Annotated in this window: 56 protein-coding genes, 1 tRNA gene and 2 pseudogenes (1 of these 59 only partly in view); 22 read left to right on the top strand and 37 right to left on the bottom strand. The window is 61.6% G+C overall.

The window, feature by feature from the left end; all coding sequences use genetic code 11:
• Positions 1-270, bottom strand: a 270-nt coding sequence (locus DMX12_RS13200) for a putative holin (protein ID WP_110677990.1), incomplete at its 3' end; no start/stop codon positions are given.
• A gap of 165 nt (positions 271-435) precedes the next feature.
• Here DMX12_RS13200 and DMX12_RS13195 point away from each other — a divergent pair.
• On the top strand, positions 436-765 hold the full coding sequence (locus tag DMX12_RS13195; protein ID WP_110677987.1) for a hypothetical protein: 330 nt from the start codon (positions 436-438) through the stop codon (positions 763-765).
• Between the two features lie 109 nt (positions 766-874).
• Here DMX12_RS13195 and DMX12_RS13190 read toward each other — a convergent pair whose 3' ends face one another.
• From DMX12_RS13190 to DMX12_RS13135, 12 genes and pseudogenes are all read right to left on the bottom strand, one after another.
• Complete coding sequence (locus DMX12_RS13190) at positions 875-1264, bottom strand: antiterminator Q family protein (protein ID WP_019438286.1); 390 nt, start codon at positions 1262-1264, stop codon at positions 875-877.
• Positions 1261-1548, bottom strand: a complete 288-nt coding sequence (locus tag DMX12_RS13185; RefSeq protein ID WP_110677985.1) for a hypothetical protein — start codon at positions 1546-1548, stop codon at positions 1261-1263. Before DMX12_RS13185 ends, DMX12_RS13190 begins: the two co-directional genes overlap by 4 nt.
• Positions 1541-2131 (bottom strand): annotated as a pseudogene (locus tag DMX12_RS13180) (site-specific integrase); the annotation flags it as partial. The gene DMX12_RS13185 and the pseudogene DMX12_RS13180, both read right to left, overlap by 8 nt.
• A complete protein-coding gene (locus tag DMX12_RS13175) occupies positions 2097-3293 on the bottom strand; it encodes a DnaB-like helicase C-terminal domain-containing protein (RefSeq protein WP_256598594.1) in 1197 nt (398 codons plus the stop codon). The pseudogene DMX12_RS13180 and the gene DMX12_RS13175, both read right to left, overlap by 35 nt.
• The gene (locus tag DMX12_RS13170) at positions 3290-4090 is read right to left on the bottom strand and encodes an ATP-binding protein (RefSeq protein WP_110677983.1); all 801 of its coding nucleotides are present in this window, start codon (positions 4088-4090) and stop codon (positions 3290-3292) included. Before DMX12_RS13170 ends, DMX12_RS13175 begins: the two co-directional genes overlap by 4 nt.
• A complete protein-coding gene (locus DMX12_RS13165) occupies positions 4071-4868 on the bottom strand; it encodes a helix-turn-helix domain-containing protein (protein WP_110677981.1) in 798 nt (265 codons plus the stop codon). Before DMX12_RS13165 ends, DMX12_RS13170 begins: the two co-directional genes overlap by 20 nt.
• Positions 4869-4872: 4 nt before the next feature.
• The gene (locus DMX12_RS13160) at positions 4873-5103 is read right to left on the bottom strand and encodes a hypothetical protein (RefSeq protein ID WP_110677979.1); all 231 of its coding nucleotides are present in this window, start codon (positions 5101-5103) and stop codon (positions 4873-4875) included.
• Positions 5100-5696, bottom strand: coding sequence for a hypothetical protein (locus DMX12_RS13155; RefSeq protein WP_110677977.1), 597 nt, complete (start codon positions 5694-5696; stop codon positions 5100-5102). The genes DMX12_RS13160 and DMX12_RS13155 overlap by 4 nt, the downstream gene beginning before the upstream one ends.
• Complete coding sequence (locus DMX12_RS13150) at positions 5693-5989, bottom strand: hypothetical protein (RefSeq protein WP_019438276.1); 297 nt, start codon at positions 5987-5989, stop codon at positions 5693-5695. Before DMX12_RS13150 ends, DMX12_RS13155 begins: the two co-directional genes overlap by 4 nt.
• Positions 5986-6219: a hypothetical protein gene (locus tag DMX12_RS13145; protein ID WP_019438275.1), complete on the bottom strand. Its 234-nt coding sequence runs from the start codon at positions 6217-6219 to the stop codon at positions 5986-5988. Before DMX12_RS13145 ends, DMX12_RS13150 begins: the two co-directional genes overlap by 4 nt.
• Before the next feature lie 8 nt (positions 6220-6227).
• A complete protein-coding gene (locus tag DMX12_RS13140) occupies positions 6228-6524 on the bottom strand; it encodes a hypothetical protein (protein ID WP_256598599.1) in 297 nt (98 codons plus the stop codon).
• 368 nt (positions 6525-6892) lie between these two features.
• On the bottom strand, positions 6893-7192 hold the full coding sequence (locus tag DMX12_RS13135) for a Cro/CI family transcriptional regulator (RefSeq protein WP_110677975.1): 300 nt from the start codon (positions 7190-7192) through the stop codon (positions 6893-6895).
• Positions 7193-7283: 91 nt separating this feature from the next.
• Here DMX12_RS13135 and DMX12_RS13130 point away from each other — a divergent pair, with 91 nt between their 5' ends.
• A complete protein-coding gene (locus DMX12_RS13130) occupies positions 7284-8114 on the top strand; it encodes an XRE family transcriptional regulator (protein ID WP_110677973.1) in 831 nt (276 codons plus the stop codon).
• A 36-nt stretch (positions 8115-8150) separates the two neighbouring features.
• On the opposite strand, the gene DMX12_RS13125 is transcribed toward DMX12_RS13130, so the two are convergent.
• Positions 8151-8468: a DUF1654 domain-containing protein gene (locus DMX12_RS13125; protein WP_064314540.1), complete on the bottom strand. Its 318-nt coding sequence runs from the start codon at positions 8466-8468 to the stop codon at positions 8151-8153.
• 156 nt (positions 8469-8624) lie between these two features.
• On the opposite strand from DMX12_RS13125, the gene DMX12_RS13120 reads away from it, so the two are divergent.
• The 5 genes and pseudogenes from DMX12_RS13120 (at position 8625) to DMX12_RS13100 (ending at position 10524) form a co-directional block, all read left to right on the top strand.
• Entirely contained in the window at positions 8625-9005 is a 381-nt protein-coding gene (locus DMX12_RS13120) for a LuxR C-terminal-related transcriptional regulator (RefSeq protein WP_110677970.1), read from the top strand.
• A gap of 106 nt (positions 9006-9111) precedes the next feature.
• A complete protein-coding gene (locus DMX12_RS13115) occupies positions 9112-9549 on the top strand; it encodes a tellurite resistance TerB family protein (protein ID WP_110677967.1) in 438 nt (145 codons plus the stop codon).
• Entirely contained in the window at positions 9546-9749 is a 204-nt protein-coding gene (locus DMX12_RS13110) for a hypothetical protein (RefSeq protein WP_110677965.1), read from the top strand. Before DMX12_RS13115 ends, DMX12_RS13110 begins: the two co-directional genes overlap by 4 nt.
• Positions 9750-9794: 45 nt before the next feature.
• Positions 9795-9968: pseudogene (csrA, locus tag DMX12_RS29945) on the top strand (carbon storage regulator CsrA); the annotation flags it as partial.
• A 307-nt stretch (positions 9969-10275) separates the two neighbouring features.
• On the top strand, positions 10276-10524 hold the full coding sequence (locus tag DMX12_RS13100; protein WP_110677996.1) for an AlpA family transcriptional regulator: 249 nt from the start codon (positions 10276-10278) through the stop codon (positions 10522-10524).
• A 1-nt stretch (position 10525) separates the two neighbouring features.
• Here the strand turns inward: DMX12_RS13100 and DMX12_RS13095 are convergent, their stop codons facing one another.
• From DMX12_RS13095 to dapA, 8 genes are all read right to left on the bottom strand, one after another.
• Positions 10526-11170 carry an RloB family protein gene (locus DMX12_RS13095; protein WP_110677961.1) on the bottom strand — a complete coding sequence of 215 codons (645 nt, stop codon included), beginning with the start codon at positions 11168-11170 and terminating at the stop codon, positions 10526-10528.
• Positions 11160-12440, bottom strand: a complete 1281-nt coding sequence (locus DMX12_RS13090) for an ATP/GTP-binding protein (RefSeq protein ID WP_110677959.1) — start codon at positions 12438-12440, stop codon at positions 11160-11162. The genes DMX12_RS13095 and DMX12_RS13090 overlap by 11 nt, the downstream gene beginning before the upstream one ends.
• Positions 12441-12583: 143 nt before the next feature.
• Positions 12584-13561, bottom strand: a complete 978-nt coding sequence (locus DMX12_RS13085; RefSeq protein WP_177411264.1) for a site-specific integrase — start codon at positions 13559-13561, stop codon at positions 12584-12586.
• A 108-nt stretch (positions 13562-13669) separates the two neighbouring features.
• Positions 13670-13759: transfer RNA gene (locus tag DMX12_RS13080), tRNA-Ser, on the bottom strand.
• 91 nt (positions 13760-13850) lie between these two features.
• Complete coding sequence (purC, locus tag DMX12_RS13075; protein WP_004375217.1) at positions 13851-14561, bottom strand: phosphoribosylaminoimidazolesuccinocarboxamide synthase; 711 nt, start codon at positions 14559-14561, stop codon at positions 13851-13853.
• 30 nt (positions 14562-14591) lie between these two features.
• Entirely contained in the window at positions 14592-15350 is a 759-nt protein-coding gene (locus DMX12_RS13070; RefSeq protein WP_009682009.1) for an MBL fold metallo-hydrolase, read from the bottom strand.
• Complete coding sequence (gene bamC, locus DMX12_RS13065) at positions 15351-16472, bottom strand: outer membrane protein assembly factor BamC (RefSeq protein WP_009682010.1); 1122 nt, start codon at positions 16470-16472, stop codon at positions 15351-15353.
• A 15-nt stretch (positions 16473-16487) separates the two neighbouring features.
• A complete protein-coding gene (dapA, locus tag DMX12_RS13060; RefSeq protein ID WP_009682011.1) occupies positions 16488-17375 on the bottom strand; it encodes a 4-hydroxy-tetrahydrodipicolinate synthase in 888 nt (295 codons plus the stop codon).
• Positions 17376-17634: 259 nt separating this feature from the next.
• On the opposite strand from dapA, the gene DMX12_RS13055 reads away from it, so the two are divergent.
• Together DMX12_RS13055 and DMX12_RS13050 are read left to right on the top strand one after the other, a co-directional pair.
• Entirely contained in the window at positions 17635-18195 is a 561-nt protein-coding gene (locus DMX12_RS13055; protein ID WP_009682012.1) for a glycine cleavage system protein R, read from the top strand.
• Between the two features lie 10 nt (positions 18196-18205).
• Positions 18206-18679, top strand: a complete 474-nt coding sequence (locus DMX12_RS13050) for a peroxiredoxin (protein ID WP_009682013.1) — start codon at positions 18206-18208, stop codon at positions 18677-18679.
• A gap of 161 nt (positions 18680-18840) precedes the next feature.
• Here DMX12_RS13050 and DMX12_RS13045 read toward each other — a convergent pair whose 3' ends face one another.
• Positions 18841-19911: an AI-2E family transporter gene (locus DMX12_RS13045; RefSeq protein ID WP_029887111.1), complete on the bottom strand. Its 1071-nt coding sequence runs from the start codon at positions 19909-19911 to the stop codon at positions 18841-18843.
• Positions 19912-19931: 20 nt separating this feature from the next.
• Positions 19932-20171: a sulfurtransferase TusA family protein gene (locus DMX12_RS13040; RefSeq protein ID WP_009682015.1), complete on the bottom strand. Its 240-nt coding sequence runs from the start codon at positions 20169-20171 to the stop codon at positions 19932-19934.
• Between the two features lie 123 nt (positions 20172-20294).
• Between DMX12_RS13040 and DMX12_RS13035 the strand changes: the two genes are divergently transcribed.
• The gene (locus DMX12_RS13035; protein WP_029887110.1) at positions 20295-21731 is read left to right on the top strand and encodes a M48 family metalloprotease; all 1437 of its coding nucleotides are present in this window, start codon (positions 20295-20297) and stop codon (positions 21729-21731) included.
• Between the two features lie 54 nt (positions 21732-21785).
• Here the strand turns inward: DMX12_RS13035 and DMX12_RS13030 are convergent, their stop codons facing one another.
• Positions 21786-22517 carry an amidotransferase gene (locus DMX12_RS13030; RefSeq protein ID WP_110677954.1) on the bottom strand — a complete coding sequence of 244 codons (732 nt, stop codon included), beginning with the start codon at positions 22515-22517 and terminating at the stop codon, positions 21786-21788.
• A gap of 218 nt (positions 22518-22735) precedes the next feature.
• Between DMX12_RS13030 and DMX12_RS28995 the strand changes: the two genes are divergently transcribed.
• Both DMX12_RS28995 and DMX12_RS13025 read left to right on the top strand, forming a co-directional pair.
• Positions 22736-22978 carry a hypothetical protein gene (locus DMX12_RS28995; RefSeq protein WP_125854757.1) on the top strand — a complete coding sequence of 81 codons (243 nt, stop codon included), beginning with the start codon at positions 22736-22738 and terminating at the stop codon, positions 22976-22978.
• Between the two features lie 66 nt (positions 22979-23044).
• The gene (locus DMX12_RS13025) at positions 23045-23845 is read left to right on the top strand and encodes a cytochrome c (RefSeq protein ID WP_110677952.1); all 801 of its coding nucleotides are present in this window, start codon (positions 23045-23047) and stop codon (positions 23843-23845) included.
• A gap of 68 nt (positions 23846-23913) precedes the next feature.
• On the opposite strand, the gene DMX12_RS13020 is transcribed toward DMX12_RS13025, so the two are convergent.
• From DMX12_RS13020 to DMX12_RS13005, 4 genes are all read right to left on the bottom strand, one after another.
• On the bottom strand, positions 23914-24243 hold the full coding sequence (locus DMX12_RS13020) for a ribonuclease E inhibitor RraB (protein WP_054881731.1): 330 nt from the start codon (positions 24241-24243) through the stop codon (positions 23914-23916).
• Between the two features lie 177 nt (positions 24244-24420).
• On the bottom strand, positions 24421-24657 hold the full coding sequence (locus DMX12_RS13015; RefSeq protein WP_110677950.1) for a hypothetical protein: 237 nt from the start codon (positions 24655-24657) through the stop codon (positions 24421-24423).
• Between the two features lie 200 nt (positions 24658-24857).
• On the bottom strand, positions 24858-26915 hold the full coding sequence (locus DMX12_RS13010) for an LTA synthase family protein (protein ID WP_110677948.1): 2058 nt from the start codon (positions 26913-26915) through the stop codon (positions 24858-24860).
• A 238-nt stretch (positions 26916-27153) separates the two neighbouring features.
• Complete coding sequence (locus tag DMX12_RS13005) at positions 27154-27345, bottom strand: PLDc N-terminal domain-containing protein (RefSeq protein ID WP_009683250.1); 192 nt, start codon at positions 27343-27345, stop codon at positions 27154-27156.
• Between the two features lie 126 nt (positions 27346-27471).
• Here DMX12_RS13005 and DMX12_RS13000 point away from each other — a divergent pair, with 126 nt between their 5' ends.
• A complete protein-coding gene (locus DMX12_RS13000; RefSeq protein WP_054911873.1) occupies positions 27472-28410 on the top strand; it encodes a ZIP family metal transporter in 939 nt (312 codons plus the stop codon).
• A 25-nt stretch (positions 28411-28435) separates the two neighbouring features.
• Here DMX12_RS13000 and DMX12_RS12995 read toward each other — a convergent pair whose 3' ends face one another.
• On the bottom strand, positions 28436-28966 hold the full coding sequence (locus DMX12_RS12995; protein WP_009683248.1) for a hypothetical protein: 531 nt from the start codon (positions 28964-28966) through the stop codon (positions 28436-28438).
• A 58-nt stretch (positions 28967-29024) separates the two neighbouring features.
• Positions 29025-29549, bottom strand: a complete 525-nt coding sequence (locus DMX12_RS12990) for an ankyrin repeat domain-containing protein (RefSeq protein WP_054881728.1) — start codon at positions 29547-29549, stop codon at positions 29025-29027.
• 266 nt (positions 29550-29815) lie between these two features.
• On the opposite strand from DMX12_RS12990, the gene DMX12_RS12980 reads away from it, so the two are divergent.
• Positions 29816-30088 (top strand): DUF3509 domain-containing protein, encoded by a 273-nt coding sequence (locus DMX12_RS12980; RefSeq protein ID WP_054890614.1) that lies wholly within the window; start codon positions 29816-29818, stop codon positions 30086-30088.
• A gap of 108 nt (positions 30089-30196) precedes the next feature.
• On the opposite strand, the gene DMX12_RS12975 is transcribed toward DMX12_RS12980, so the two are convergent.
• From DMX12_RS12975 to aroC, 3 genes are all read right to left on the bottom strand, one after another.
• On the bottom strand, positions 30197-30733 hold the full coding sequence (locus DMX12_RS12975; protein ID WP_110677946.1) for an oxidase: 537 nt from the start codon (positions 30731-30733) through the stop codon (positions 30197-30199).
• Entirely contained in the window at positions 30733-31887 is a 1155-nt protein-coding gene (locus DMX12_RS12970) for an MFS transporter (protein WP_110677944.1), read from the bottom strand. The genes DMX12_RS12975 and DMX12_RS12970 overlap by 1 nt, the downstream gene beginning before the upstream one ends.
• 465 nt (positions 31888-32352) lie before the next feature.
• Complete coding sequence (gene aroC, locus DMX12_RS12965) at positions 32353-33444, bottom strand: chorismate synthase (RefSeq protein ID WP_110677942.1); 1092 nt, start codon at positions 33442-33444, stop codon at positions 32353-32355.
• A gap of 211 nt (positions 33445-33655) precedes the next feature.
• Between aroC and DMX12_RS12960 the strand changes: the two genes are divergently transcribed.
• Positions 33656-34618: an alpha/beta hydrolase gene (locus DMX12_RS12960; RefSeq protein WP_110677940.1), complete on the top strand. Its 963-nt coding sequence runs from the start codon at positions 33656-33658 to the stop codon at positions 34616-34618.
• Between the two features lie 63 nt (positions 34619-34681).
• Positions 34682-35464: a hypothetical protein gene (locus DMX12_RS12955; protein WP_009683239.1), complete on the top strand. Its 783-nt coding sequence runs from the start codon at positions 34682-34684 to the stop codon at positions 35462-35464.
• A 107-nt stretch (positions 35465-35571) separates the two neighbouring features.
• Here DMX12_RS12955 and prmB read toward each other — a convergent pair whose 3' ends face one another.
• Positions 35572-36480 carry a 50S ribosomal protein L3 N(5)-glutamine methyltransferase gene (gene prmB / locus DMX12_RS12950; protein WP_009683238.1) on the bottom strand — a complete coding sequence of 303 codons (909 nt, stop codon included), beginning with the start codon at positions 36478-36480 and terminating at the stop codon, positions 35572-35574.
• Between the two features lie 179 nt (positions 36481-36659).
• Between prmB and DMX12_RS12945 the strand changes: the two genes are divergently transcribed.
• From DMX12_RS12945 to DMX12_RS12925, 5 genes are all read left to right on the top strand, one after another.
• A complete protein-coding gene (locus tag DMX12_RS12945) occupies positions 36660-37250 on the top strand; it encodes a cysteine hydrolase family protein (protein WP_009683237.1) in 591 nt (196 codons plus the stop codon).
• A gap of 85 nt (positions 37251-37335) precedes the next feature.
• A complete protein-coding gene (locus DMX12_RS12940) occupies positions 37336-37656 on the top strand; it encodes a hypothetical protein (protein WP_110677938.1) in 321 nt (106 codons plus the stop codon).
• A 66-nt stretch (positions 37657-37722) separates the two neighbouring features.
• Positions 37723-38283, top strand: coding sequence for a Smr/MutS family protein (locus DMX12_RS12935; protein WP_009683235.1), 561 nt, complete (start codon positions 37723-37725; stop codon positions 38281-38283).
• Between the two features lie 69 nt (positions 38284-38352).
• On the top strand, positions 38353-38898 hold the full coding sequence (folE, locus tag DMX12_RS12930) for a GTP cyclohydrolase I FolE (protein WP_054911867.1): 546 nt from the start codon (positions 38353-38355) through the stop codon (positions 38896-38898).
• Between the two features lie 59 nt (positions 38899-38957).
• Positions 38958-39329 carry a glutaredoxin gene (locus DMX12_RS12925; protein ID WP_110677936.1) on the top strand — a complete coding sequence of 124 codons (372 nt, stop codon included), beginning with the start codon at positions 38958-38960 and terminating at the stop codon, positions 39327-39329.
• Positions 39330-39448: 119 nt separating this feature from the next.
• Here DMX12_RS12925 and DMX12_RS12920 read toward each other — a convergent pair whose 3' ends face one another.
• Positions 39449-40051 (bottom strand): glutathione S-transferase family protein, encoded by a 603-nt coding sequence (locus tag DMX12_RS12920; RefSeq protein WP_110677934.1) that lies wholly within the window; start codon positions 40049-40051, stop codon positions 39449-39451.
• A gap of 144 nt (positions 40052-40195) precedes the next feature.
• On the opposite strand from DMX12_RS12920, the gene DMX12_RS12915 reads away from it, so the two are divergent.
• On the top strand, positions 40196-41386 hold the full coding sequence (locus tag DMX12_RS12915; RefSeq protein ID WP_029887246.1) for a benzoate/H(+) symporter BenE family transporter: 1191 nt from the start codon (positions 40196-40198) through the stop codon (positions 41384-41386).
• A gap of 394 nt (positions 41387-41780) precedes the next feature.
• Here the strand turns inward: DMX12_RS12915 and DMX12_RS30310 are convergent, their stop codons facing one another.
• On the bottom strand, positions 41781-42434 hold the 3' portion of the coding sequence (locus tag DMX12_RS30310; protein ID WP_371262779.1) for a methyl-accepting chemotaxis protein. It continues 51 nt past the right edge of the window; the window shows 654 of its 705 coding nt (coding positions 52-705); its start codon lies off the right edge, out of view; its stop codon occupies positions 41781-41783.

Raw genomic sequence — 42434 nt, 5'->3', positions numbered from 1 at the left:
AGCGCCACACACGAAGGCGCTGAACCCTGCTGTCTTTGTCCAAGCCCAGCCCATCAATTCGGCAGCACCGAAATAGCCACCGATCCAACCAGTCAGCAAGTAGCCGACCCGGCGCCAGGTGCTCATGCCCTTGGCGAAGACGACGTAGAAGAAAGCCCCGCCGAAGGACCCCACCAATGTGGCCAGGTCCAACTGCGGGAAGGCAGCACCCAGGCCGACGCTGGCAAGTACGCCGGTCACTGCGAGGGCGCCGGTACTTGGCTCGGCCATAAGTGTCGCTCCAGAAACAAAAAAACCGGCGATGGGCCGGATGAATATCCAAATGGAGTTAAGGCGCGAACGCAGCGCTAGGCGTCATCTGCTATCGTCACAAGCGTTTATCGCTCTGATAGAACTGAATTCGTAACTAAGCCAAATCACAGCCAAGGACCTGAAATGACAAATCTTGATACATTCGAAAGAATATCCGAGAAACTCTTTGCGCATCTGGCCGAGCAATTCCCTGCACCCAGCAGTCTGACTCTTTCGGATCTGGGCTTAGATGAATCAAACAAGGGCACTTGGGATCCTGTTACCGAGACACGGCAAGGGGGTGACGCTGCAACTGATGACGAGAACAACTTCGATCCTGTCGTCACTTGGCTTATTGATGAGGGATACATTCGCGGATCTAAATCAAAAATTGCTGGTTTCTATGGCCTCGTCTTGACCTCCAAGGGCTTAGACTTGATGGGCATCAAGCCCAAATGTCTCTCCCCAAGATAACATAGCGAGAAAGCCCCGGCAGAACGTCCGGGGCTAGGCTGTGTCGCGTTGTTTGCAAGCTGGACACGCTGCTATAAAAACAGGTGTTTATCCGCCCGCATAGAACTTTTTACGCAGCCTCTCGAATTTCTTCGAGTGCGCAATCGATCCAAGCAACTCCCGCCTTGATAATCTCCCTTGCCTTTCGCTCGGACATGCCCGCCTCCCGGCCAACCCTCATTGCAGGGTGTTTGTAGCCGTAGTAAGCCCACACGAAGTCACCCATCTGCTGATTACGCTTCACCAGCCTGGCCACGGCGCGGTCCACCACCAAGGCCAGATCGTCTGTGATCACATGCTGTCGTGCGCCGCCAACGGATGGGACGTTGTCCCGCATGAGCGCGTAGAGCGGAGACACATAGCGCGGCACGCCCATCTCACACATACGCCAGAACCCCCACTGCTCGAGCATGTACTCGGTATCGCCCAGCGCCTTGTCCACGTAGGTTCGTTTCTTCATGCAGCCCTCCGTGGCGTTGGGTCGGTAGCCAGGCCGAATAGCTCGCACAGCAGCTTGTAGGCGTGTTTGTTCTTGGCGCCGCCCTGGATGATCCAGGCCTTGGCAAATTGTTCGAAGCCCTGGGCAGCCCGGGAGCCGTGCCAGTCGGCCACGATGTCCATCAGGGCTGCCGAAGCGATCCGGCCGTTGTCCTGATCCAGCAGCAGGCGGTTGCCTTGTTTCAAGAACTGCCGCTCTACAGGGGTCAAGCTTTTGCGCGGCATAGCCGCTGCAACATTACTCATGGCCATCTCCTGGCTTGGAATATTGATCGTGCATCCTCCCTTGGGATGGATGCTGTGAAGTGCTGCAACCCGCGCCGGTAGTGGCGTCAACGGCTACAGGCCCGGTTTTCTGTCCCGGCAATGTCTCGGTGTGAATGGCGGCGAATCCCTGCCCGTCGAGGTGCTTGTGCCATGCCTCCAGCGCCTGACGTTTCAGCCCTTCGGCCGTGGTGTGGATGTAGGTGGCGTCGAGATCCTTCATGGCGTGGTTCAGCAGCAACTCGCCCACCATGTAGTCCACGCCGAGGTCAGTCCATGCCGTGCGCGCCACCTTGCGCAGGTCGTGGCTCGACCATTCGCCCTTGGCCAGATCGGTGAACAAGGTGTTGGCCTTGCTCGGGCTCAGCGGTGCACCGTGGCTGCCCGGAAACAGCAGCAGGCCGGTGTAACCCTGGGCAGCCTGAAGGCGCTGGTACCGGCGCAGCAGTGCACAGGCCTGGGTGGTCAGCGGCAGCGTGTGTTCGGCCTTCGTCTTCGTGTCACCCGCCGGAATGAACCAGCGCCCCGCTTCAAGGTTGACGTTGCGCCAGCGCGCCAGCCGGGTCGCGATGCACCAGGATCACGGCGTCGGCGTCTTGCTCAATCTGTCCCGAGTCACGCAGGTCGCTCGGACGCGGGCGCTTATCGGGTCGATTGGCTGGGCCGCGGTTCAGCTGCGCCAGCACGATCACCGGCACGCCGAGCTCCTTTGCCAGGTTCTTCAGTGCCGTACTGATCCTGCCGACCTCCAGCGCGCGGTTCTGGCCCCCTTCGGAAGCGATCAGGGTCAGGTAGTCCACCACCAGCACATCCAAACCCTCGCGCTTCTGGCACTGCCTGGCAATCGACCGGATACGCGCCATGGTCATCCCCGCCTGGTCGTTGACGAACAGCCTGGCCTTGCCCAGCAGGCCAACTGCACTGGTGATCCTCGGCCAGTCGTCATCCTTCAGGGTCGTGCCGACATCGAGGCGCGAAAGGCTGACGCCGCCCAAGGAGGCAATGCCCCGGGCGGTCAGCTCTTCCTTGGTCATCTCCATCGAGAACACCAAACCGGAATGGCCGTGGCGGGTGGTGACGTGCTGGGCGATCTGCAGGCCGAGAATGGTTTTCCCTGAACCAGGCAGCCCGGCGACCACGATCATGTGCCCTGGCCGAAGGCCGCAGAGGATTGCATCCAGATCGTCCAAGCCAGTCGTCAGCCCGCGGGAGACAGTGCCGTTAAACCGCGCGTCGATCCCGTCAATCACCGCCGGTAGCACCTCGCTGATGCGGTAATACTCCGGTTTGCCACTGTCGAGGTTGCGGAGGTCCGCGGTGGCCTGCTGGGCCAACGCAATGATTTCCTCGACGGGCTTGTCGTCGTGGGCGCTGCCACGGATGACCTCAGCCACCTCCACCACCCGCCGGAGCGTCGAGCGCTCAAGCACGGTGTTGAGGTACGACTTCCAGTTCGCCGTGCTAGGCGTGTTCTTGGCGATCGTACCGGCGTAGAAGATCGTTCCCTCGCCGCTCGGCAGCGTCGGGTAGCGAGTGCCTACGGTCACGGGGTCGACGGCATGGCCGGCGTCATGCGTGTTGCGGATCGCCTGGTACAGGGCGGCATTTTCCAGATCGCTGAAGTCTTCGGTGGCCAACTTGCTGGTGATCTCGTCGAAGAGATTGGCGTCGAGCAGCAGAGCGCCCAACAGCGCGTGCTCCGCCTCAATGCTGAAGAGCTCCCTCATGCCGCAGCCCTCTTCGACTCCCAAGTGAATCCGACTTGCTGCCCGCCGTTCTGACGCAAACGGTCAAGGGCGCGATCGCCGATGTAGGACTTGAGGCCGTCAACGCTTAAGTTGCTGATCACCACAGTCGGCAGCACGGCCTGATACCGGCGGTCGATGATGCTGTGCAGCAGGCCCAGTTCGTACTCGCTGCCCTTCTGCGCCCCGACCTCATCAATCACCAGCAGATCCAAGCCACCAAGATGAACTGTCACGTCACGGTCGGTGTAGCCCGATCCAGGCACCATCGAGGCGCGGGCAATGCTCACAATGTCCCCGGCCGGGATGATCAGCGCACGGCATTGATCGGCCACCACCGTGCGGACGATAGCGCTGGCCAGGTGAGTCTTACCGCAGCCGACATTGCCGGTCAGCAGCAGGGAGCGGCCAGCCCGGAAGTTGGCCGGGAACTGCTCGGCATAGGCCTGGCACTTGGTCAGAGCCCTGTGCTGCGGCTCCGTCTCGGCTCGGTAGCTGTCGAAGGTGGCGCCAGCAAAGCGCGGGGTGATCCCGGCAGCGATCAGCGCTTCGCTGGATTTCTCGGCCTTGTGCTGGGCATTGGCCAGGGCGCGCTCTGCCGAGTCGCGGGGGGTGGTATGCAGGGCCTCCCAAGCGCAGCGCTTGCAGCCACGCGCCAGCATCGAGCCGTCCAGCTGCTCGACCTCACTCATATCGACGCGGCCATGCACCAGGCACTCGCCAGAGAAGATGCGCTTGGCCGGGGTACGGTGGAACAGATCAGAAATTCGAGCGGCCATCGTGGCTCTCCTGGTACATATCATCGGTGTGCTGAGGGAGGTTGTTGAATGCGCCAGGCCGGCCTGGCCGTGCGCCAGAGTTTGCCGTCGCCTCTGGGTAAACATCGGTCCAGCAGCTGACGGTGGACTTGTCGAGGACCGCGTCAGCGTTCTGGTGGCCCTCCAGCTTCTTTGCGATCAGCTCACAAGCACGCTCTGTTAGCGGTGCACGCTTCGCTTTGCGCATCTCGCAAAAATCGGCCCAGGCTCGGTCTGAACAGTTCTCCGGTTTAGCCGTCAGCGGGTCGAAGCTCTGCTTTGTCTTCCGCTTACCTTTGCCGCCAGCTGCAGCGTCATCGCCTTCTTTACGGTTATGGGTGGTTAACTGGTGGTTAAGTGATGGTTCGGGTGCATGCTGTGCACCCCGTTCTGTCGTGGCGTGCACCCCGTTATGTTCTGGCGTGCACCCCGGTACGTCTTGTCGTGCACCGGGTGCATGCCGTGCACCCCGATCCATCGCAATGTCGTAGCACACCGGAATGCGATCGCGCTGGGTGATGTAGGCAGCGGGAATCGCTTGGTTGCCCCGCCTGATCGCTCCCTTCTGCTCCAGGTCTCGAAGCCGATACTGGACAGTGCGAGGGCTTAGGCCGGTATCGGCTGCAAGACGAGCCACCGAAGGGAACGCGGCGCGCCCATCCTGATCGGCATAGTTGGCCAGGCACAGCAGGACGTGGCGGGCATGCGGTTCGCCAACCTCCTGCTGCTCTAGGGCCCAAGTCATTGCTTGAACGCTCATGGATTCAAATCTCCAGCTCGGCGGTCACCCGCCGGACAAACTGGTCGTAGCTCTCGGCCATCTGGAAACCCTGAAGCTCCAGCGCCTCGCGATACGCCTTCGCGCTTCCGTACAGCACCCAACGCTCGCGCTCTGGCAGGCCTCGGAAGGCGGCATAGCTTGGCCAAGGGCCGTTGATGATCGACGCGGCCGCGCGCTGCGGGAGCACCTGGGCATGGTTTGGGGTCGTGGTCATTGGAGGGTCTCCGATGAGGGACCGGTGATAGCCGGAAGAGAAGCACTCACATCCTGTGCAGCCCTGCCAGCAAGCCGGGAAATCAGTTGGCTGTATGCGTTCAAGGCGTCAACCGAGTGGGCTCTCGCCAGGTCCAGCTCAACCAGCTGAGGGCAATTCCCGTTGATGAGCTCACCGACACGCCGGATGTAGTTGAATCCAGCCTGCGCCAGCTCCAGATCGGCCAGGCCGGCAAAAGCAGACGCGGGCAACGGCTTGAGCTCAGGCGGGCGGATAGGGATTGGTAGCGAACTGATCACCTCTCCCGCCAACAGCGCCTGGCGCTGCTTCTCCAGGTGATCAGCAGAAACAGTCTGCACGGCATAGCCAGTTCGCCTACGGAAGAGCACCGCCAGCACCATGCATGCCTCAATGAGGCTGACGTGCGTTTCGTCGCGCTCATGGATCTTGACGCCCTCCTCCACCACCTCGATGGCGTTGGCGACGGTCTCGAAGCACGTCATCAGCAGGGCAGCATCGGCGAACTTCTCGAAGAAGGCTTCGTCGATCACCTCAGCTGCGGGGGCTGCGGGGAAATTGATAACGCTGCTCATGCAGCACCTCCCACATCCTTTGCATCGTGGAAGGCAGCCGCGTTTCGGTGAGGCCACATAAAGTTTCGCGTGTCGAAAACGACGCGCTCGAATAGGCGCTCAAGTTCGCCGGCTACAGGATTGTCGAATCCGCCGAGCGAGGGCACGACATGCGCCCAGTACAAGGCTTTGATCAACTTGAATGATTCGCGCGCTTCGTTGAAACGCGCGATATCCGCTGCGGTGAGCGTCACGTCGTGGACGATCTCACCATGCAAGCCATCTGGCTGCCACACCGGGACAATCTGGTTCATTGGGGGATCTCCAAGTCCGTAGCCATCCGACAAAACTCACGGTGAGCCGCCCAGGCGATTACTCGCATGGAACGGATGATGCCGTCCTCGCCGCGTTCGCCGATCATTGCTGGGTGTTCGCCTGGGTCGCTGTCCTTGAAGCCGCCGTTGTGCTCAAGCACCTCGGCGAGGATCGCCAGCAGCTCAAGCCCCTCCTCTACGCGCTTGGCGGGGGAAGAAAACTTGGTCATGGGATGGCTCATTCCGACACCGCCGCGCCACGAACCGGAGATACAAGGTTTTGTGGCGCGAAGTCTTCGGCCTGCTCGACAGATCCAATCCCGGAGTCGATCAGCGCTCTCGCTTGGCCAACCAATGCGCGGATCGCAAAAGCCAAGTTACAGCTTGCATTGACCTGGACGAGCTGGCCGAGCAGGTCTTCTGCTGCGTTCAGATTGGCACTTGCAAAGTTGAACGCCTCAGAGCAGCTGATCCCAGGCACCGTCGAGAAGAAGAACTCATCACCGTTCTGGTTGAATTTTGTCGCCATGGTCACGAGCAAGCCCGCTTGCGTTGGCGGTGCCTCGGTGGTATTTTACGGGTGCATCTCGTCCTCCTACAGAACGAAGATTCAAAAAGTCCCTGCCAGGGGACTGGTTAAGAAGCCCGGCCTGCGAAGCCGGGTTTTCTGCTTTCTGGGCTAAGCCAAATGCAGAAACTGGTGGGGCCGCTCGGTTAAGGCGGCTTTCCGGTGTCTGTGCTAGTCATTGAAATTTCCCCCTGCCCTCCAAGCTCTCACAGAAAAAGTCGGAATCAAGGCCTGGCGACTGATCTGGCTTGAAATCACTTTGCCCTGCCTTTCCGCGCTATGAATTTCTTGCCCATGACAGCTTTCCCTGAGGTATCGATATGGCATGGGTGCATTCATTGGGAGGCCTGCACGGTACTGGATGAATTAACAGCAGATTCGTTGGTCTGCGCTTGATGGCTTTTGGCTGGTACCTTTTGATCCAAGGTCGGGAGCGATTCCGCCAGCGAGGGACGAATGCTTGAAGCGGCGAAACGCCCATGAGTTTTGGCCTGAATGATCAAAGCCATATCAGCAGAACAGCCATGGACGCCGCGCACCCAGCCGCTGACTGTGCCTTGCGTCACGCCGAGCGCTTTCGCTGTTGCCACCTGGCCGCCAAAAAACTTGACCAGGTCATTGAAGATTTCATTCATGGGCTTAACGCCGAATAGAGGTATGCCTTTACTGTATTTTAGAGGCATACCTTTTTGCAAGGAAAAAGGCTAACCATTAGATTGGTGCGTTATGGAACTCAAAGATCGACTCAAACACGCCCGACGCCTGAAAGGGCTTACCCAGACCGAGCTGGCCGAAAGGGCTGGCATCGCGCAAGCCTCGATCTCGGAAATCGAGAGAGGGCTCTCCCGATCCAGTAGCCACCTGGTGAAGATCGCCCAGATCTGCGGGGTTGATGCGCTATGGTTGGCGGAGGGAGTGGGTAGCGTCCCCGCCCCAACCGAGCCTGGCTACGCTCTCGTCGGTGAGGAGATACAGAAGCTCTCGGCTGCTGACATGGTCAGGCAGATGCTGGCAAAAACGGGCTCGGGCCTGTCGGAAGAGGCGCGCAATCGTCTACTCCAAGCTGCCGAAGAGACCGATTCACACCCTGGCGACGGCCCTGCAAAGGTGGGCAGTACTCGTGGCTCCGCTGGCGATATGATCCGAATTGCACACTATGACGTGCGAGGAGCAATGGGTGGAGGCCAAGTAACGCACGACTACCCGGAGATGCTCAGAGACGTTCGCGTCAGCTTGAGCCACCTACGGGAACTGGGGCTTGACTTCAAAGAGCCACATCACCTGAAGCTCGTCACTGGCTGGGGTCAATCAATGGCTCCAACCATCAAGGATCGCGATCCATTGATTGTCGACGTGACTGTTCGCGACTTCATCGGCGATGGAGTGTATTTCATCTCTTGGGGTGGGCATGAGTACATCAAGCGCCTCCAGGTCGCGGACGATGAGCATTACGAGATGATCTCCGACAACCCTAAACACAAGGATCGGATGATCCGTAAAGAGGAAACCTACATCCAGGCAAAAGTCCTATACGTCTGGAATGGCAACCTTCTGTAGCGCGCCGAGCAACGGCCCAGCGCGCAATTTCCGCCCTTAAAACGGGGCGGCGACCTCCTCTTCGGCTTCTGCCCCCTCCATCGCCAAGGTGGAGGTCTGCTCTTCATCGGCCTCCCACTGAAGCGTCACGCTTCCATCATCGCTGAAGGTCATTTCTATTCCTGGGGTTTCAGCAATCATGCTCATGACCTCCTCCCAATTCTGATCGCTATCAGTATCAAGCTGGTGAATTGTCACCCACCTCTGGGTCTGAGCTATTGGATGGTTGATCATCGAAGAAACCCTCAAGACCAAGCGTTCCATGCCTGTCATCTCCGTGCGCTGCTCTGCCGCTTGTTTTTTTTGCTTGGCCACAACCATCTCCTAGTTACTGTATATCCATACAGCAAAGGGTACCCAAGCGATGCCGTCCTAGGGAAGTGCGGCCAAAAAATAAAGGCATTCCTGTTGACATGGAAATAAAGGCAAACCATTATTTACCACATCAACGCACTCGCACGGAGCGAAAAAATGAACGCACTGACTTTCGGTAACTGGACTGGCAGCCTTGGGCTGGGCCTAGCGGAGCGCGAGCTTCAGTGCGTTATGGCTGTGGCATGCGGGATGACAAGCAAAGAAGCAGCCCGTGAACTCGGTGTAGCCAAGGACACCATCGATAAGCGCCTGCTTGCGGCCAGCACCAAACTCGGCGTGATCAAGCGCGCACAGCTAGTGGCAGAAGCAATGCGAAGAGGTCTGATTTCCCCGATGGTCGTGACTATCTGCGCTGTGTTGGTTGGACATTCCGTGTCCAGCACTGACGAATTCACACGCGTACGCCGTCAAGGCGAACGCAAGATTGAAACCCGTGTAGCAACCCGGCGCGCTGAGTGCGCCTTGGCGGTGGCGTGACGCGACCCGCCTGACCTGATCCAGCCCTGATTTTGCGAAAGCCAACAAACGCGGCAGGCCACCGGCTTGCCTGAAGAAAGCTCCACCAACCCAAGAGGAAAGACCCATGTTCGGTATTGGAAAGAGACTGTTCGGCGCCAAGCGCGCAGTCAAGAAGCTGGAAAACCGTGACCTGATGCAAGCCATCGTCGGTGGCTGCCTGCTGGTTGCGGCGGCTGACGGCGAGATCAGTAAGAACGAAGCGGCTCAGATCGACATTCAGATCCGGGCGAACAAGAACCTGGAGCACTTCGGCCAGGAGATCACTGCCACCGTGAACCTCTTCACCGAGCAACTGCAGGCCGGCTTCCGCTTGGGGCGCATGAACATCATGCGCGAGATCGCGGACATCAAGAACAACCCTCTCGATGCCGAGGAGGTGTTCGTGAACATGATCACCGTTGCCGAGGGCGACGGAAACATCAGCCCCGAAGAACTGAAGGTCCTGGCCGAGGTGGGTGTGCAGCTGGGCTTGCGCCCCAAAGACTTCGGTATCGAGGCTTGAAGCGCAAGCACATAGGCCTGGGCGCGGTTATAGGGCTTGCCCTGTGCGCGCTCGCAATCGCCGCTGCCGTGAACTGGGGGTCGTGCCAATGGTACGGCTACCAGACCGAGCGGCACACCAAGTTCGCGCCCTACGTTGGCTGCATGGTGAAAACCACCGGCGGCTGGGTACCACGCAACGAACTGCGCACAACGCAGTGAATTGAAGGGCGGCAATCGCCGCCCTCCCCTACAAGGAGTTTGACCATGTTGATCCTCACCCGTCGCGCAGGCGAAGCAATCAAGATCGCCGACGACATCACCGTAGTTGTTCTGGGCGTCAAAGGGAGCCAAGTTCGTCTTGGCATCGAAGCTCCGCAAGGTGTAGCCGTAGACCGCAAGGAAATTGCCGAGCGCAAAGCAGCAGGTCTGCCCAAGCCACAGGCGCCAGCACCGAGTGCCGAGCTTCCCGAGCCTGAACCGCTCTATGGAAATCGCACCGAGGCCGAATGGCGCCAGCTCCTGCAGGATGAAGCCGAGGAACAAGCCGCACGCGGAACGGAGAGCGGCCATGAAGCAGCCTGAACGCATCACGCTTGTGCTGCGGGCCAGCGAAGCCGCGCCACTCTCGAACATCCTGCCTTTCACCAAGCTGGGTGATCTGGTCTCAGCTGGCCGAGGGCTGGCAGTAATCGCCGGCGCAAGCGAGGGTGATCTGCAGGCCAAGCTGGCAGGTCGGGAGGAAGGAATGAGCGAAGAGACCGAGGTACTGACGGTTGAGGGCCTGGCTAAGCTGCTGGGCCGAACCGAGGCGTCGATCAGGGAGGGGATTCGCCGCGGGGTGCCGTGGCTGCCCAAGAGCTTCAAGATGGGCAACCGGCACTGCTGGCTGAAAGAGGACGTGCGCAAGTTCCTGCGCGAGTTCAGGGATGGGGAGCACCAGAAGTCGAAGCCGGGGCGCAAACGCAAAGAACCGCCGTCGCTCCGCTGCGCTTGATTCAAACTTTCAAAGCCATGAGAGCCTCTACGACTAGATGAACCTCAGTGGACGGGTTTTGATTTCCAGTACTCTTGGCTACCTTGTGTATGGCTTTGGAGTTTTGAATAGCTGCGTCCAGCTTACTTTTATATCTTGCCCACACACCCGGCTTACCTTTTTGATAAGCCTTGTCCAGCTTCCTCAAAGCGCTCTCAACAACATCACCTATTGACTTAGTCGAAGTCGCTCTAAAAGAAGTCACGTGAGGACCGTGATGTAGAATCAACCAGAACTCAAAGCAAGGTGAAGATACGATGGAGACGAATGGTTCACCCTTATCGCGCACCAACTTTAAAGCCTTACCTAGATTTTTATGCTCATCTGTATCAATAACGCAATAAACAGAATCGTACTTACAGTCTTCTTCTTCAAATTTCTGGACCGCATAATTGAATACGGAAACGGGATCCGATCCGCATTCTTCACCGCACACAGTCACATCAGCTGTCTTAAGGCGTAACTCGTGCCGCATCTCCTTGAAATAGTGCGGCTCAGTCTTCGAGCCTTCACATACAATAAGCAACCTTTGGCGCGTCGGCTTATTCCCTGGCTTCCGCTCGTAAGATTTAGCCTTGCGCTTATGAAAAAGATTATCAGTACCCAAGGGTTAAATCCTTTACAAATGGAATTCCACCGTATCGCCCGCCAAGGTATCCTTTTTCCAAAGCCTCTCCTTCACGCACAGAATAATCCGAGAGAGGCGTCAAAAAGCTAGCCTGCTTATCGTTCTTCTCAATCATCCAAACTTGATCGCGGCGCAGAATCCCTTTATGGCCCAGAATCGATGTATCATGGGTGGTGAAGACTACCTGGACGGAACTTCCCACTTTGTGGAGAATTTTAATGAGCTGATGCACCACTAATGGATGGAGGCTGCTGTCCAGCTCATCAACGAAAAGAACGCGGGACCTGCTAACAACATCAATCCATGGGCCAGAAAAACTAAATAGTGCTTTAGTTCCGGCTGAAATCTCTCCATCACTAAACTCGACTAATTCGTCGTCGCCTTCATCCACGGATCGCGAATAAAACTTAACTTCGGAAACATCGCTACCTGACATTGTCTTAATTACTTCCTCACGAATACTTTTTGGCATATCCGCAGGAATAAGAGATGGATCAAACTTGGTCTTGGTGACTCTGATATCAGAAATACACAGATCAGCCGCAGATAGGAACTCTAAGATCTGAGCCTTTCTCTCTTCGAAGTGCTTCAACGTGTAGGCTGAAGAAAGGAAATTAGGGTCAAGTGTAGCGATTCTAAATTTGAACCAATTGAATGCAGGCTGTAGTTGCTCGCAGTTAAGCTGAACAGCAGTAGATAGGAAAAGCGCGTTCGGCCGAGTGCTATTTTTCCAATCGGTACGCCTTCTTCCTCCTAAGAAATGTTTACCCCATACATAATGATAGGATTCAGCATCCTCATTGTAGTATCGTGTATACATCCTTTGAGGTTTGCCATCAGGGTAAGCATAAAGCCATTCCGCACTAACACGGTTCGTATTTGCACAGAACCCAAACTCGTACCGTACTCCGGCCTCAAAAAAGGAAACGTCAAATTGACTATCAGCCTTCCGGCTCTCGGCCGAAAGCCTAAAAGGAAATACTTCGATCTGATCGCCTGACTGGCGCTCACTGGAAGACGTGCAGACAAAGTTATCAACGAATTCCATGGCCTCTACAAGCGTTGATTTACCGGAGGCGTTAGGACCGTAGATAACCGCACTTTTTAACAGACGAGGGAAGGATTCACCTGAATCAACTTCAAATGTATTTTCATCCACTAATTCCTTATAGTAGTTGGAAGCCACCATACTGAGCGTTTGACGCTCACGAATGGATTTGAAGTTGGTCACACTAAACTCGATGAGCATATGAGCTCCTACACCCCTATAACCGGCTATTTTTTGCGGATTTTCTGCAAAAATTGCGCTTTGGGAGGGTTTTACGCTATGCGAGATTTTTTTTCAAGATCAGCCGACGAGAGATCGGATTAATACCGGCAGCTGCGGGGGAGCTAACCTAACTTTTCGGCAAGGTCTTGCGGGCTGAGGTGCGTATAGCGCTTGAGCATGACCAGGGTCTTGTGCCCCGTGATACTCGCGACTTCCATCATGGTGAAGCCGCGCTCAAAGAAACGACTGGTCGCCTCATGGCGAAGGTCGTGAAGGCGTAGGCCTTCAATCCCCGCAGCCACACAGGCCCGTGGGAAGTAGTTGCTGATCGTGTTGAGCGCCAGACTGAAGTACCGTCCGCCACCGATCGGCGTGGGCAGCCCCTCCAGCAGGGCGACCGCCCGGGAAGACAGCGGCACCGCCCGCCGCTCACCGTTCTTAGTGTCTTCCAAGTATGCCACTTTGCCACGCACCTGGTCGCGGCGCAGCATCAGCAGCTCAGACCGGCGCATCGCCGTCTCCACCGCCAGCTCAATAAACACCGGAAGCTGGGCATTCATCTGACCGGCTGCCTTGTACAGTGCTGTGAGCTCCGCTGGCGTCGGGCGCCGCTCTCTCTCCTTGCTACCCTTGGGCATCCGGATAGCCCGGCATGGGTTGGTCAGTCCTTCGATTCCCCATTCCTTGGTGGCCACCGTGTAGAGATGGCTTATCACCGCCAGGTTGAGGCGTACTGTCGCCGTCGACTTTCCTTCCTTCAATTCAGCATCGCGGTAGGCAGCCATGTCGCTCGAACGGATGGCCGCCAAGCCTTTGCTGGCCAGCTTGTGCTCTTTCCATTTCTTGATGCGGACCTGCTCCTGCTTGGCGCCCTTCTTGGTGGAAGTGACCTCCGAGAGGTAGCGGTCCAGGGCCTCGGCGAGCGTGGTGCTCTCGGCTTCGCGCATGTCAACAAAGCGCGCGCGCGACATGTCACCCTCGATCTCGGCTGCCCAGCGCTGGGCTTCTGCCTTGGTGTCAAAGGTGGCGGAAAGGATTGGATATCCTTTGCGGCGGATCTGGGCGCGCCAGGCGTCACCGCGCTTTTCGTAGTAGGCCATGGCGCAATGATAGCGAACGCTTGGGGGAAATACACGCTCCCCCATTCCCCCAAAATTCCCCCAAAAGAAAAAGCCCCGAGGGCTTCGCAGCGCTCGGGGCCTTATATATGGCGGAGAGATAGGGATTTGAACCCTAGGTACTGTTGCCAGTACAACGGATTTCGAATCCGTCCCGTTCGACCACTCCGGCATCTCTCCAATGCCGCGAATCATACCAGCGTTCTTTTAAAACGCAAACCTTTTTTTAAAAAAAATCGCGTGGTATCAGGCGCTTGCGTGAACGCACCGCTTACAGCGGCACGCCCAGGCGCTTGGCAACTTCTTCGTAGGCTTCGATCACGTCGCCCAGGCCCTGGCGGAAGCGGTCCTTATCCATCTTCTTGCGGGTTTCTTTGTCCCACAGGCGGCAACCGTCTGGGCTGAACTCGTCACCCAGCACGATCTGGCCGTGGAATACGCCGAACTCCAGCTTGAAGTCGACCAGCAGCAGGCCGGCGTCATCGAACAGCTTGCTCAGCACTTCGTTGACCTTCAACGACAGCTTTTTCATTTCTGCCAACTGCTCGGCGGTACCCCAGCCGAACGCGACAACGTGGGACTCGTTGATGAACGGGTCGCCCTTCTCGTCGTTTTTCAGGAACAGCTCGAAGGTGGACGGCTCCAGCTTGATGCCTTCTTCAACGCCCAGGCGCTTGACCAGGCTGCCGGCCGCGTAGTTACGCACTACGCATTCGACCGGGATCATGTCCAGCTTCTTGACCAGGCATTCGTTGTCGCCCAGCAGCTTGTCGAACTGGGTCGGCACGCCGGCTTCTTCCAGCTTTTGCATGATGAAGGCGTTGAACTTGTTGTTCACCATGCCTTTACGGTCGAGCTGTTCGATGCGCTTGCCGTCGAACGCCGAAGTGTCGTTACGGAACAGCAGGATCAAGCGGTCGGCGTCATCGGTCTTGTAAACCGATTTGGCCTTGCCGCGGTAGAGTTCGTCGCGTTTTTCCATGATTGGGCTCCGCTTGCTTGAGGTGTTGGGCTAGGCGATTTCGCGCCAGTCGAGCCCGTGTTCCTGATTCGCCACCTGGAGCCAGTCCGGGTCGCACCCAAGGGTGTCGACGAAGCACTGGCGCGCCAGATGTGGCAGGTTGTTCTTGCTGCTGAGGTGGGCCAGCACCAGGTGCTGCAGGTTGTTCCAGCCCAACTCGTGCACCAGGCGCGCGGCCTGGTGATTGTTCAAATGCCCTTGCATGCCCCCTACCCGCCGCTTCAAGAACGCCGGGTAGTGACCGCGCGCCAGCAGGTCGCGGCAGTGGTTGGCCTCGATCAGCAGTGCATCCAGGCCTTGGTAGCGTTCCAGCAACAGCGCGTCGTACGAGCCCAGGTCGGTGAGCATGCCAAAACGGCGCTTGCCGTCACTGACCACATACTGCAAGGGCTCGTAGGCGTCGTGCTCCACCCGTGCTGCATTCACTTGCAGGCTGCCGATATGCAGGCTTTGGCCACAGGCGAGAAAACCGGCCACCTCCACCGGCTTGCGCATGCCGCGCAAGGTGCCTTGGCTGAGGTAGACCGGTACATTGTAGCGCCGTGACAGCAAGCCGACCCCATGCACGTGGTCGGCATGTTCGTGGGTGACCAGCACCGCACTGAGTTGCGCCGGCGAAACCCCGAGCAGCGCCAGGCGCCGCTCGGTTTCGCGCAGGGAAAAGCCGCAATCGACCAGGATGAACGTGTCACCACTGGCGATCAGCGTGCCGTTCCCTTGGCTGCCGCTTCCGAGTACCGCGAAGCGCACTTAGCCCAGGTGGTCCTGAATGGCGCTCAGCACACGGCGGGCGACATCGGGCGGCGCCACGGTGTTGATGTTTTTCTCGACGGTGACCTGCACGCTTTCACCCACCTTGCTCAGGCGGACCTGGTAGCGCTCGGCACGGGCTTCACGCTCTTCCTTGGTGGGCTCGCTGCCGAACAGGCGGCCGAAGAAGCCCGGCTGGTTCTGCTTGTCTTCAGGCTTTTCCGACAGGTTGATGTAGTACAGGCCCAGGCTGCGGTTGATGTCCTCGACACGCCACTGGCCACCCTGCTCCAGGGCGCGGCCTACACCCGACCAGGCGCGGTCCAGGTCGGAGCCCAGGTAGAGTACCGGGTTACCGCTGCCGTCCTCGCTCAGGCTGACGCGGCTTGGCGCGTCGAAATCACGCTCAGCCAGCAGCGACACCGAACCGCCCTTCTCGGCGCTGCGGTTCATGCTGGCCAGCATTTCGTCGACCAGCAGGGCATCGGCGCCGGCATTGGCGGAGGTGGACGGGAACGCAGGCTCGGCGGTGCTGCCGGCAGGGCGCTCGACGCTGACCACATACACCTCGGAGGTGTTGCGTTGCACGCCAGGCTCCATGCGCACACGTACGCGCACTTCGCTGTCAGCGCTGCTGGCAGTGCTGGCCAGGCGCTGGCCGAGCGATGCCGACAGCTCGTCGAAGCGCTGCCAGCTGGTGTTGAATTCACCGGTCTGCGGGCGCTCTTCGTCGATACGGAAGCCGTTGTCCTCGAAGAACTGGCGGGCCACCGGCCACACCTCGGCCGGCGAGTGCTGGGCCAGCACCCAACGGCTGCTGCCGCTGCGCTGCAGGCTGTAGTCGGTGACCTGGCCAGCGCCACCGGTCAACGGTTGCGGCCGCGGCACTTCGTACTCGCCCGTGACGTTGTCATCGGCGACGTTACGCGGAATTGGCAACAGCGGGTCGAGCCGCTTGACGTTGCTGGCGTCCGGCGGCAGCTGCATGGGCGCGGTAGGGTGCGCCTGCAGGTAGTCGCTGCCGCGGTCGCGGAAATAGCCATCCTCGCCCCACAGCCAGCCACACCCACTGGTGCTGGAGATAATCAGGGCAAGGGCAGAAAGACCAGCCAGTCGCTTCATGCGGTGTACTTCCTCTTAAACCAGTACGCCGGACTGGCGCAAGGCAGTACGGACTTTGTCGTGGCAACCTTCGCTGAGCCAGGTCAGCGGCAGGCGAATACCCTTTTTCATCAGGCCCATTTCAACGAGCGCCCACTTCACCGGGATGGGGTTGGCTTCGCAGAACAGCTCTTTGTGCAGTGGCATGAGTTTTTCGTTGATAGCGCGGGCCTTCTCGGCATCGCCCGCAAGGGCGGCCTCGCACATATCGGCCATTTCGCGCGGGGCGACGTTGGCGGTGACGGAGATGTTGCCCTTGCCGCCCATCAGGATCAACTCGACAGCGGTCGGGTCATCGCCAGACATGACGATGAAGTCGCTGGCAACGCCTTCCAGGATCGCTTTGGCACGGGCCAGGTCGCCGGTGGCTTCCTTGATACCGATGATGTTCGGCACAGTCGACAGGCGGATCACGGTCTCGGCCTGCATGTCGCAGGAGGTGCGGCCCGGCACGTTGTAGAGGATCTGCGGGATGTCGACGGCTTCGGCAATGTGCTTGAAGTGCTGGTACAGGCCTTCTTGCGTTGGCTTGTTGTAGTACGGCACCACCAGCAGGCAGGCATCGGCGCCGGCATTCTTGGCGTTCTGGGTCAGGTGCACGGCTTCGGCAGTGGAGTTGGCACCGGTACCGGCGATGACCGGGATAGGCTTGTTGCTGCGCTTGACGCGCTCGACCACATGCTTGATGACCAGGATGTGCTCTTCGACATCGAGCGTGGCCGACTCACCGGTGGTGCCGACAGCGACGATCGCATGGGTGCCGTTTTCCAGGTGGAAGTCTACAAGTTTGTCGAGGCTGCCCCAGTCAACACGCCCTTGTGCATCCATGGGTGTGACCAATGCCACCATACTGCCCGCAATCATGTAACTGCTCCTGCCGGAAAAAGAGAGCGGTAATGGTACTGGGGGCATCGGCCTTGCACAAGCGAAGCAGGCGGGCGGAGCATTCCCCTCGGCGCCTTATTTCGCTACCCTTGATGCTTTGATCGGTGCAGCGCGGCCCGCCGGGCCGTCGACCTTGCTCCCGGCCAGCGTCCAAGACCTCGCATGCGAGCCCCGGGCCCTGCCGACTGGAGGCTTTCTCCCGTCCTGTACCGACCGCTCATCGCTTTAGGAATGCTGCATGTCCACCCCCACCGTCCGCGAACAATTCCTCGTCATCAGTGCCTTGGGGCCCAACCCCATGGAACTGGCCAACGTCCTCAGCCGCGCTGCCTTCGAAAACCGCTGCGCGGTGGTTACCTCGCGCCTGAGCCGCCACGGCGAAACCAGCGCCCTGGTGCTGCAGGTAGGCGGCAGCTGGGACGCCCTGGCCCGCCTTGAAGCCATGTTGCCAAGCCTGGGCAAGAAGCACGGCCTGACCCTGGACGTGGTGCGCAGCGCCGACCAGGAGGTACGCCCGCAGGCGCTGCCTTATGTAGCCTACGTCAGCGCCGCCTACCGCCCGGACATCATCAACGAGCTGTGCCAGTTCTTCCTCGACCACCGCGTCGAGCTGGAAGCCATGACCTGCGATACCTACCTGGCGCCGCAGACCGGCAGCAGCATGCTCAATGCCCAGTTCACCGTCATTTTGCCGGCCGGCACGCAAATCAGCTGGCTGCGTGACCAGTTCCTGGACTTTGCCGACGCCCTGAACCTCGATGCGCTGATCGAGCCATGGCGCCCACAGAACCCAATGTAAGGAAGCGATCATGGCTGTAGCACTCGACCAACCTGTAGCGCACTTCCAGGCCCAGGCCACCGGCGGGCAAACCGTGAGCCTGGCCGACCTCAAGGGCCGGCAGGTGGTGCTGTACTTCTACCCGAAGGACAGCACCCCGGGCTGCACCACCGAAGGCCAGGGCTTCCGCGACCAGCATGAAGCCTTTGCCGCAGCCAACACCGTGGTGTTCGGCGTGTCGCGTGACGGCCTCAAGTCGCACGAGAACTTCAAGGCCAAGCAAGGCTTCCCGTTCGAGCTGATCAGCGACAAGGACGAGGCCCTGTGCCAGCTGTTCGACGTGATCAAGCTGAAGAAGCTGTATGGCAAGGAGTACATGGGCGTGGATCGCAGCACCTTCCTGGTCGACAAGGACGGTGTGCTGCGCCAGGAATGGCGTGGGGTGAAGGTGCCCGGGCATGTGGATGCCGTGTTGGCAGCAGCTCAGGCACTGAACAAGGCTTGAGATCGTTGGGGGCGCTTTGCGCCCCTTTCGCGACACGAGGCCGCTCCTACGCCGGGCGGGGGCGGCCGGCAGTACTGCGGGGCCGGGCCGGCATCATCGGAAATCGCGTATGCCTGTAGGAGCGGCCCTGTGTCGCGATGGGCTGCAAAGCAGCCCCAAAATTACAGCATCGGTGACACAATAGGCTCCTGCCGCGGCCAGGCATCCAGCACAGCCTTGATCAGGGTCGCCAGCGGGATGGCGAAGAAGATCCCCCAGAACCCCCACAGCCCGCCAAACAACAACACCGCGCAAATGATCGCCACCGGGTGCAGGCTCACGGCCTCGGAAAACAGCAGCGGCACCAGCACGTTGCCATCCAGCGCCTGGATGATCGCGTACACCGTCATCAGGTAGATGAACTGATCGCCCCAGCCCCACTGGAACAGTGCAATCAGCGTGACCGGCACCGTTACCACTACCGCGCCCACATAGGGCACCACCACCGACAGCCCCACCAGCAACGCCAGCAGCGCGGCATAGTTGAGCCCCAGGCTGATGAACGCGATGTAGGTGGCAATGCCGCAGATCAGAATCTCGATGCCCTTGCCACGGATGTAGTTGGCGATCTGCCGGTTCATCTCGCTACCCACCCGGTTCAGCAGGGTGCGCTGGCGTGGCAGGTAGCCACTGACCCAGCGGCCGATGAGTTCGCGGTCCTTGAGGAAGAAGAACACCAGGATCGGCACCAGCACCAGGTAGATCATGGCATTGACCAGCAATGGCAGGCTGGACAGCGAGAAGGTCAGCGCCCATTGGCCAAACTTGCCGATTTCACCGCGCACCGATTCGATGGCATGCAGCACCTGCTCGTCCGACACCAGGTGTGGGTAACGCTCGGGCAACAACAGCAACAACGACTGCCACTTGCCGAGCATGCCCGGTAGCTCGTTGAACAGGGTGATCAGCTGGTGCCACAACAGCGGCACCAACACCAGCATGAACAGCGCCAGCGCCCCCATGAACAGGGCAAATACCAGCATCACTGCCAACCGCGTGGGCACCCGCAAGCGCTCCAGGGCATTGACCAGGCCTTGCATGAGGAACGCCAGCACCATGCCCGCCAGCACCGGCGCGAGCATGCCACCCAGGGTTAGCACGGCCGTGAACGCCAGGAACAGCAAGACTGCCAGCACCACTGCCTCTTCATCGGAGAAGTAGCGCTGCACCCAGTCGCGAAGCACTTTGAACATTGACGATCCTTGGTAAAGACTCAGGCCTTGCGCAGCCAGTAGGTGTAGGTGCCGGCCTCGGCCGTTTCCTGCAGCAGGGTATGACCGGCCAACGTGGCGAAAGTGCGGAAGTCGCGCTGCGAGCCGGTGTCGGTGGCGATCACCTTGAGCACCGCGCCGCTGGCCAGGCGGTTGAGCTCCATCTTGGCCTTGAGCAGCGGCAAAGGGCAATTCAGCCCGCTGGCGTCGAGTACGGCGTCGCAGGTCAGGGTGTCACTCATTGCAGGGTCTCCAAAGGCATTGCCAGACTGCTTGTTGGCAGGGCTGCCTAGGATAGCGCCACTGGTCGCCAACGTGTGAGCCCGCTACAGTAGCTATCTTTGACACCGACGCGAGCTTCGTGCATGAAACTACTGCGCCCTACCCTGCTGACGCTGGCCTGCCTGTTGGCCCTCCCCGGCCATGCTGACGACCTGCCATCACTGGGTGACGCCAGCTCCGCGATCGTTTCGCCGCAGCAGGAACACCAGCTCGGCCGCGCCTGGCTGAGCCTGTTGCGCGGCCAGGTCAACCAGCTCAACGACCCGCAACTCAAGGACTACGTCGAAACCAGCGTGTACAAACTGGCCGAGACCAGCCAGCTGCAGGACCGGCGCCTGGAGTTCATCCTCATCGACAGCCGCGAGCTCAACGCCTTCGCTGCGCCCGGGGGCATCGTGGGGGTCAACGGCGGGCTGTTCCTCAACGCACAGACGGAAGGCGAATACGCCTCGGTGCTGGCGCACGAACTGGCGCACTTGTCGCAACGCCACTTCGCCCGCGGCGTCGAGGCCCAGCAACGCATGCAACTGCCGATGATGGCAGCGCTGCTGGCCGGGATCGTACTGGCGGCGGGGGGCGCTGGCGACGCCGGCATCGGCATGATCGCCGGCACCCAGGCGGCGGCCATTCAGGAGCAGCGCCGGTTCTCGCGGCAAAATGAACAGGAAGCGGACCGCATCGGCATCCTGAACCTGGAAAAGGCCGGCTACGACCCACGCAACATGCCAACCATGTTCGAGCGCCTGGCCCGCCAGTATCGCTATGACGCCAAGCCACCGGAATTTCTGCTGACTCACCCGGTGACCGAGTCACGGATCGCCGACACCCGCAACCGCGCCGACCAGGCGCCACCGGGCGGCATCGAAGACAGCGCACGCTACCAGCTGATTCGCGCCCGCGTGGCGCTTATCTATGAAGGCACCCCGGGGCTGGCGGCCAAGCGCTTCCGTGCCCAGCTCGACGAAGACCCCAAACTCGATGCTGCACGCTATGGCCTGGCCCTGGCGCAGATCAAGGGCGGCCAGCTGAACGAAGCGCGGGAAATGCTCAAGCCGCTACTGGCCAAAGCGCCCAACGACATCACCTACAACCTGGCGCAGATTGACCTGGACATCACCAACAACCGCCTGGCCGATGCCCAGCAGCGCGCCGAGCGCATGCAGCAGCTATACCCCGGCAACTACCCGCTGAAACAGGTGCGCGCCGATTTGCTGGTGAAGCTGAACAAGCCTGCCGAAGCCGAGAAGGTGCTGGACGAGCTGGTGAAAAGCCGGCCGGATGATCCGGACGTGTGGTACGACATGGCCGAGGTGCGCGGTTTGTCGGGCAATACCATCGGCTTGCACCGGGCGCGGGCAGAGTACTTCACCTTGGTGGGGGACTTTGACCAGGCGATCCAGCAGCTGGATTACGCCAAGCGCCGGGCCGGCGGGAATTTCCCGCTGGCTTCGCAGATTGACCAGCGCCAACGCGAGATCATGGAGCAGCAGCGCATGGTCCGGGACATGATGGGGCGCTGAGCCCCGGGGCGGCCGTGGGGCACGATCGGGCTGCTGTGCAGCAGCCCCCGGCCATTACGCCGCGTCGTGTTTGCTGACCGGCTGCTGGATGAACCGCAACATCCACTCGCCCACCAGGTCGCCCTGGTGCTCGCTGGCCAGGCTGGCCACCGCCTTCTGGTACACTTCGTCACCCAGGTATTCCTGGCGCGCATCGAGCAGCGCGCGGGAGTAGTCGTGGACAAACTCCGGGTGGCCCTGGAAGCACAGCACCTGGTCGCGGATGTGGTACGCCGCATTCGGGCAGAAATCGCTGGAGGCAATGACCGTGGCGCCTTCCGGCAGTTCGGTCACCTGGTCCTGGTGGCTGATCAGCAAGGTCAGCTCCGGCACCTCAGGGTCCATCCACGGGGCGTGCGCCGCCAGCGAGTAGCGGTGAATGCCCACGCCCCAGCCCTTGTCGGCACGCTCGGCCTTGCCACCCAGGGTCAACGCCAGCAGCTGGTGGCCAAAACACACACCCAGCAATTTCTCGCCACGCGCGTAAAGCTTCAACAGGTAGGCCTTGAGCGTCTGGATCCAGGGATCGGTACCAAACGAGTCTGCCTTGCTGCCCGTGACCAGGTAGGCATCGAACACTTCGCTGTCGGCGGGGTAATCGCCGTTCATCACGTTGTACACACGAAACTCTGCGGCAATCGGCTGCCGCGAGAACAGCTGCTCGAACATCCTGCCGTAGCCCTGGTATTGCGCCGTCAATTCCGGCCGCAGAACATCGGTCTCAAGGATGCAGATGCGTAACGACATAGGATTAGTCCTGAACGACATGGGTGGGAATCTGCTGTAGAGCCTGACGCGAAAGGCACGTACAAGCAAGTAGGCGGCACTGACGAACGGTCACATTTTGTCGGCGCGCCGTGGATGGCTGCGCCACCGTCTAGCGAGAGCATGCTAGCGAGATGGCACATAGCCTCATAGCCATGAGGCCTCAAAATCTCGACAATTAGAACAAAGAGTTCTCGAACATGGATAACGCACGCCCTACTGTTGGTTGTATATCCACTAACAAAAGGCAGGCAGTAAAGGCGCCACACCACGCTACTGCGATCGACCCGAAGCGCGACAAGGAAGCCAACGGGTACTCAGGAATAACAACAAGAAGGCGGTCCGCCATGTTCAGACATTCGAAAATACGCCAAGCCGGGCTTATTTTATTCGCCACCACATTGCTGTTGATCGTGCCGAACCTGACACGGTTGTTCGGCTGACTGCAGCAGTGGCGTCTACGGGCAGTGCGCAGGTAACCTGCTGGCCTCTTTGGTCGGAGTGTACCCATGCGCCATTGCCTTGCCCTGCTTGCGCTGCTGCTGAGCCTGCCACTGTCGGCGGCACAACTGCACCTTGAACTCGGCGCTACCCAGCGCCAGTGGAGCAGCGAAGAACTGCTCAGCCACCCGCAAGCGCAGACCATCCGCATCGAGCACGACGTAGCCTACAAACGCCTCATGCAGTACCGGGCGGTGCCGTTGGCTGCGCTGTTGCCTGGCGTTACCGCCAGCGACCACCTGCAAGCGGTGGCGCTGGACGGTTTTGCCGCAGAAATGCCCGCTGCGCCGCTGTTGCAGAAAGGCCCGGCGCAGGCCTGGCTGGCCGTGGAAGACCCCGACCAACCTTGGCCACCGCTGGGTGCAGGCAAACCTGGCGCTGGGCCATTCTACCTGGTATGGACAGCAGCGCAGGCCGGCGGTATACGCCCGGAGCAATGGCCTTTCCAGATCTCAACCTTGCGCCAGCTCGCCCCGGTAGCCCAGCGGTACCCGGCACTGCTGCCCGACCCGGCGCTACCCGCCGACAGCCCGGTACGCCAGGGCTTTGCCCTGTTCCAGCAAAATTGCATGGCCTGCCACCGCCTGAACGGTGCGGGGGATGCGCAGGTTGGGCCGGACTTGAATGTGCCGCACAACCCCACCGAGTACTTTCAGCCGGGTTATTTGCGCATGTTGATCCGCGACCCGCAAAGCCTGCGGCAGTGGCCACAGGCGAAGATGCCGGGCTTTGCCGAAAGCGTGCTGAGCGACAAGGAGCTGGATGCGCTGCTGGGCTATCTGCAGCATATGGCCAAGCGCAAGCGTTAGTGGCTGCGTAGGGTAAACCCGCCCCTGCCTGGCGCGGGTGTGCCTGAGATGATGGCCACGCAGGGCTGCTAGGCCGTGAGCCGCTCGTGCTTGACCCCCCAACCCTCCACCTCGCCGCCATAGGGCGTCACCAACTGCTCGAAGGCCTCTTCAAAGTCGCCAATCCCACAATAGGTGGCATACATGACCTTGCTCAGTTCCAGGTGCCAGCCACCGTCGCCCTCCTTCACCTGGGCATTGAGCGATTCGCCGCGAAACTGCCTGGCAGCACGGCGCGCCCCGGCTTCGTCGGGGAATACGGCATAGAACTCGATGGGGTGGATCTGGGTGAAGTCGAAACCGCCTGCTTTCATCTGGCGCAGGACGTTGCTGCTGATATCGTCGTTCTGGCTGCTCATGAAACGTCCTCCTGAATAATGCAATGGATAGACTTTCCGTGCTACTGCGCACCTGCCGGCAGCGGCCGGGCAGTACGAGCTGATGCAAGACGCGAATGTATGCGGTGCCAGCCCGCATAATAGGCGAGCACCTGCTGACAGCGTAGCGCCTGCCAAGGCACCACGCAATCGTGTGGATCAGGGGTGTTCGTGAATGCTTGTGATCATTACGCCGCTGTGCTCGCGCAGCCAGCGTGCGGTGGGGGAAATGCTGCGGTCCTGGAAGTCGTTGAGGTCCAGCTCGGCCATTACCGGAAACAGGTGAGAACGAATGGCCCTCGCCGCCTCTTCCTCGCTAGGACGATGCTCGGCTTTCAACACCAGAGTGGACGGTTCGCCCTTCTGGTCGGCAAAAATGACTTCCCACTCTTTCATCTAACGGACCCTCTGAGTCAAGGAACACAGGGTGTGTGTTACGCCTGAACAACTGACCTTGGGGCAGGGAGAATGTTCAGTAGGATGAAAGCGGCAGGCGCCGAAACGTGGGGCCCCCATCGCGACCCAGGGCCGCCCACAGGGGTAGCGCCAGCACGAAGCTGGCGCAGCCACTGTGGCAGCGGGTGACCCGCGAGCTTTTACTTCGGTGTGCCGTGCACCACACCGGCGGTGTTGTCCAGCAGGCTCTTGGTGGCGGTCTGGATGTACGCTTCAAGCTGCTTGAGCAATTGCGGCTGGTCGGGGCTTTCGATCAGCTCGGCCTTGAACTCGCTGCCCAACTGGTAGCGGTACATGCGCGGGGTCATGTCCTTGGACTCGATCAGAATGCGGTCGCCCTGTACCAGGCCGACGATCTGTTCGCTGCCCGACGGCTTGATCATGCCCACGCCCTGGTCGCCCTCAGGCAGGTTGAGCAGGTCGCGCCCCCAGCACTGGTGGCGGGCCTTGCCACCTAGGCGGCCCATGATGGTCGGCACGATGTCGACCTGGGTGCCCACGGTGTGGTTGACCGCACCGAACTTCTCCTGAATGCCCGGGGCAATCAGCAGCAGCGGCACGTTGAAGCGGCCCAGGTCCAGCTCGGTGACCTGCTGGTGGTTGCCGAAACCGTGGTCGCCAACGATCACGAACAGGGTGTCCTTGAAGTACGGCTCTTTGCGCGCCTTCTCGAAGAACTGGCCCAGCGCCCAGTCCGAATAACGCATGGCGGTCAGGTGCTCGTCCAGGCGCCCCTGGCCGGTCACCTTCTCGACGGGCAGGTCTTTGGGCAGCGCATACGGGGTGTGGTTGGACAGGGTCTGCAGCAACGCATAGATCGGCTTCTTGCCATCGTGCTTGGCCAGCTCCTCGTTGCCGCGGTCGAACATGTCCTGGTCGGACACGCCCCAGGTGGGGTCGGAGAACACCGGGTTGACGAAGTCGTTGCGGCCAATGAAGGTGGTCATGCCCTGGTTGCCGAAGAACCCGGACTGGTTGTCCCAGGCGAAGTCGCCGTTGTAGACGTAGACGTCGTCGTAGTCACGGGCGCTGAGCAGGGCTGGCAGGCCCGACAGCTTGTGGCCGCCTTCCGGGGTTTGCATCAGGTACTCGAAGCCCGGCAGGTTGGGGAAGCACGCCATGGTGGCGAACATGCCCTGGTGGGTGTGCGTGCCGTTGGAGAAGAAGCGGTCGAACAGCAGGCCCTCTTTGGCCAGCTTGTCGAAGTACGGGGTGATGTTGTTCGGGCTACCCAGCGCACCGACCGAGTGGCCGGCAAAGCTTTCCATCAGGATCACCACCACGTTCTTGACCGCCAGGGTGCGCTCGGCCGGCGGCAGGAAGTCGCGGCGCACGGCAGCTTCGTCGGCATCGACCAGGGTGTCGTTCGGGGTCAGCAATTGCTTGCGCACGGTTTCGGTGGCCAGGCCCTGCTCCAGTACCGGCTTCCAGATGTTGGCGCGGTCTTCGCCGAAGCGGCTCTTGGCGGCGTCGATCAGGGTCAGGGTGCCGTTCAGGCCCAGCTGGTTGACGAAGTTGGAGTCGGTGGTGAACGCATCGCCCCAGCGCATCGGCGGGCCTTGGCGCAGCGTGCCACGGGCGGCGACCACGGCCACCAGCAAGACCACCATGAACACGGCCAGACGGTTGTACCACGGCGCCACGCGTTGTGCGCCCTGGCCCCGGGTGATGCGGTCGATGCCCTTGAACAGCAGGCTCAGCAGCCAGGTGCCGAAAGCCCAGGCCAACAGGTAGCGCACCACCGGGAAGCCGTACCAGAGCATGCTCAGTACGGTTTTCGGGTCTTCCTTGATGTACTGGAAGACCAGGCCGTTGAGGCGCTGGTGGAACTCGCGGTAGAAGTCCATTTCCATCAGGCCAAGGAACATCACCACGCTGGAGGTGAGTGTCAGCCAGAAACGGAACACCCCTCGCCGGGCCATGGCCCACGGGCTGAGCATGGCCAGCAACAGCGGAATGCTGAGGTACACCACCACCCGCAGGTCGAAGCGCAAGCCATTGATGAAGCCTTCGGCGACGGTCGAGTAAGGGGTATCGCCGATCATATCGCTGTTGTAGACCAACAGCGCCAGGCGCACGAGGCTGAGCATCAGCATTATCACCAGGCCGCTGAGCAGCGTGTAGGCCAGGTGGGATTTCAGGGTGGGCGAGAACGGTGCTCGCGCGCCCCGTTGCTTCAAGGCGTCCGTGTTAGCCATGAATGGGAAGGTCCTAGGATTGCGGGTTGCGAAGAGGGCGTTGGCACTGGGCCAACGCAGCATTGTGCGGGTGCGGATTCTGTTTAAACCAATGTGAAAATTTTGTCACGCGGGTGTTGCCGCTTTTGTCTGTTCCGGCCCTATCGCCGGCAAGCCGGCTCCCACAGGCCCCCACAATGCCTGGGGCTGTGGAGACCCTGTGGGAGCCGGCTTGCCGGCGATAGGCCAGCACAGGCATTCAGATCCGCACATTCCCCCGCGGCCCGGCGATAGCCCAGATCACCAGGCCCACCACGGGCAGCAGTGCGATCAGCAAAATCCACAACACCTTGCTGCCCACCTCGCTGCCGCTCTTGATCACGTTGAGGATGGCCCAGATGTCCAGCGCCAGAATGATCAGCCCAACCAGGCTGTTGAATGTCGACCCCATGCTTTGACTCCCTTTCAGAGGCTGTGCTGCACAGCATAGTCAGCTATCACGGCAATAGAAGGGAATCCTTGGCGGTGGCGGCAGGTCCCTGAGTAAACTGCCAGCAGCCATTGAACCGAGGTCCGCATGCCCGTCGCACAGTCCCAAAGCCCTACCCCACCCTCGCTGCGCAACGCCTGGCGCCAACAGGTCGTGAATGCCCCGTGGCTCAGCGCCGGGCTGGCGCTGAGCCTGCTGGCGGTTTGTGCATTGCTGGCGGCCAGCTTCTGGAACGCGGTGAACGGCGACCATGCCGACAACCTGCACTTGGCGCTGCTGGGCGGGTTGTCGGGGTTCGGCGCCACGGCACTGGGGGCAGTGCTGGCGGTGGTGCTGCGCGATGTGAGCGCACGCACCCAGGACGTGATGCTGGGCTTCGCCGCCGGCATGATGCTGGCAGCCAGTTCGTTTTCGCTGATTCTGCCAGGGCTGGACGCCGCCCGCGAAATCACCGGGAGCGGCCCGGCGGCGGCGTTTACCGTGGTACTGGGCATGGGCCTGGGCGTGCTACTGATGCTGGGCCTGGACCGCTTCACCCCGCACGAGCATGAAAGCACCGGCCCGTGTGGCCCCGATGCCGAGCGCATCAACCGGGTGTGGCTGTTCGTGCTGGCCATTACCTTGCACAACCTGCCAGAGGGCATGGCGATTGGCGTGAGCTTTGCCAACGGCGACCTGAACATCGGCCTGCCGCTGACCAGCGCCATTGCCATCCAGGACATCCCCGAAGGCCTGGCCGTGGCGCTGGCCTTGCGCGCTACCGGCTTGTCGAACTTCAAGGCTGCACTGGTGGCCATTGGTTCGGGGCTGATGGAACCGCTGGGGGCGGTGATCGGGCTGGGTATCTCGACCGGCTTCGCCCTCGCCTACCCCATCAGCATGGGCCTGGCGGCGGGGGCGATGATCTTCGTGGTCAGCCACGAAGTGATTCCCGAAACCCACCGCAACGGGCACCAGACGGCGGCGACCCTGGGGTTGATGGGTGGGTTTGCGGTCATGATGTTTCTGGATACCGCGCTGGGCTGAAGTTTTGGGTTGGCTGTACAGGCCCTCAGGCATGCACGGCAACTTTCAGCGCTTCAAGGGCCGGCTCGACCTTGATCCCCAGCTCCGCGCCCAGTTCCAGCACCCGCGCCAGGTCGTGCTGGCCCACCATCACCATCTGCAGCTCGTCATCCAGCAATTGGCTGAAGTTCAGCAGCACATAACCGCCAGCCTCCTTGTTCAGCGCGCCCATCTGCACCTGAATGCGGTTCAAGGCAGTCAGCGGTTCGGTCCGGGCCAGTTGTTTGGGCTTGAGGGTGAACGGCACGCTGTTGTCGAACGAGTCGCTGATCTGCTGGAACAGCGCCTGGTAGCTGTCGGCCTGGAACACCACGGTGTCCGGCAGGCTGCCCAGCACCACCCATTCGCCCAGCGGGATCGGGAAGGTGTCGTCGTAGTTGATATCAGGGTTGGCGGCGAGGAACGCGGCCGGGTCGGCGTAAGCCTGGGCGGCCTCGTCGGCGATGCGCTCGATGTCGGCCTCGCGCATGCAGCCAGCGCCAATGAGGCTGATGAATTCGAGCAACTGAGTTTTCATGAGGGGGGCCTGCGGCGGGTGAAAGTCGCCAAGGATAGCCGCAAATGCCCCCAGGCCGTTAGCCGGCCTGCACTTGCAGGCGTGCTGCGGTATCCACCGCGCCCATGGTGCGCGCGGCCATCAGCGCGGTGGCCCCGCGGGCGTCCTGGCGCGCCGGGTCGGCGCCCTCGGCCAACAGGTAATCGAGGATCTCGCAGCGGTTGAACATGGCCGCCAGCATCAGCGCCGTGCGCCCATCCTGGGCCGCTGCGTCTACCGGCACGCCGTGCTCGAGCAACAGGCGGATCATTGCCAGGTCACCCTTGAAGGCGGCACCGGCTATCGGCAACTGGCCGTTGTCGTTGGCAATCAGCGGGTCGGCGCCGTGGGCAAGCAGCACACGCACTGCGTCATGGTGACCGTGGTAGCTGGCCAGCATGACCAGGGTGTCTCCTTTGTGGTTACGCAGGTTGGCCGGCAGGCCGCTGGCGAGCAAGCGCTCGAGCATCTCGGCATCGCCCTGGCGGGCCCGTTCGAACACCTGCTCGGCAAAGGCTGCGGTTTCGTCATCGGTCATGGTGGCGTGTGCGGCTTGGCTGGTCATCGGGAACCTCCTTGCGTAAATGATTGCCCAAGTGTTTGTCAGGCACGCAATTGCGGTCAAAGGTTCATATTCTATTGCGCCGATAGCTACCGCCCGCTTCGTGCAAATTGCACTGTGCAAAATGCACGACCTTGCAAGCTGCACGGAAGCGCTTCTGCAAAAGCGTTGTAAGCCACTGAATTTAAAGGAATTTTCATGAATTCAGATTCTGGCACGGTCACTGCAACTACCTACTCATGTCTGCCACACATCAGCCAGGAGTTGCTATGGACCTTATTCAGCAAAAATTCGTCTCGGTATTTTCGGCCTACGAAGTGACCACCCAGGCTCGCCCGGACGGCGGCGTGCTGCTGACCCTGCGTGCGGCTGATGGCAAAGTGACCCGACGCGTACTGACCTATGGGCAAATGCACAGCGCCGAGCAGCTGTCGTGGGCCATCAGTGCCATCCGCCGTGACCTGGCTGAACAGGCCAGTGAGCTGCCGGTGATCTCGATGCTGCAGAGCCAGCAACGGTTTGCCTTGCCGACCTACCGCTGAGTGCTGTGGAGCCTGAACGGCCCTCTTCGCGGGTAAACCCGCTCCTACACTGAATGCGTGATGCCATGTGTAGGAGCGGGTTTACCCGCGAAGAGGCCGGTGCAGGCATTACAACTCGTCAATGCCCAGAAATGCCCGCGCACTCACATCCCCGGTAAATCTCGCCTGCACACCCTGCTCGCTGCCATACAAACGCAAGGCCAGGCAGAACGGCGCCTCACCCAGCTCCACCCAGCGCCGCGTGCCAGCCGGCACGTGCAATTGATCCCCCTTCTCGCACAACACCGAATACACCCACTCGCCCACCCGCAGCCCCACCTGCGCGCGCCCGCTGATCACGGCGAAAACCTCGTCGGCGTCATGCACGTGTTCATCGCGCACATCAACCTGCGCGGGGTCCTGGCCGTCACGGTTGAGCAGTACGAATGCCTTGCTGCCCTGCGCGGTCATCAGCTGGTCGAGGTACGCGCGGCACGCCGCCAACACCTCGTCATGCGCAGTGCCTGGGCGCACCCGTACGCCAGGTTCGGCATGTTCTAAACGCACGCCGTGTTCAGCCAGGGTTGCGGCGATGTCATCGTGGTGGGTCAACACCTTGTGCGGCAATGCCGGGCTGGCGGTGTGGAAAACGCTGAGAATGCTCATCAGGGGCGGGTCCTGGTCGGTTGCGAACAAAGGCCAATGATAACGGCTGCAGCCAAGGCTGCGGCACTGGCCATACCAAAGGTGAAGCTGGGCCCCAGCAGTTTCCAGCTGTAACCCGAATACAACGCCCCCAACGCGCCGCCGGTACCCGACAGCGCGGCGTAGAAGGCCTGGCCCTGGCCCTGCTGGCGAGCGCCGAAGCTGGCCTGCACGAACGCGATGCTGGCGGCGTGGAAACAGCCAAACGTGGCCGCATGCAGCAGTTGGGCGAAAACCAGCACCGCCGGCTCGGCCGCCAAATTGCCCAACAGCAGCCAGCGCACGCCGGCCAGCAGGAAACTGGCCAGCAACACACGTTGCACGCTGAAACGGGCGAACAGGCGGCTCATGCACATGAACATCAACACCTCGGCCACCACCCCCAGTGCCCACAGCAAACCGATGGCGCCACGGCTGTAGCCCAGGTGTTCCAGGTGCAGGGTAAGGAAGGTGTAGTACGGGCCGTGGCTGAGCTGCATCAGCGCCACGCAGGCATAGAAGGCGATCACACCGGGCGCACGCAGTTGGCGCAGGAAGCCGCCGGCAGCGCTGCGCTCGCCCTGCTCCACCGGCTGGGCATTGGGCACCCACAGGCTGGCGGCGACGATACCGCCCATGATGATGACCAGCGCCAGCGGGTAGATGTCCAGGCTCAGCCACTCGAATACACGACCCAACCCCACCACGGTGAGGATGAAGCCGATCGAGCCCCACAGGCGCACCTGGCTGTAGCGTGCCGTTTGCCCATGCAGGTGGGCCAGGGTGATGACCTCGAATTGCGGCAGTACCGCGTGCCAGAAGAACGCATGCAGGGCCATTACCAGCGCCAGCCAGGCGTAGCTTTTGCCGAAGAACACCAGGGAGAAGCTGGCCAGCGTGCACAGCGCACCCAGGCGCACGATCAGCAGGCGCTGACCACTGCGGTCGCCCAGCCAGCCCCACAGGTTGGGGGCAATGCAGCGCATCAGCATAGGGATGGCCACCAGCTCGCCGATGCGCGGCGGGCTAAAGCCCAGGTGGTCGAAGTACAGGGCCAGGAACGGCGCGGTGGAACCGAGCAGAGCGAAATAGAACAGGTAGAAGCTGGACAGGCGCCAGTAAGGGATGGGGTGCATGGGGTGGCCTTGTTGGGGGCCTGTAGCGGCCCTATCGCTGGCAAGCCAGCTCCCACAGGGATCGCATCAGGGCTGACAGGTGTTTGTCAGAAGATATGCAGCGCCTGTGAGAGCGAGCGCCGCCCGCGCGGCGCATCGCGAGCTGCGCTCGCTCCTACGTTTGTTTCGGGCCAATTATGCCTGTGGGATTTGTGCGCGAACACCTTGGCGCATACCTCAATATCGCGCCGTACAAACAAGGCGGTCGCGCGCACCCGGCACAGGGGTTACTGGCCCGAAACAAACGTAGGAGCGAGCGCAGCTCGCGATGCGCCGCGCGGGCGGCGCTCGATCTCACAGGCGCTGAAGATACTGCGGCTACCCTTGCCAAAAACCATAGAATCTCCCACAGCCGGCCCACAATGTACTGGTTTGTGGTGACCCCGTGGGAGCTGGCTTGCCAGCGATGGGGCCGGTGCAGGCAGATCAGCGCTGGCCCAGCACCGGGGTAGTCACCTGCACATCGGCATTTTGTGCACGGTGGCGCAGCAGGTGGTCCATCAGGGCGATGGCCATCATCGCCTCGGCGATCGGCGTGGCACGAATACCCACGCACGGGTCGTGGCGGCCCTTGGTGATCACCTCGACCGGGTTGCCATCCACGTCGATGGAACGCCCCGGGATGGTGATGCTGGACGTCGGCTTCAGCGCCAGGTGGGCCACGATGGGCTGCCCCGAGGAAATGCCACCCAGAATGCCGCCGGCATTGTTGCTGAGGAAGCCCTCAGGGGTCAGCTCGTCACGGTGCTCGGTGCCCCGCTGGGCCACGCTGGCGAAACCGGCGCCGATTTCAACGCCCTTGACCGCGTTGATGCTCATCAGCGCGTGGGCCAGTTCGGCGTCGAGGCGGTCGAAAATCGGCTCGCCCAGGCCAGGCATCACGCCTTCGGCAACCACGGTGATCTTGGCGCCCACCGAATCCTGGTCACGGCGCAGTTGGTCCATGTACGCCTCCAGCTCCGGCACCTTGTCTGGGTCGGGGCTGAAGAAGGCGTTCTGCTCCACCGATTCCCAGGTTTTGAACGGGATTTCGATCGGCCCCAGTTGGCTCATGTAGCCGCGCACGGTGATGCCCTGGCTGGCCAGGAACTTCTTGGCGATGGCACCGGCGGCCACGCGCATGGCGGTTTCGCGGGCCGAGCTGCGGCCGCCGCCGCGGTAATCGCGCAGGCCGTACTTGTGGTGGTAGGTGTAGTCGGCGTGGGCCGGGCGGAACAGGTCCTTGATAGCGGAGTAGTCCTTGGACTTCTGGTCGGTGTTGCGGATCAACAGGCCGATCGAGCAACCGGTGGTGCGCCCTTCGAATACGCCGGACAGAATTTCCACCTCGTCGGCTTCCTGGCGCTGGGTGGTGTGCCGGCTGGTGCCGGGCTTGCGCCGGTCCAGGTCGTGCTGCAGGTCGGCGAGGGAAATTTCCAGGCCCGGTGGGCACCCGTCGACAATGGCGACCAACGCCGGGCCGTGGCTTTCGCCAGCGGTGGTGACAGTGAACAGCTTGCCGTAGGTATTGCCGGACATGGACGCTCCGCGAGATCTGCCTGAAATGGACGAAAGCGGCAGTATACAGATGGTTTGATCGCCTGTGCTGGCCCTTTCGCGGGCACGCCCGCTCCAACAGATATCGCCCCCTGTGGGAGCGGGCATGCCCGCGAAGAGGCCAAACCTGCCAAGCCCCCAGAACCTTCCCCAAAACATTGGGTCAAACCCACATCTCCCCATGTAGTACCGCATGATGTCGCGCCTTGTCGCCTTGTTCTTCTTGCTGTGTACCGGCCTGGCCCAGGCCGCCGCCCCCACCGTGCTGCAACGTCCCATCGACCTCGACACCGGCCAGGGCGTGCTGCACGGCAGTTTGCTGCTGCCGCAGCAAGCCACACCGCCGCCGGTGGTGCTGATCATTGCCGGCTCTGGCCCTACCGACCGTGACGGCAACAACCCGGCCTCGGGCAGGGTCGACAACCTCAAGCGCCTAGCCCTGCTGCTGGCCAACGAACACATTGCCAGCGTGCGCTACGACAAGCGTGGCGTGGCTGCCAGCCAGCCTGCCGCACCCGATGAGCGGGACCTGAGCGTGGAGCGCTATGTGGCCGACGTGGTCGCCTGGAGCCACAAGCTCAAGGCCGACCCGCGCTTTGGCCCGCTGATCCTGATCGGCCACAGTGAAGGTGCGCTGATTGCCAGCCTGGCCGCCGAACAGGCCGGGGCCAGCGCCGTGATTACCCTGGCCGGCAGCGGCCGGCCAATGGCCGACGTGTTGCGCGAGCAGCTGGCCCAGCGCCTGCCGCCGGCGCAGTTGGCCGGTGGCAGCGCCCTGCTCGACCGCCTGCAGGCCGGGCAAACCAGCCTGGACGTGCCGGCACCGCTGCGCCAGGTGTTCCGCCCGAGTGTGCAGCCCTACCTGATTACCCTGTTCCGGCAAAACCCCGCCGCCGCCTTCGCCCGCCTGCCGATGCCGGCGCTGATCGTGCAGGGGCGCAACGATGTGCAGGTGGACGTGGCCGACGCCGAACGGCTCAAGGCAGCCAAGCCGGATGCGCAGTTGGTGTTGATCGACGGCATGAACCACATGCTGCGTATCAGCCCCAAAGACATGAGCCAGCAACGCGACAGCTACCTTAACCCTGAGTTGCCCCTGGCCCGCGAACTGGGTGAGCGAATCGTGACCTTCATCCAGCATTTGCCTTCGGCCTGAGGCAACGCCCTCAGGTCTGCGGTCTGCCTGCCGATACAGCAGGCATAGCCGAGGACCAGCCCGATGACCATTGCCCCCGCCGCCGCAGAGCCGGCCGAAGAGCCCCAGGACAACCCCGCCCAGCCCTGGGCCGACCTGCCGGTCGAACACTTCCAGCTATTGCGCCTGGCCGCGCTGCCCACCGACCGCAGCACCGGCGCCCGGCCGCTGCGCTTTGTGCAGTTCGGCTATGCCGAGCGCCATGACAAGGCCCACAGCCTGCTGCGCATGGAGATCCAGCTGCCTGGGCAGAAGGTACACAAGGAACAGAACCGCCTGGACATCCGCGTGGACCATGCCGAACGCCGGGTGCGTATCGGCAACGCCCAGGGCTTGCAGCTGGAGCCGGTCAACCGCGGCATCGGCCGCTTCCTGCTGGCCCAGGCCGCGCAGTGGCTGCAGCGCAAGTGGTCGCATTACCAGGTCGAGGGCATGCCCTTGCCGAACAAGGACGCGCTGAACGAAGACTCACGCCTGCGCCGTGACCACTGCCTGCGTGGGGTGGGCATCGAGGTGGAGTACGAAGACGCCCAACACCTGAAAGGCCGCACCGTGGAAATGCCTGTGGGGCAGTTGAAAGCAGCCTGGAGCAATGAACGGCTGCAACGGGTGGCTATCCTCGATGCGGCCAGTTTGCTGCAGCAGGCAGACCAGCAGTTGCAGGAAAAAGACGCACAGCTGCGCGAGCGTGATGAGCGGGTGGCCAAGTACCAGCGTGAAGATGGCGGGCTGCGCTTTACCATTACGTGCCTGGTGGCGTTTGCGGTGTTTCAGGCGGGGCTGCTGATCTGGATTGCAACCCGTTAAGACCGCGTTGCCTGTTTCGCGGGCTTGCCCGCTCCCACAAGGACCGGTGATATACCTGTGGGAGCGGGCGTGCCCGCGAATGGGCTGCAAAGCAGCCCCGTTCGGAATCAGACGCGGCCCTTGAACAGCTCCTGATGCTGGCGGCACTGCTCAGCGGTCAGCATGAACACCCCATGCCCGCCGCGCTCGAACTCCAGCCAGGCAAAGTCCACCTCGGGGTACAGCGCCTCCACATGCACCTGGCTGTTGCCCACTTCGACGATCAGCAAGCCTTTTTCGGTGAGGTGGTCGGCCGCTTCGGCCAGCATGCGCCGCACCAGGTCCAGGCCATCATTGCCACAGGCCAGGCCCAGCTCCGGCTCGTGGTGGTACTCGGCCGGCATGTCGTCGAAGTCCTCGGCGTCGACATACGGTGGGTTGGACAGGATCAAGTCGAAGCGCTGCCCCGGCAAGCCGGCAAAACCGTCGCCCTGTACGGTGTACACGCGGGCGTCCAGGCCGTGGCGCTCGATGTTCTGGTTGGCCACTTCGAGGGCCTGGAACGACAGGTCGGCCAGCACCACTTCGGCCTCGGGGAACACGTCGGCGGCGACGATGCCGATGCAGCCCGAACCGGTGCACAGGTCCAGAATGCGTGCCGGCTCGTTGGCCAACCACGGCTCGAAGCGCTTTTCGATCAGCTCGCCAATGGGTGAGCGCGGCACCAGCACGCGCTCGTCGACAATGAACGACATGCCGCAGAACCAGGCCTCGCCCAACAGGTAGGCAGTTGGCACGCGCTCTTCGATACGGCGCTTGAGCAGGTGCTGCAGGCGCACCCGCTCGTCGTCTTCGAGCATGCAGTCCAGGTAGCTGTCGGCCACCTCCCATGGCAGGTGCACCGCACCCAGCACCAGCAGACGGGCTTCGTCCCAGGCATTGTCGGCACCATGGCCGAAGAACAGGTCATGCTCATGGAAGCGGCTGACTGCCCAGCGGATGTAGTCGCGCAGGGTGCGCAGGCGGGATGTGATCACGGGGTACTCCTAATTCAGAACGGACAAAAGTCTAACAGCCTGGGGCACAGATTTGTTCCATCGCATGGTTGCCGGGCTAGCCACAGGCCAGTAACCATGCCACTTGCGTTGTCAACCATTCCCATTGGCGCCAATGCAGGGGAGAATAGGTGCACAAAAGCCCTACCAAGGAGCCCTTGATGTCCGTTCCAACCACGATGTTCCGCCTCACTGGCCGCGATTACCCGCCGGCCAAGCTGAGCCACGCCAGCCTGATCATCATCGATGCGCAAAAGGAGTACCTCAGTGGGCCCCTGCAGTTGTCGGGCATGGACGAGGCCGTGGCCAACATCGCCAGGTTGCTCGACGCCGCGCGCAAAAGCGGCCGTCCGATCATCCATGTTCGCCACTTGGGCACGGTGGGTGGCCGTTTCGACCCACAGGGGCCCGCTGGCCAGTTCATTCCAGGGCTGGAGCCGCTGGAGGGCGAAATCGTCATCGAAAAGCGCATGCCCAATGCCTTCAAGAACACCAAGCTGCACGAAACGCTGCAGGAGCTGGGGCACCTGGACCTGATCGTGTGCGGCTTCATGAGCCATTCCAGCGTCAGCACCACCGTGCGCCGCGCCAAAGACTATGGTTACCGGTGCACACTGGTAGAAGACGCTTCGGCGACCCGCGACCTGGCGTTCAAGGACGGGGTCATACCGGCCGCGCAGATCCACCAGTGCGAAATGGCCGTGATGGCCGACAACTTCGCTTGCGTGGCCCCAACCGCCAGCCTGATCTGAGGCTTTGGCACGACCGCCCGGCAGCCGGGCGGAACCCAAGGGGCGGCGGCAGGTCGAATTCCGGATATCCACAGAGGAGAGCGGGATGAAGCTCAAAGGCAGTTTCGACGCCAAGCGCCTGCGCCCGCGCCAACCGCGTAATTGGGGCGCCCGCCTGGCGGCCGGGCTGTCCGCCCTGCTGGCGACCCTGGGCGTACTGCTGGCCATGGCCGGCATCGCTGGCCTGCTCGGCAACTACCCTGCCCTGCAGGACCTCAACGCCAACAAGGCGTTGTCCAGCATCGTTACCGTGGCTGGTTTGCTGCTGCTGTGGCTGGGCGTGCGCTTGTGGCGGCACAGCCGCATTCGCCTGCGGCGCGGGCGGGAGCTGAACCTGTCGCCGCACCTGATGAAGAAGCATGATTGAGGGTTTTGTATTGGCTGCATAAAGCCCCCACAGTCGCGTAAACTACGCCGCCCACGTGGAGGCACCATGCAAGACGACGATTTTTCCCTGTTCAAGGCCGAAGTGCGCGGCGTAAAGCCGATCCGCCACGACCGCGCCGAAGTCGGCAAGCCCAAGGCCGACCGCCAGCAGCTGGCCGGCCTGCGCCAGGCGGCGACCGTTCGCAGTGACAAGGCGCTGGTCATCGATGGTATGTCTGACCAGTTCGTGATCGACGTGGGCGCCGAAGACGAACTGATGTGGCGCCGCGACGGCGTGCAGGAAACCCAGCTGCGCAAGCTGAAACTGGGGCAGATCCCGTTCGAGGGCAGCCTCGACCTGCATGGCATGACCGTGGAGAAGGCCCGCGAAACCTTGTGGGCCTTCATCGCCGAAGCCACCAAGCTGGAAGTGCGCTGCGTGCGCGTGACCCATGGCAAGGCTGCGCGCCTGGACGGCAAGCGGCCGATGATCAAAAGCCACGTCAACACCTGGCTGCGCCAGCACCCGCAGGTGCTCGGCTTTGCCTCGTGCAGTGCCCGCCACGGCGGCACCGGTGCCGTGTATGTGATGCTCAAGCGAACCATGCTCGAAGGCCGCGACGAGTAACGCCGTGCTTGCAGCGCCGCGCGCGCCGCCGTAACCTTCGTTTTTGCGATTTTTTCCCAAGGTAGATCCATGTCCCTGGAACAGAACTACACCGAGATCCTCAGCCAGCTTGGCGAGGACGTCTCCCGCGAGGGCCTGCTCGACACGCCCAAGCGGGCTGCAAAGGCGATGAAGTACCTTTGCCGCGGTTATGAGCAAACACTGGAAGAAGTGACCAACAACGCGTTGTTCAGCTCTGACAACAGCGAAATGGTACTGGTCCGGGACATCGAGCTGTATTCGATGTGCGAACACCACATGCTGCCGTTCATCGGCAAGGCGCACGTGGCCTACCTGCCCAAAGGCAAGGTGCTGGGCCTGTCGAAGGTCGCGCGCATCGTCGACATGTTCGCCCGCCGCCTGCAAATTCAGGAAAACCTCAGCCGCCAGGTGGCCGAGGCTATCCAGCAGGTTACCGGTGCCGCCGGCGTGGCCGTGGTGATCGAAGCCAAGCACATGTGCATGATGATGCGCGGTGTGGAAAAACAGAACTCGACCATGATCACCTCGGTGATGCTGGGCGAATTCCGCGACAACGCCGCCACCCGCAGCGAGTTCCTCAGCCTGATCAAGTAATTGGCTGCAGACCCCGAGCCGACCCTTGCAGGTCGGCTTTTGCATTTCAGGAGTTGCCCATGATCGTCAAAGCCCTGCGGGTTGGCCTCGGCCACGTCATCGTGTTCGCAGACTGGATCAGCCGCCCGGCCAAGCGCAAGCGCGACGCCGCCGCCCAGGCCCGCGTCGACCAGGCGGCCAAGGGCCTGGCGCTGTACCAGTTCCATGCCTGCCCGTTCTGCGTCAAGACCCGCCGCACCCTGCACCGCCTGAACGTACCGGTGGCGCTGCGTGATGCCAAGAACGACTCGGCGCACCGCCAGGCCCTGCAAGAAGGTGGCGGCCGGGTGAAAGTGCCGTGCCTGCGCATTGAAGAAGCGGGCAAGGTGACCTGGATGTATGAGTCCAAGGCCATCATTGCCTACCTGGATGAGCGGTTTGCTTCCGCCTGACAGGTTTCAGCTTTCCTGCACTGGCCCTATCGCCGGCAAGCCAGCGCCCACCCAACAATACCTAACATATTGATTGTGGGAGCTGGCTTGCCAGCGATGGGGCCGGTACAGGTTAGCGGTCAACCCACCATCGGCACATGCCTCGGGTGGCTGGCAACCCGCGCCAGCCAGGCGCGAACGGCAGGGTAATCGGCCAGGTCGAACCCGCCCTGATGGGCCACATGGGTGTAGGCATATAACGCCACATCGGCAATCGAATACTGCTCACCGACCAGGTACGGGGTCATCTGCAGCTGGCGTTCCATCACCCTCAAGGCCTTGTAGCCGCCCTTGTGCAGCTTTTTGTATTCCTCCATACGCTCATCTGGCAGCCCCAGGTAAAACTGGATAAAACGCGCCACGGCAATGTACGGCTCGTGGCTGTACTGCTCGAAGAACTGCCACTGCAACACCTGGGTGCGCAGGCGCGGCTCGCTGGGCAGGAATGTACTGCCATCGGCCAGGAAATTGAGAATGGCGTTGGACTCCCACAGGTAAGTGCCGTCTTCCAGCTCCAGCACCGGCACCTTGCCATTGGGGTTCATCGCCAGAAACGCCGGCGTTTCGGTCTCGCCCTTGAGAATGTCCACCGGGTGCCATTCATACGGCCGCCCCAGCAGGCTCAACATCAACTTGACCTTGTAGCAGTTACCCGACTGGTAGTCGCCATAAACCTTGTACATCGCCCCTCCCTGCAAAGCAGTTTTGCAATTGCGCCCAATAGTTGGCGACTGTACGGCTAAAAGCAATGGCCGCTGTATGGCAAGGATCCACCTTGCTGGCTGTAGTCTGAAAAAACTGCTTACACCTTTACAAGGACTTTGTTCATGACCAATGCCACTTCCGCACGCCTGCGGCCCCTGGCAGACAGCGCCCCGTCGGCGGTGGTCGCCGGCTTCATCGCCATGCTCACCGGTTATACCAGCTCGCTGGTGCTGATGTTCCAGGCCGGCCAAGCGGCCGGGCTGACCACTGCGCAGATCTCGTCGTGGATCTGGGCGCTGTCGATTGGCATGGCGGTGTGCAGTATCGGCCTGTCATTGCGCTACCGCACCCCCATCACCATTGCCTGGTCCACCCCCGGCGCAGCGCTGCTGATCACCAGCCTGGGCGGGGTCAGCTATGGCGAGGCCATTGGCGCCTACATCACCTGCGCGGTGCTGGTGCTGGTGTGCGGGCTGACCGGCAGCTTCGAGCGCCTGGTCAAACGCATTCCGGCGTCGCTGGCTTCGGCGTTGCTGGCGGGCATCCTGTTCAAGATCGGCAGCGAAATTTTTGTGGCGGCGCAGCACCGTACCCTGCTGGTGTTGGGCATGTTCTTCAGCTACCTGCTGGTCAAGCGGCTGTCGCCGCGCTACTGCGTGCTGGCGGCCTTGCTGGTGGGTACCGCACTGTCGGGCGCGCTGGGCCTGCTGGACTTCAGCGGCTTCCACCTGGAAGTGGCCAAGCCGGTGTGGACCACGCCGAGCTTCTCGCTGGCCGCCACCATCAGCATCGGCATTCCGCTGTTCGTGGTGGCCATGACTTCGCAGAACATGCCTGGCGTGGCCGTGCTGCGCGCCGACGGCTACCAGGTACCGGCCTCGCCACTGATCTCGGCTACCGGTTTTGCCTCGCTGCTGCTGGCGCCGTTTGGCTCGCACGGGGTCAACCTGGCGGCGATCAGCGCGGCCATCTGCACTGGGCCGCATGCCCATGAAGACCCCAGCAAACGCTACACCGCAGCGGTGTGGTGCGGGATTTTCTACGGCATCGCCGGGGTGTTCGGGGCGACCCTGGCAGCGCTGTTTGCCGCGTTGCCGAAAGAGCTGGTGCTGTCGATTGCGGCGCTGGCGCTGTTTGGCTCGATCATGAACGGGCTGACGGTTGCCATGAGCGAAGCGCGCGAGCGTGAGGCGGCAGTGATTACCTTCATGGTGACGGCGTCGGGGCTGACCCTGTTCTCGATCGGGTCGGCGTTCTGGGGGATTGTGGCGGGGGTTTTGGCCCTGGTGATTCTTAACCCGCGCAAGGCCTGAAGGTTATTGATGCCTGTACCGGCCCTATCGCTGGCAAGCCAGCTCCCACAGGGATTGCATCAGGGCTGACAGGTGTTTGTCAGAAGATATGCAGCGCCTGTGAGATCGAGCGCCGCCCGCGCGGCGCATCGCGAGCTGCGCTCGCTCCTACGTTTGTTTCGGGCCAGTAACCCCTGTGCCAGATGCGCGCGGCCGCCTTGTTAGTACGACGCGATTTTGAGGCATGCGCCAAGGCGTTCGCGCGCAAATCCCACAGGAATAATTGGCCCGAAACAAACGTAGGAGCGAGCGCAGCTCGCGATGCGCCGCGCGGGCGGCGCTCGATCTCACAGGCGCTGAAGATGCTACGGCGAGCACCTGGCAACCCTGATGCCATCGCCAGAAACCCCCTGGGCTACAACCTGAAATGCCCCACCATCCCCTTCAGGTCGGTGCCCAACTGCGCCAGCTCCACACTTGACCGGGCATTGTCCTGCATGGCCAAGGCCGCCTGGTCGGCACTGCCGCGGATCTGTGTGACGCTGCGGCTGATCTCTTCGGCAACCGAACTCTGCTGCTCGGCTGCAGCGGCGATCTGCTGGTTCATCTGCTGAATCAACGACACTGCCGCGGCAATGCTGCCCAGCGCACTTTCGGTGTGCAACGCGTCAGCCACCGCCATACGCACCAGTTCGGCACTGCCGCGGATCTGCGCCACCGACTGCTGCGCATTGCCGCGCAAGCTGGCCACCAGGGTCTCGATCTGCTCGGTGGACTGGCGGGTACGCTTGGCCAGCGCCCGCACCTCATCGGCCACCACGGCAAAACCGCGCCCCTGCTCACCCGCCCGTGCCGCTTCGATGGCGGCGTTCAGCGCCAGCAGGTTGGTTTGCTCGGCCACGCTCTTGATCACTTCCAGCACATCGCCAATGGTATGGATTTCGGCACTGAGGCTGTCGATGCCGGCACTGGCGGTTTCCGCCGCAGCGGCCAGTTGTTCGATGCGCTGCATGCTCTGGCGCACCACCTGCTGACCCGAGCCGACCTTGGCGTCTGCCGCCTCGGCCGC

The sequence above is a fragment of the Pseudomonas sp. MB-090624 genome (genome assembly GCF_003205245.1).
In the GTDB taxonomy this organism is placed as follows: domain Bacteria; phylum Pseudomonadota; class Gammaproteobacteria; order Pseudomonadales; family Pseudomonadaceae; genus Aquipseudomonas; species Aquipseudomonas juntendi.
The sequence above is the reverse complement of the archived record's forward strand: the minus strand, read 5'-3'. Positions and strand labels throughout refer to the sequence as shown.

What these genes read in the sequence shown, in the direction of transcription:
- folE (WP_054911867.1), top strand. Translation starts at nt 38,353, where the DNA reads ATGTCCCTGGAACAGAACTACACCGAGATCCTCAGCCAGCTTGGCGAG.
- DMX12_RS13045 (WP_029887111.1), bottom strand. Translation starts at nt 19,911, where the DNA reads ATGTTCAAAGTGCTTCGCGACTGGGTGCAGCGCTACTTCTCCGATGAA.
- DMX12_RS13025 (WP_110677952.1), top strand. Translation starts at nt 23,045, where the DNA reads ATGCGCCATTGCCTTGCCCTGCTTGCGCTGCTGCTGAGCCTGCCACTG.
- DMX12_RS13005 (WP_009683250.1), bottom strand. Translation starts at nt 27,345, where the DNA reads ATGGGGTCGACATTCAACAGCCTGGTTGGGCTGATCATTCTGGCGCTG.
- DMX12_RS13145 (WP_019438275.1), bottom strand. Translation starts at nt 6,219, where the DNA reads ATGACCAAGTTTTCTTCCCCCGCCAAGCGCGTAGAGGAGGGGCTTGAG.
- bamC (WP_009682010.1), bottom strand. Translation starts at nt 16,472, where the DNA reads ATGAAGCGACTGGCTGGTCTTTCTGCCCTTGCCCTGATTATCTCCAGC.
- DMX12_RS13195 (WP_110677987.1), top strand. Translation starts at nt 436, where the DNA reads ATGACAAATCTTGATACATTCGAAAGAATATCCGAGAAACTCTTTGCG.
- aroC (WP_110677942.1), bottom strand. Translation starts at nt 33,444, where the DNA reads ATGTCCGGCAATACCTACGGCAAGCTGTTCACTGTCACCACCGCTGGC.
- purC (WP_004375217.1), bottom strand. Translation starts at nt 14,561, where the DNA reads ATGGAAAAACGCGACGAACTCTACCGCGGCAAGGCCAAATCGGTTTAC.
- DMX12_RS13190 (WP_019438286.1), bottom strand. Translation starts at nt 1,264, where the DNA reads ATGAAGAAACGAACCTACGTGGACAAGGCGCTGGGCGATACCGAGTAC.
- DMX12_RS13020 (WP_054881731.1), bottom strand. Translation starts at nt 24,243, where the DNA reads ATGAGCAGCCAGAACGACGATATCAGCAGCAACGTCCTGCGCCAGATG.
- DMX12_RS13050 (WP_009682013.1), top strand. Translation starts at nt 18,206, where the DNA reads ATGGCTGTAGCACTCGACCAACCTGTAGCGCACTTCCAGGCCCAGGCC.
- DMX12_RS12915 (WP_029887246.1), top strand. Translation starts at nt 40,196, where the DNA reads ATGACCAATGCCACTTCCGCACGCCTGCGGCCCCTGGCAGACAGCGCC.
- DMX12_RS13120 (WP_110677970.1), top strand. Translation starts at nt 8,625, where the DNA reads ATGAACGCACTGACTTTCGGTAACTGGACTGGCAGCCTTGGGCTGGGC.
- DMX12_RS13185 (WP_110677985.1), bottom strand. Translation starts at nt 1,548, where the DNA reads ATGAGTAATGTTGCAGCGGCTATGCCGCGCAAAAGCTTGACCCCTGTA.
- DMX12_RS13000 (WP_054911873.1), top strand. Translation starts at nt 27,472, where the DNA reads ATGCCCGTCGCACAGTCCCAAAGCCCTACCCCACCCTCGCTGCGCAAC.
- DMX12_RS12975 (WP_110677946.1), bottom strand. Translation starts at nt 30,733, where the DNA reads ATGAGCATTCTCAGCGTTTTCCACACCGCCAGCCCGGCATTGCCGCAC.
- DMX12_RS12955 (WP_009683239.1), top strand. Translation starts at nt 34,682, where the DNA reads ATGACCATTGCCCCCGCCGCCGCAGAGCCGGCCGAAGAGCCCCAGGAC.
- DMX12_RS12960 (WP_110677940.1), top strand. Translation starts at nt 33,656, where the DNA reads ATGATGTCGCGCCTTGTCGCCTTGTTCTTCTTGCTGTGTACCGGCCTG.
- DMX12_RS12920 (WP_110677934.1), bottom strand. Translation starts at nt 40,051, where the DNA reads ATGTACAAGGTTTATGGCGACTACCAGTCGGGTAACTGCTACAAGGTC.
- DMX12_RS12925 (WP_110677936.1), top strand. Translation starts at nt 38,958, where the DNA reads ATGATCGTCAAAGCCCTGCGGGTTGGCCTCGGCCACGTCATCGTGTTC.
- DMX12_RS13160 (WP_110677979.1), bottom strand. Translation starts at nt 5,103, where the DNA reads ATGACCACGACCCCAAACCATGCCCAGGTGCTCCCGCAGCGCGCGGCC.
- DMX12_RS12980 (WP_054890614.1), top strand. Translation starts at nt 29,816, where the DNA reads ATGGACCTTATTCAGCAAAAATTCGTCTCGGTATTTTCGGCCTACGAA.
- DMX12_RS13035 (WP_029887110.1), top strand. Translation starts at nt 20,295, where the DNA reads ATGAAACTACTGCGCCCTACCCTGCTGACGCTGGCCTGCCTGTTGGCC.
- DMX12_RS13055 (WP_009682012.1), top strand. Translation starts at nt 17,635, where the DNA reads ATGTCCACCCCCACCGTCCGCGAACAATTCCTCGTCATCAGTGCCTTG.
- DMX12_RS12935 (WP_009683235.1), top strand. Translation starts at nt 37,723, where the DNA reads ATGCAAGACGACGATTTTTCCCTGTTCAAGGCCGAAGTGCGCGGCGTA.
- DMX12_RS13165 (WP_110677981.1), bottom strand. Translation starts at nt 4,868, where the DNA reads ATGAGCGTTCAAGCAATGACTTGGGCCCTAGAGCAGCAGGAGGTTGGC.
- DMX12_RS12995 (WP_009683248.1), bottom strand. Translation starts at nt 28,966, where the DNA reads ATGAAAACTCAGTTGCTCGAATTCATCAGCCTCATTGGCGCTGGCTGC.
- DMX12_RS13015 (WP_110677950.1), bottom strand. Translation starts at nt 24,657, where the DNA reads ATGAAAGAGTGGGAAGTCATTTTTGCCGACCAGAAGGGCGAACCGTCC.
- DMX12_RS13135 (WP_110677975.1), bottom strand. Translation starts at nt 7,192, where the DNA reads ATGAATGAAATCTTCAATGACCTGGTCAAGTTTTTTGGCGGCCAGGTG.
- DMX12_RS13150 (WP_019438276.1), bottom strand. Translation starts at nt 5,989, where the DNA reads ATGAACCAGATTGTCCCGGTGTGGCAGCCAGATGGCTTGCATGGTGAG.
- dapA (WP_009682011.1), bottom strand. Translation starts at nt 17,375, where the DNA reads ATGATTGCGGGCAGTATGGTGGCATTGGTCACACCCATGGATGCACAA.
- DMX12_RS12945 (WP_009683237.1), top strand. Translation starts at nt 36,660, where the DNA reads ATGTCCGTTCCAACCACGATGTTCCGCCTCACTGGCCGCGATTACCCG.
- DMX12_RS13130 (WP_110677973.1), top strand. Translation starts at nt 7,284, where the DNA reads ATGGAACTCAAAGATCGACTCAAACACGCCCGACGCCTGAAAGGGCTT.
- DMX12_RS13010 (WP_110677948.1), bottom strand. Translation starts at nt 26,915, where the DNA reads ATGGCTAACACGGACGCCTTGAAGCAACGGGGCGCGCGAGCACCGTTC.
- DMX12_RS13100 (WP_110677996.1), top strand. Translation starts at nt 10,276, where the DNA reads ATGAGCGAAGAGACCGAGGTACTGACGGTTGAGGGCCTGGCTAAGCTG.
- DMX12_RS13085 (WP_177411264.1), bottom strand. Translation starts at nt 13,561, where the DNA reads ATGGCCTACTACGAAAAGCGCGGTGACGCCTGGCGCGCCCAGATCCGC.
- DMX12_RS12970 (WP_110677944.1), bottom strand. Translation starts at nt 31,887, where the DNA reads ATGCACCCCATCCCTTACTGGCGCCTGTCCAGCTTCTACCTGTTCTAT.
- DMX12_RS13115 (WP_110677967.1), top strand. Translation starts at nt 9,112, where the DNA reads ATGTTCGGTATTGGAAAGAGACTGTTCGGCGCCAAGCGCGCAGTCAAG.
- DMX12_RS13090 (WP_110677959.1), bottom strand. Translation starts at nt 12,440, where the DNA reads ATGCTCATCGAGTTTAGTGTGACCAACTTCAAATCCATTCGTGAGCGT.
- DMX12_RS13030 (WP_110677954.1), bottom strand. Translation starts at nt 22,517, where the DNA reads ATGTCGTTACGCATCTGCATCCTTGAGACCGATGTTCTGCGGCCGGAA.
- DMX12_RS12940 (WP_110677938.1), top strand. Translation starts at nt 37,336, where the DNA reads ATGAAGCTCAAAGGCAGTTTCGACGCCAAGCGCCTGCGCCCGCGCCAA.
- DMX12_RS13170 (WP_110677983.1), bottom strand. Translation starts at nt 4,090, where the DNA reads ATGGCCGCTCGAATTTCTGATCTGTTCCACCGTACCCCGGCCAAGCGC.
- DMX12_RS13175 (WP_256598594.1), bottom strand. Translation starts at nt 3,293, where the DNA reads ATGAGGGAGCTCTTCAGCATTGAGGCGGAGCACGCGCTGTTGGGCGCT.
- DMX12_RS12990 (WP_054881728.1), bottom strand. Translation starts at nt 29,549, where the DNA reads ATGACCAGCCAAGCCGCACACGCCACCATGACCGATGACGAAACCGCA.
- DMX12_RS13040 (WP_009682015.1), bottom strand. Translation starts at nt 20,171, where the DNA reads ATGAGTGACACCCTGACCTGCGACGCCGTACTCGACGCCAGCGGGCTG.
- DMX12_RS13155 (WP_110677977.1), bottom strand. Translation starts at nt 5,696, where the DNA reads ATGAGCAGCGTTATCAATTTCCCCGCAGCCCCCGCAGCTGAGGTGATC.
- DMX12_RS28995 (WP_125854757.1), top strand. Translation starts at nt 22,736, where the DNA reads ATGGATAACGCACGCCCTACTGTTGGTTGTATATCCACTAACAAAAGG.